Consider the following 44,276-nt stretch of genomic DNA (forward strand, 5'->3'; position numbering starts at 1 on the left):
GGCGTCGTCCTCGAACTCCAACAGCACCGCCGCCTGGTCCAGGGTCAGCTCGTGCTCGTGCAGAACGGACGTGACGGTCGCGGACTCCGCGACCGCGAGGCCCTTCTTCACCGCGTCGGTCTTGGTGCCGGTGCGCTTGGCGATCGCTGCGGCGGTGACGCCCTCGAACGCGAGCTGCGCCCACGCGGCGGTGCGGTCCGCGACGCTCAGCTCGGCGCGCTGGTCGTTCTCGATGATCTGCTGCACGATCCGGTCCGCGGTCGTCTCGTCGCCCTCCACGACGTAGACGGGGATCGTGGGCACTCCGGCCTCGCGGGCGGCGAGGGTGCGGCGCTGTCCGGCGCGGACGATGACGTTGCCGTGCTCGTCGCGGCGGGCGAGGACCGGGGTGATGACGCCGTTCTCGCGGATCGACGCGATGAAGTCCTTCGTCAGCGGGGCGCTGGTGCGCACGTTCGCCTCGATCACGAGGGCGGTCGGGTCGATGTGCTGAACGGTCCCGGTTCCGGTGGTGATAGTCACGATGGTTTCTCCTCAATCGGTGTGCGACCATGAAGGTGACAAGTCCCGTGGTTCTAGACCAACTACGGGGCTTTTGTCGTCTTCCTGATCGTTTTTCTTTGCCTCTCCGGCGAGTGATAACCAATTGAGTGGAGTCGGCGGAGTGACGGCTCTCTTGGGCGAAATAAGGGAGCTTGCGACCGCGTCCGAGAGAGACGGCACGTAGCCGGCGGAGCGAGATAGGTTGAAACCGCGGAGAGGTGAAGAAAACGGGTAATCCGGCCGCGTAGCGGCTCCTGCCGGCGGTGTTCCGTCACCGCTGCGCGTGCGGAGCTCGCGCCCCGCCGGAGAAACGACGTCGGTAGGCTTCGGGCAGGTGACGCTTGATCACCCCGAACGGGAGAACGACATGAACGCCGTGATCTACCGCATTCGCTCCATCGCCGCATCGCTCCGCGCGAAGTTCACCAAAGCGCCGACGGCGCTGCCGAAGGATCCGTTCGGGGAGCCGCCCCGCGAGGCTCACGACCCGCACTCGTATCAGGAAGAGTCCTGGAAGGCACCTGCGCCCTCCACGATCAACTTCCACTAAAGCCATGCTCCCCGGGGGAGTGTGAGGGGGTCGCCCCTCACGGGCCGGCCCAGAAGGCCGGCCCCTCCCCCGCACTACTCGGCGGGCGTCAGGAACGCGATCAGCGCGGCGGCCTCGGCGGTGCCGTCGTCGTAGACAGGCATCCCGCCGGGTCCGCACTCCCCCGGCAGTCCGAGCGTGTTGCGGGTGTGCGCGAGGATCTCCGCGTCGGTCGCGGTGGTGTTCTCCGGGTCCTCGTCGCGACTGATCGCGAGGATGAGGGCGAGCTGTTCGGCCGTGGCGCGGCCGGTGTCGGTGCGGGTCATGGTGTGGTCCTCTCAGCGGTTCAGGAACGGGGCGACGCGGCGGATCGCTGCGCGGCGGGCGTGGGCGATGCAGTGGCGGAACGAGCCACTGGTGATGCCGTGCAGCTGGTCGGAGTGCCACGCCTCCCAGACGCCGGACTTGCGGCGGGTGACGTGCACCGAGGGCGTCGTCTTGGGGTCGGTGCCCACGACGCGGACGTCGACCGCGCGGGTGTTCGCGAGCGTGAGGTAGGTCTTCGCGGTGGTCTGCAAGTCGGTGATGGTCTGCATGGTGTGGGTGCTCCCTCTGACTGATCGTTTTTCTTTGCCTCTCCGGCGGGGAAAACCGTTTGAGTGGAGGCGGCGCAGTGACGCCGATAGCGGGCGAAATAAGCCCGCAGGGCGCGTCCGCTATCGGTGGCACGGAGCCGGGGGAGCGAAATAGGTTGAAACCGCGGAGAGGTGAATAAAACGGGTGGAACGGGCCGCATCGCGGCCTCCCCTCGGCGGCGCTCTGTCACCGCTGCGCGAGTGCAGCTCGCGCCCCGGACCGGGATCACGCCCTGAAGAACGACAATTGCCGATTAGGGTCGAATCTGTCGTTTATATACGCCCCTGCATTGGGGTCAAGGCCTGGGTCATCGATACGTGCCTCTGTTACGAAGTATGCGGACACATACTTTTCGACGACCGGAGCCCCGCATGCTCGCCACCGCACGACCTCAGACGCGAGCCACCGCTCCTGCCGTACTGCTCGATCACGGGACCCTGCCCGCGTTGCCGATGGACTCGGACCGGGTGCTCGTCATCCGCGCCGCGTCGGGCGATGACCGCGCGTTCGCGGCGATCGTGAACCGCTACTCGCGTCTGCTGCGAGCGATCGCGTCGCGAACCCTCGGAAGCTCCGCCGACGTCGATGACGTGGTGCAGGAGACGTTCCTCGCCGCATGGACGCACATCGACAACGTGATCGACGGGGACACGATCGCCGGCTGGCTGGCGACCACGACCCGCCGGCGCAGCATCGACCGCCTCCGCGCGCCCGCGTCCGCGCGCCGGTCGGAGCTGAACGAGGAACTGCCGGCGCTCGAAAAGGACGACCCCGAAGCCGCCGGCCGATGCGCCGTTCTCGCGGCGGACGCTCGGCGGGTGCTCGAGAAGCTGCCGGTGCTGCAGCGTCGCTGCTGGGAGCTGCGGCAGCTGCACGAGCTCAGCTACGACGAGATCGCTCTCGACCTCGACCTAACCCCAGCTGCTGTGCGCGGGCTCCTCGCTCGTGCTCGACTGCTGATGGCAAGCGAACTCGCCCACTGGCGCTGACCAGCGCGAGGAACGAACACAGCCGCTCCCCCCGAGCGACCGCTTCAGGGGGGAGTGTGAGGGGATCGCCCCTCACGGGCCGGTGACGCCAACCCACTTGCTCGAGCGAGTCGTATCGGCGCAGTGCGCGGCGATCGCGGAAGTGCGCGCGTCGATTCCGGAGGATCACGTCATCCTCTACGTGCTCCGGATCGCGGACGGCTCGAGTAGAGCACCGGGCGGCTCCAAGCCACTAGCGTTGCCATCCAGTCCTGAAGGTGATGGTTCCGTGATAGCAACAGCGTTGAAGCTCGTCGGGAAGTCAGTAGCGTTCGTCGCCCGCGTCGTGGGCGCGGCGGTGTCCGCCGGACTGGCCTCACTCGGTGTGGGCAGTTATCAGCAGCCAAATCCGGGGCCGCCGCCCTCGACCACGGACAATCGCGAATATCGCCCGTAGAAGAAGATCATCGCGGTGACGTCGGCCTCGGCGATCGCGGAAGTGCGCGCGGCGATTCCGGAGGATCACGTCATCCTCTCCGCGCTCCGGATCGCGGACGTCTCGGAGTAGGGGCTCAGGCCGTCCCGGCGAGGAGTGCGACGGCCGCTACGGAGAAGAGAACAACGGCAGCCAGGAGAGCGCCGCGGGCCCGAGCGCGCTTGTCGACCGCGACCTCGGACACTTGCGCGGAGTGGAGCTCGGAGTCGCGATAAAGCGGCACGATACCGGCGACGACGAGCGCGGCACCTGTCACGGCCAGCAGCAGAGCGATCCCGTCCCACATGCCGACCAACTTACTCAGCCGCGGGGGCGGCGCTGCGTCGGGGTGCGCGCTGGGTGGTTGTGGTGACGACGGCGGTCGCGCGGGTGAGGTTGGGGCCGATGGCGTCGGCTTCGAGGACGCGGCCGGTGCGGCGGTTCTCGCCTTCGCCCCAGGCGACGGTGCGCTCGTAGCCGACGACGATCACGGCGTCTCCCTTGTGGAGGGAGGCGAGGACGTGCTCGCCCAGTTCGAACTTCGCTTCGACGTAGTGCGTGGTCGGGGCGTCGTGCGGGGTCCACTCCCCCGCGCGGTATTCGCCGGTGTTCTCGATGACGCGCAGCTTCACGATCTGGACGCGGCCCGCCTGTAGGGCTTCGGGGTCGGCGGCGAGGTTGCCGGTGATGGTCCTGGTGCTCATCTGTCGTCTCCTGCTCGTGCGGTTGGTGGGTCCCGTCGACGTCGACGGGTTCTCGGTCGCGGCCGCGGCGGCCGGGGTGTCGGTGGGGGGTGTCTCGATGCCCCAGGACGCCAGAGCGTCGCGACGGGTGACTTCGACGGGCGGCTCGGACAGCGCTCTGCGCTGTTCGAGCTCGGCGCGCGTGACGGTGAGGTCGGGGACGCGGCGCTCGTCGCCGTAGGCGAGGCGGTAGAGCCGGTCGGCCTCGTTCTCCAGCCAGTCGACTTCGCCTTGCCGGTCGGCCTGTCCGGCGAGGTACCCGGCCCGGTAGTCGTCGCCGGTGACGTTCGGGCCGGTCATGCGGCGTGCTTCTCGATGAGGTCGGGGCGGAAGCCCGACCAGTGATCCTGGTCGCTCGCGACGACCACGGGGGCGGCGGAGTAGCCCAGCTCCTCCGTGACGTACGCGAGCGCTGCGGGGTTGGTGGTGATGTCGACGGTGGTGTACTCGATGCCCTTCTTCTCGAGCACCCGGTAGGTCATGGTGCACTGCACGCACGACGGCTTCGAGTAGACGGTGAGCATCAGTCGTCCCACCGGTCGCCGCGATGCGGGTCGTGCTCGTCGTTGACCGGGGACCAGGCGTGCAGCTCGGCCCACTTCTCGGCGGCGTCGGTGTATCCGGCCTGGGTGAGGAGGTCGATGATGCCCGTCGCGCGCCAGCACGGCAGCGTCGGGGCGATAGCTTCCGTGACGGCCGGGTCGGAGAGCGTGGCCGCGAAGGCCGCGACGGCCGCCTGGTAGGTCGCCGCCGGGTCGGGCGTGGTCTGCTGCTGCTCGCTCATCGGTGGGTTCCTTCCGGGGTGTGGGCGTCGCCCTCGTCGTCGTCGCTCGCGTGCTCCGCGATCCACAGGTCCGCGGCCTCATCTCGTCCGAATGCTCGCAGGAGTCCGACCAGCGCGTCGACCTCGGCGCAGCTGAGTCGCACGGCCAGCTCGTCGGCGGTGTCTCCGTGGGAGAACACGGACGCGAACTCGGCCACCGCGTCAAGGAGGGTCGGCTCCTCGGCCGCGGGGCTGGTGGTGATGGTGTCGGACATGGCGTTTGCTCCTCGGTGGTGATGCGGGTCAGGATTCGGTGCGGGTGAGGGTGTCCACGAACATGACGCCCTCGGGGCCGGGGATCGTGGCGGTGTGTGCCAGCGCCCACCCGTTGCGTGCCAGACCTGAGAGGTCGACGTCGCGCTCGGCGATCCGGCGCAACTGGCTCTGCATCCCGTCCTCGTTTGCGGCCGGGACGAAGGTGCTGACGGTGGTGATCTGCTGCATGTTCTTCCTCTTCCTCATCGTTTTTTTGCCGTGAAGGCGGTTCTCCGCCCTAGCAACCGGAGGGCGCAGTGCAACCAGCAGGGCGGCGGTGGAGAGAGTTTCGGCGCGATGTGAGGGAGCAAAGCTCCCGCGTGCCGAAAGTCTCGGAGGAGCCGGTGGCGCAGCCACTTGAACGGAGCCCGTAGGTAGCTACGACCGCAGCGAAGCGGAGGGAGCCGCCGAAGGCTTCACGGCAAAAAAGGGTGTGAGCCCGTAGGGCGACCAACGGCGGCCGGCGCAGCCGGGCGACCTCCTGGCGGTGCTCCGTCGCCGCTGCACGAGCGCAGCTCGCGCCCGCCCTGTCATAGTCGGACCGCTCGCGGTCGCCGATGTCACGATGTGTCCATGAGGGAACGCACGGTGATAGCGGTCGTCACCTCGAGCGTGACGGGAGAACCGGACATCACCCTCGACGGACGTCCCATCGGGGATTTCGTGACCGACGACGATCCGGAGGGTACGGGTGACGTCTTCACGGCACCCTGGGGCGAGTGGCGTCCGTTCCTCCTCTCGCTTCTCGGAGAAGGACCATCGGTCGTCACGGCCATGCTTCCTGGCCGGATCGCGCTGGCCAGCTGCGCGTCCTGCGGCGACTCCAGCTGCGGCATCCTCTTCAGCGCAGAACTCGTGCGCAGCGACGAGATCGTCCAGTGGAAGGACTCCCGGTGGGAGTCAGAGACTCTTCGACCGCTTCCACCTCCATCAACGCTTCTCGGCCGGCTCAGCCGGCGGCTTGGCTTCGGCGTGACCGATGAGTTCGCCGGATGGTGTCCGAACGGAGAGCTTGTTCGTACCCTCACCTTCGAGAGGGAGCAGTACGACGGCGCAATTCGCGAGGCACTGCGTCTGACGTGACTCGCAGTGACACGAGCGCAGCTCGTGCCTCCCGGAACGGGAATCCCGGGGTGTGTGAGGGGCCCGCCCCTCACGAGCTACCTACCTAGGTATCTAGGTAGGTAGCTCGCAACCGTTCAGCTCGCGGCGGCCGTCTCGGTGGCGGCCTTCTCGGTGGCGGCGGCTCGGGCTGCCTCGACTTCGGCGGCGGTGTGGTGTCCCTGCACGTCGGCGTAGACAACCTTGTAGGGGCGGGTGCCGTCGTTCCAGTCGAGCGCGACGGTCACGCTCTTGGGGTTCACGCGGGTAACGACGTGCCAGCCGAAGCGGTGCTTGATCATGTCGCCCTTGTTGATCGTGTCGCGGCTGTGGATCGTGACCTGTCCGGCGGCGGCCTGCGCCTCGCGGACGGCGCTCCAGTAGTCGCGCTGGTCTTCGAGCTGCGCGCGCTGGGTGAGCAGCCGCTCCCGGTAGGCGCCGGTCGCGGGGGCGGTCGTCTCGATGTAGCCGCCGCCGAAGTTGTGCGAGCTACCCTCGATCCTCCGTGTGCAGCCGCGAATGTCGGTATCGAGGCGGTCGATGCGGCGGGCGACCATTCCCGGCGCGTAGCGGGATTCGGTGGTCCCGGCGGCGACGTCGGCGCGGGCACGGGCGCGGGTGGCTTCGCGGTCGGCCTCGACGCTGCGGCCCATCGCGGCATCCGCCTTGGCGATCGCGTTGCGGTGCCGGTTCTCGGAGTGGTGGCCGATCTTGATCGGCTCGCCTCCCTCGGGGAGCCGGTCAAGCGCGCGGCGCGCGGCCGCGTCGGCGGTGTCGGCGTCCGCGGCGCGCCGGTCGGCCTTCGCGTCGAGCGCATCGACGCGGGCGGCCTGGCGCTCGGTCTTGTCCGCCTCGACCTCGGCGGTGGGCCGGAACGTCTCGTCAGCGTCGATCGTGACCTCGTGCCCGGCGTCGCGCAGGGCGGTCGCGGCACGGTTGATGGTCCACCACTTCGGGAGGCGGTCGCGGGACTGCGGGACGTACCAGGCGCCGATGGAGCGGCCCCAGCGCCAGCCGTTCGCCTTGAGGATCTCGGCGGTGCCGTCTCCGCGGCTGGTGCCCTCGATGATCGTTCCGGCCTCGGGGGTGTGGGTGATGGTGAGCATGTCGGTTCTCCTTCTCGGGTCGGTGATCAGTCGTTGGCGAGGTAGTCGGCTGGCGTCTCGCTGCGGTCGTGCAGCGAGTAGGCGGCGGGGTACAGGTCGAGCGCTCGGGCGACCGCGACCGGCACGACGACATAGGCACCGGAAGCCATGTAGCCGATGCGATCCGCGGGCAGCGGCTCGACGGGCTCAAAGTGCTGCAACGTCACCCCGGCCACCGCGCGGCCACCGCTGCGGGTGACCAGGCGCACGGCGGGCGTCTGCTCGGTCACCGGGTCGTTGCCACCGGCGCCGACGATGACCACCTGACGCGCGGTCCGGCTGATGCCCTCCGCTCCGGGTCCGTGGTTCTCGCTCTTGATGACCTCGGTACGTGTGCCGCGCTGCTCGCTCATGGTGCGTCTCCCTCTGGCTGATCGTTTTTCTTTGCCTCTCCGGCGGGGAAAACCGTTTGAGTGGAGGCGGCGGAGTGACGCCGATCACGGGCGAAATAAGCCCGCAGGGCGCGTCCGGGATCGGTGGCACGCAGCCGGTGGAGCGAAATAGGTTGAGACCGCGGAGAGGTGAAGAAAACCCGAAGGATGGGCCGCTCTGCGGCCTCCCCACGGTGTCGCGCAGCGACGCTGCGCGAGGACCCTCGCGCCCCCGGAACGGGTGTCTAAGACGCGCTCAGCGGGGTACAGGGCATGACACAGCGTCCAGCGTGCGAAGTACCCCGGGCGTGATCGTCTGGGCCGACTAGCGGCCGAGGCCTCCGATTTCGGGGCCGCGGGCCGGCTTCCTGCTCGTGGGGAAGCTCTGAGCGGCTGTTGCGCGTGTCTGCACGAGGGCGGTATCGACTAGCGGGCGTCCAAACGCCGTGCGGGACTTGTCGACGTGGACAGTGCGCGGCTGTCCTTCGCTGGCGGTGTTGAACCGGCGGAATCGCATCACGGTCGGGCCGGTTTCTGCGAGCTGTTCAGCGGAGAACTCGGGGAACGAACGACCCTCGGGGCCGGCGTAGACGTTGCGGGCGTACTCGCTGGGAACCCATCGGCCGCCGAGCTCATCGGCGCCGGCGAGGGCGCGTTCGTAGGACTGCTGCCACCGACCGGCGATCCGCGCTTCCGACAGCTCGAACGGCACCTCGACGTCGATCACTTCGACGCTGTAGCCGGCGGCCGCGAACCGTTGCCCCAGCTCGACTGCCTTCTCGGGTGAGGAGAGCACGGTGTCGATGACGACGTTCTGGCCGTCTCGCATCGCCGCAGCGCGGAGCTGGGTGGCGAGGAGGGAGGATTCTTCGTGCACGAGGGAGGCCAGCTCGAGCGGGAAGAACTTCTCCCCCGCCGCCTCGGCGGAGCGCACCTCTGGCGGCAGAATGGCGCGGTCGTAGCTGCCGTCCTTGATCGCCTCGGTGAGCAGCGCTCGCTTGAACTCGTCGGCATCGACCGTGAGCCACGCGCTGCGGTCGGCGCCGAGCACGTCTGCGAGAACTGTCGACTTTCCCGCTCCTGGTGGGCCGGCGAGGATGATCGCCTTCTTCTCCGAGCGGACGTCGGGAAAGTGAGCGCGGTACTCGTCCACGAGGCGGGCGTGCATGAGTCGGCGGGCAGCGCGAGGCTGGACCGATCCATCCGACTCCCGGGTGAACCAGTCCCGGTTGTTGACCGTCGCGCGCTCACTCGCAGGGCTCAGTGGGCCTCCCGCCCGAGCCCACGCGCGCACCGTCTCACGGTGCGCGGCGATCGCTGACGAGTCCTCCGCCGTCACCGACCTTGCTCGCTGTAGCGGTCAAGGATCTCGTCGTACGCGTCCGCGTCGATCAGGTGCTCAGTGAGAGCGCGACCTACTTCCTCGAACTCCCCCGGGTCCAAGGTGGTCCAGTCGTAGCTATCGCTGGGCGAGCCTGGACGATACGGCCAGCGGCCGAGCTCATCGATGACTTGCTCCCGCGTCAGCTCTCCCGCGTCGTAGCGCTGAGCGATTTCGTAGGGCGTCGCGCCAGAGAACCCGGGACGCACGTCAGGCACTGCGGCCGCAGACTTCAACGCACTGTTGACCGACGGCTGCGAGATGCCGATGTCGCGGGCGAGCTGCGACTGAGTGGTGCCTTCGGCCGCCGTCCGCAACGCGCGGAGGTATGACACGCGGGTTACGGCCTGCAAGCTGCGTAACCGGCGAACAGTGTCCCCGTCGGGCCTCTCAGCGATCGACACGGCAACCACCTCCTATAGAAGATTCTATCAAGTTGAGGGGACAGGGGACAGAGAGCAATGCGGTGATCTACTTGCATTCATTCTGATATTAAAATGAATGCATCGGACTTGACTGGTCAGCGCTCAGATTGGTGGTCGGCGCGCAGGGCTTCGAGCCCGCGTTGCAGGGCGCGGAGCGCGGTCTTGTGCTGGCTGCGGTCCTCGAGAGCTGCAACTTCGGCCAACTCCTTCGCCAAAGCAGGGTCAGGCCAGCGGACGAGGAGAGTTCGGCCGAGTCCGCTAGGCCACTCCCCCGCGCTCTCGACGGGCCGCTTCGCTGTGCCCGCTGCCCTCCCGGCCGACTTCGCCACTGCCAGCGGCGTAGTCGCCGTCGTAGCGGCTTGCGCTGCGGGGGCCGGGGGTGCGTCGGCCGCGTCACCGAACCTTTCGATCGCGGCAGGGTCCACGGCTGGCCGCTTCTTGATTGCCATTACGCCACCAACTCCGCAGCAAGTTCCTGAATTTCAGACTTTGCCTTGACGTTGTTCCATTCGACAACCCCGAGCCCTTCTCCCACGACGTCTCGGTAAGCCTTCCGCTCGTGGATCACTGTCTCGAGAGGCCGGATGCGCGGGTACTCCGCCAGGTACTCCCCTGCGTCGGTTCGTTCCGTGACGGCCGGATTGGAGGGGGCCTGGGCGATGAGGCCGCGCACGTCCAGGTCGGGATTGAAATCGAGAGCTTGGTCAATGACTTCGGTCATGTGTCCGAGAGTGTCGAGGTCGAGCTGACTGGGCCGAACGACCACGACGAGCTTGTCTGCGGCTGTCATGCCGGTGCGCATCTCCTTGCTGTCCTTGCCTGCGACGTCGACCATCACGACGTCGTAACGAGTCGCGAGGTCTTGCAGAGTTTGATGGATGCTGCCGAGCTTCTCGACGCACGCGATCGCTGGCTGGTGTCGGTTCTCCTCGCGGTCGGCGTGCCACCTGGCCGCCGAGCGCTGCGGGTCGGCATCGACCAGGCAGACGTCCTTGCCTTGGCGGGCGTACTCCGTGGCGAGATTGACCGCGATGGTCGTTTTCCCCGGGCCGCCCTTCTGGCTGCCGATCAGAATGATCATGCGTTCACATCGCTTTCAATTTGGCTTCAAAGTGCATGCGTCTTGCGATCCATATGCGCGAGCGGCAGGGATGCAAACTGCTGCGAAGTGATACCAGTCTGACATCATTGCAGGATGGATGCAAGGCGCAGTCATAGTGAATGCAGATGGCAGAACGGTTGCAGCTTGCAGGCATAGTGCATGCATGTGACAGAATAGATGCAATATGCAACCATCCTGAATGCAGATATTGGACTGAATGCACTATGCATTTGTCTGGGAGACGCGGGGGAGCAGCCTCACCTCGCGTGAGCGGCGGCTGGTTCACCCCAGTGGGGAGGCATCCGTCGTTGTTCGAGAGGACGACGGGCCGGCCTGCGAGCTTCGGGGCGAACAGTCGCTCGCAGGAGACGTAGAACGAGTTGACGTCGACCAGACCGATCCGCTGCTCAGAGCGCACGGTGGAGGTGGTGGAGGCAGACGGTGACGACGCCCCACACCTGGAGGTCGCTGAGCTCCGGGACGAGGATCGGCGGGTACTCGGAGTTCTCGGCGCGCAGGATCACGCCACCGGGGGAGAGTTCGAGGCGCTTGACGGTGAGTTCGCCGTCGAGGATCGCGACGACGACGTTGCCGTGCTTGGGGGAGAGGGAGCGATCGACCACCAGCTCATCGCCATCGCTGATGCCGGCACCGACCATGCTCTCCCCGGAGACGCGGACGATGAAGGTGGACGTCTTGTCGCGGATCAAGTGGTCGTTGAGGTCGAGAGAGCCGTCGAAGTAGTCCTGCGCGGGGGAGGGAAAACCGGCCGCTACCGCGTCGCCAGCAACGAGGAACGCGATCGCCACGGCGTCCGGCGCCGGAGTCGAGATCCGCTCCACGATCGTCACAGTCATCTCGATACCTCTCGACGTGTTCGAACGTATGTTCGATGAAAGTCGAGTGTAGGTCGGAGGATCTGACAGCGCTCATGTACGCCGGTCGGCGGGGCCGTCTCGGGCGCGTCGAGCTCGGGTCCGCGTCGACGTCGAAGGGCAGCGTCGGGGCTAGGCAGCGGTGGAGGACCACCAAAGCGAGCCGGGGGCGAGCATGCCGGTGCGTCCCCAGTGCAGCGCCTCGCGGTGATCGCCGCGGCCGGCGGCGTCGCGGGGGTAGAGCGGCCAAACGCGCTCACCGGGTGTGGTGTCCTCGAACAAGAGTCGGCTCGACACGTGTCGGCGTCGCGGGCGTTGTCTGGGGGAGGAGGAGCGGTGGCTCAGCTCTGCTTGCCACCAAGCCCAGACTTCGCGCTCGACGTCGTAGCGGTGGGCTCGATCAGCGAGGGCTCCGTCGACGCCGAGGGTGCGAGCTGCGACAGTGCGGAGATCGCGCTTGGCTCGGGTCCATCCCGTCGTGTGCTTGATGATCAGCCGGTGTGTGCGTAGGCGGGAGAGGGCGGTGGCGGCGGTGCGGGTGGTGATGCCGAGCAGCGTGGCTGCGGCGTCGAGGGCGAGGGTCCCTTCTCGGCGCAGCAAAGCGTAGGTCTTTCCTGCCAGGTGCCCCAGACCGGCGCGGGTGAAGAGGTCGTGCCGGGTGTCGGTGAGGTCGGCTTCGAGCATGGTGAGGAGCATGGTTCGTTCGGTGAAGATCGGCCCGGGGGGGCGGGGGTTATTAGTGGTTGTGACCGGACCTTGCAGAGAGCCTGTGGAAAGGTGCTCGGACAATCGCCATTCGCTGGCGTTCGAGCCGTCCGCACGGACGGCGAGCTGCACGTAGCCGTCCTCGCGCAGCGTCCGCAGGGCGCTGGCCGCGGTCGTTCGGCCCAGGCCCGCGAGGAGGGCGAGGTCACGGATGGACGCGGCGACGGTGCGCTTGCCGGTGTGCAGGGTGAGGTAGGCCAGGGCGGTGAGGATCGTCTTCTCCGACGTCGCCCGCTCGCTCCGACCCCACCGGCCCGGGCTCACCCGGAACCGGTCGAGGAGGGCGCTGACGGAGCCGACGAGGCTCTCCAGCTCCGCCAGGTCGCTCGGCTCGCGCTCGGACGGGAGAACGGCGTGCAGCGCCGCGTACTGGAGCGCTTTCTCCCACTGCCGCGTCAGGCGCTCGGCCGCTTCGTCGCGCGATCGCGGGCGGCGGTGGCCGCGGCCGGTGTTCTTGGTCCGGTAGTGCTCCATCCCGGGAGCGGTGCGGGCGGCGTGCTCGACGTCGGTCAGGGACCAGCCGGCGTGAGCCGCGGAGAGCAGGCACATGAACGCCGTCCACGACGGATTCGCACCGCCACCCGCGGCCGCCATGTGTCCGGCGCCGGCAGCGCTGAGCTGGCGGTGCGCCCGGTGCGTGGTGGTCGGGGCGGCCGGGGGAGTGACGTCGATGGCGCGCGGCGGGCGGGACGCTTGCAGCGCAGCGGTCACGGCCTCGATGGCGACCGCGGTGACGGTCGCATTCAGCAGCTCTTCCGCGCGGCCGCGGAGAACGCTCGAGAAGCTGCCGTCGCGGTGCGGGGACAGGGGAGGTCGAGCGGCGCCGGTGCGGGGGTTGCAGAGCATCCCGTGATCCAGCGTGCGAAAGTTCGCACGAGCGGCGATCGCCAGCCGAGCCACTGACTCGGCCGGAACACCCTCGGCGAGTGCGATCCACAGGTGCCGGCCGCCGGTTCCGGAGGACTGGCACACGAGGTGAGCGACCTGGTGCGCGTCCAGAACGGCGGAGAGTGCGTCGCAGTCGTCCGCGGCCTGCTCCATGAGGTCCGCATCAACGCCGTGGGAGTCCTTGCCGTCGAAGTCGAAGCAGAGCAGCCGGAACGCTCCGGCGTCATCTGCGAGGTAGATCGCCCACGGGGCCGCCGGCGCAGCAGGGGAGACGGGGAAAGCGGCCGGGTAGGCGTTCTCGTCCAAGCGCCCGTAGGCATCGCGGCGCATCGTTCGGACAGTGCTGCGCGGGCTCAGCCGACGTGTCAGCGACCATGCGTCGCCGCCGAGCGTCGACGAGCTGTTTCGGCGCGCCGAAAGATCCATCGTTGAATCTCTCGGCCCGTCGTGTAATCTTTCGGGCATAGAGAAGCCTCCCGTGAGGGTGGTGACTTGATTAGCTCTGAACCCGGGCTTTGGTCGGCGGTGGGTTCTGAGCTACGAAACTTGGTGAGGCCCGCTCCGGCGGGCCTCCTTCGTTTAAGCGGCTGTCGTGCGCGCCTCCTGAGGGATGGGCAGTTCGTTGATGCGATCGCGCCGAGGACGCGGGGCGTACTCGGGCATGCCGAGAGACTCCGCTGCGAGAGCGGTGATGTACTCGCCGTAGCTCAACCCCGCGGCTGTCGCATTGGCCTTGATGACCTCGGCAAGAGGCACCGCGGGTTTCGCCATGATGGGGACTCGTTGTCCCTTGCTCGGTCTAGCCATGGGCGAAATCATCCTGCGATTCCGTTAACGGAAACGTTAGGTGGGCGGTGTGTCGCCAAGTCGGCGCTCGGATCGCGAGACGCGGCGGCGCCTGGCGCTCGACGTCGACCGCGATTCGACCCACGCGTTGCCTAGGCGCCCACCCGCTTGCCGTCATGAGGACACCGTACCAAATTAGGTACGGATACTCTTACCCATCTTGATTCATTACATGCTCAGAGCCAGGGACTTGCGAGTGGCGGCCGAGCCAGTGCGTCACGATCCATTCGAACGCGTCCGGCGCCACGTTGTACTCCCATGCGTGTGCAGCCGGCGGAAGCAGTGCCAGCTCGCTTCGCTCGTCGTTCACGCTCACGAACGCTCGCGACAACGAGGCGGGCACCTCTCGATCTCCGTCCGAGTGGATGAGGAGGCTCGGGACGGTGAGTCGCGGTTCTCGGGTCCAGTCCAGGGCGTCGAAGTCGATGGGTCGGGGGAGTCCGACGAGGGTACTGAGCGGGCGAGTCGAGAGCGCGAACGTTCCGAGCGCACCGACTACTGATGGCAGGTGAGCACGGCGTGCTCCGGCGCGGATGACCTGCCGCCAGTCGGTAGCCGGGGCGATCAGGACAAGGGCTGCGATGACGTCGCGATGTCGGGATCTTTCGGTCAGCTGAAGAGCAATGCCACCACCGAGCGACCAGCCGAACAGCACGATGCTTCGCGCTCCGTGCGCCACGGCGAAGCTGATCGCAGCATCCACGTCCTCCCACTCGGCTTCGCCGAGGGCCGACGCTCCGTTACTCGTCGGTGGCGCTTCTCCATCACCGCGGAACGAAGGAACGAGCGATGTGTATCCGAGCTTGCGTGCCGCGGGGACGGAGCGCAGCGCCGTGATGCGTGTGGTGCGGATGCCGTGCACATGGATCGCCCAGGTCGTTTCCTCCTCGCCGCCGGTCGACGGGAAGAGCCATGCCGGACAGGGACCTGCTGGTGAGTCGATGTGGATCTCGCGCGCGTTCGGGTCGATGTCCTCGGGACGCGCGAAGACGTGTCCGGTCCATCGGCCTTCGTGAGCGGTGGAGAGATCGCCTCCGCTGACTCGAAGGATTTCCCGGCGCACGGTCCGACCTAGCGGGTCGTGGTGCAGGATCCGGCCGACGAGTGCATGGCCCCGATCGGAGTCGAACCAGAAGCCGTACTCGCCGTCGTGAAGGGTTTCGGGCGTGGCGTCGAGGGTGAGGGTGTCCGGGGTCGATGCGATGACCCGCATGGTTCTCTTGCGCCCCGGCATCACGACTCGCCGTCCCAGCACGACACCAACTCCGGCCAGCAGAGAGAGCGCCCCTATCGCGGTTCCGACCGCTCCTAGGGCAGTTCTCGCGCTGCCACGTCGTGCGCTCATCAGGTCCAGGCCTTCGTGGTCGCGGGGGAGGGGAGCTGTTCCATCACGATGGCCTCGGCCTCTGCCACGCGGCGAGCGTCCGCGACGGTCAGGCGGCCGCGATGGGCGTTCTCGAAGTCGCGCAGGGCGATCACGAGGTCGTACACGACAGCGATCGGAGATTCGTCTCGAGTGCCGTGTGACCCGTTCGTGGGCGGCATCACTGCGAGCCGGGTGGCGAGCCGGCGGAGTCGCCGCGCATGTCGGCCGAGTCGCGCCTCTCGCATGGCCTTCTGCAGAGTGAAGGAGGCGATTCCGGTGACGATGAGGATGACGCCGCAGTAGAACAGGAAGTCGAACGCGTTTCGTAGGAGGATGCGGAAGCCCAGATCGGTGACCTCGAAGTGGTCGAGAGCCAAGACGACGATCTCGTCGATGCACGCGAGGATGACGAGACTGCTGCCGGCGACGAAGAAGCCGTAGGAGCGCGCCTGTCTGCGGCGGAGACCCAACAGGAGCATCGTCGAGATGGCCAGGATTGCCGTCATATAGATGCTGGCGTAGAGCCAGGTGCTGGTCTGAGTGATGTGCTCGGTGATGAAGGTCTTCGAGGTGGGTTCCTTGTCGGTGATGAACAGGAACGGCACCGCGAAGGATACGAGCATGGCAACGAGGATGAGCTTCCTGGTCCAGAATCGCGGGGTGCTGCGGGACTGAAGGAGGGCGGCGCGCATGACCAGCCAGAAGGCGGTGGTCGCAAGGAGATTCTGGGCGAGGTTGATGTAGTTCTCACCACCGATGAACCGATCCAGCCCGGGGTGGACTCGGGTGAGTAGCGCTAGGGAGCCGACTCCGCTGGCGAGCCAGGACAGCCGGCTTGAGGGCTGGGAGACAGCGGCGGGGATCCGGGCGACGAAGACGACGGCGAGAATCACCAGAGCGATCAGTGCCAGAGCCTGCATCTACCCGAAGACCTCCTCGTCCTCCCGGAAGCGAGGACGCAGGAGCGAGCGGGAGAGAAGGTGTGCTAGGTGCTCTGCTTCTCCTTCGAGGATGCGCCGGTCGCCGTCGGCGTTCTCGAGGTCCTCCGAGCCGCCGGTTTCCAGGAGGCGGCCGCGCACGAGTCCGTTCGTTCCCCGGTACGACGCGAGGGAGGAGTCGTCTCCCAGGACGTTGCAGCCGGGGTGGCGAAGGACTATGTGAGCGAGTTCGTGCAAGATGCAGTGCATCTGGTAGAGCCGCGTATCAGTCGAGCGGTAGAGGATCTGGGCCTCGTGGGGGAAGTCGACCCAGAGGGCTGTGAGCGTCTCCCAGTCCGTGTCGTCGATGGCGTCGACGTGGATCGGCTTGCCGTGCAGGTCGGCGACGTGCTCGAGGAGGGCGTCCAGGGTTTGGTCGTCCTCGAATCGGTGCTGCTCGAATGCGTGCGCTGTGCGCGCCTCGACCTCGGCGTGCTCGAACCACAGGGCGTCGTTGCTCTGGGTGGCGCTCATGGGGTGGTGCCCTCCTTCGGAGTTCGCTCGATCGAGAGAATCGCCTTGGTGACGGCGGCGAGTTGCTTGGCGTTCATGCCACCCAGCGCTCGGGCGCTGATGGAGGTTGCACCGGTCGCGAGCAATGCCCGGTGGAAGCGGATCTCGGCTTCGATGAGCTCGCTGGCTTCGTCTTCACGCCTCGCGGTTAGGTACTCGTAGCTGACACCGAAAAACTCGCTGAGACCGACGAGCAGATCGACCGGCAGCCGAGTGGAGCCCTCCAGCCCGAGCATCTCGTCCCACTCTTCCGGGTCGAAGCTGATGTCACGGCCGTGGAGCGATTGAACGAGGGCATCGAGGGTGAAGACCGGAGCATCGGCGCTAGTCGGCCCTTCGGCGAGGAACTTTAGTCTCCGAGCGAACTCCCTGCCGTCGATGCGCTCAGCAGTGAGCTCTGCTCCGCCATCCTCCGCTGTCGGGGAAGAGGCGAGCTGCAGCACCTCGTACGGCTCGACTCCGAAGGCTCCGGCGAGCTTCTCGATGTCGTTGGTGGTGAACGGCGCTTCGCCCCGGAGGCGGATGTAGAAGTAGTTCGCCGAGATGCCCGCGGCGCGGATGAGCTCGGTGTTGGTCAGCCGCGCACGATCGCGGAGCGTCTCGACCGCGCGGACCACGCGTCGCGAGAAGTCCGTCGGTCCCGGCGCTGGTCGTCTAGCCACGCATGGAATGTACCAAAGATGATATAAGCCTATTTCGGTAACTCACTCAGGTTGCAATAGCTACCGAAATCGGTAGTTTTAGACGCGTGCTCGCATCTTCGTTTCGGTACTCGCCCGTGCTGCTTGCTCTCTGCGCCACGCTCCTCATCGGCGGCTGCACCTCCACCCGGTCGGACGACGCACCGCACGAGAGCGAGTCGCCGACGACGACGACGCCTGTACCGACCGCTGCGCCCTCAGCAGCGGAACTCGCGCCCAGCCGACCTGGTCCTGGTGACACTGAGCCGACTCCAGAACCAGATGTAGTGAGCGACACCGTTGCGGTAGCCACGAATGCGGTTGCCGCCTTCTGCCGTCCGTCGCTCGAATACGAGTTCTGGATCAATGAGCTGTATCCGGTGCTCTCGCAGCGGGCGGCTATCGCCTACGAGACGGTCGACCCCGCGAACGTGCCGTGCACGAGCGTCACAGGCGAAGCGCGAGTGCGCGACGGTGACGGCGCGTTCACGATGCGCATCCTCGTCCCCACCGACGCGGGGGAGTACTCCGTGTACGTCCACCGCACCAGCGAGAGCACTCCCTGGGCCGTCGAGCAGATCACCCCTCTGGCCTCGGAGTAGCCGGATGGAGAAGGGGGGACTGGGGGTGCTGGCGGCGGTCATGGTGCCCGTCGTGGCGGTCGCGATGCTGTTGTGGGTGCTGTTCTTCGGCGGCTCCGCTGCCGCGGCATGCCTGCCGGGCGGGGGGCCCATCAACGTCTCCGCCATCCCCGCGGACGCGAAGGTCGGCGCCTATAGACACGACCAGCTGGTGAACGCGGCACTGATCGTGAACGCAGGGGCAGCGAATGGGCTCGGCGCGGACGGGCAGACGCTCGGCGTGCAGACGGCGATCGGGGAGTCCTCCCTGGTGAACATCAGCTACGGGGACGGTGCGATCGACCCGGACGGGTCGGTCGCTGACTCGACCGGCTTGTTCCAGCAGCAGTCGAGCTGGGGCACCGTCGAGCAGCGCATGGACCCGACGACCTCGGCGGGCTTCTTCTACGACCGCCTCGTGGCCGTCGAGGGCTGGCCGGCAATGGAGCCCTCCATCGCGATCAACAAGGTCCAGCGCAACGCCGACCCGAACCACTACACGAAGTACCGCGCCGACGCCGTGGCGATCATGACCTATCTGAACGGGCTCGGTAGCACCACGACGGGGCCGGCGACGACCGGCGCACCGGTCAGTGTTCCGTCGACGCCGACCAGCACCACGCCTACGACGGCTGAGCCGGTCGGTGGATGCGTAGCCGTGTCCGGAGACGCGCAGGCCCTCGCCGCCGGACTCGTGACGGCGATGGACGAGGGGCGCCTGCGCCTACTCGAGGACCGCTACGCGCAGCAGATCCGCGACATGGCCGCCGGGACCGCCAAAGAGAACTGCGGCATCGACGTCCGGATCCTCCAGGTCATCACCATCGCCCTGAACACGTTCGGGAAGGTCGGCGTCTCCGACCTCAACCGACAGTGCACCGGTTCACTGCTGGGCGCCGGCACCGGCTCCTCGCACTGGATGAACGGCGGCGGGAACGCCGTTGACTTCTTCTCCTTCGACGGCACGGCCACCACCGGCTGCGACGCGAACGCCCTGCAACTGCTGACGGTCCTGGACCCGCAGGTGCCCCAGGGCTCTCGCGCCGGCCAGATCCAGTGCCGGTCGACCACCTATCAGCACATCACCCAGTTCGGTGACACCCCGAACCACCTGCACTTCGACGTCGCCTACGCCGACGGCCCCCTCATCACCGGATGACCGGACCCTTTCGACGTCGCGACCGCGGCGCCGATCACCCCGCACCACCCAACACAGAAAACGGAGCACACCATGTCTGCACTGCTCGCAGCAACGACCGACATCCTCACCACCGCGGGCGCGCTCGGCGCGGTCGTGCCGGATCCGGGCCCCGGCGGCATGCCCCCCGGATTCGAGGCCTTCACCACAGTCATGGGCTGGGCCAAGTGGGTCGGCCTCGGCGTTGCCGTCGTCGGCCTGATCATCCTCGGCGTCACCATGACCGTCTCCGCCCGCCGCGGCGAAGGCGGAGAGATCGGCGGCTGGCTCGGACGCCTGCTCGTCGGCGTGATCATCGTGTCCGCCGCCTTCACGATCGTCGGCTTCCTCATGGGTGCGTAGCGTCCGGAGGAAACCGACCGCACCACCAACGAAAGGCACGACGTCATGAGCGACACGGAGCAGCGCAACCCGTTCACCAGTCGAGGATTCATCTTCGGAGCGATCATCTTCGGAATCCTCGTCCTGGCCGCAATTCTGCTCGCCGTCACGTCCCTGGACAGTGGTGGCGGGCAGGGCACCGCCGTGCCCGCCACCACTGCAACGCCCACCTCCCAGGCCTCAGAGCTCGACGCCGATGCTGCGAGCATCTGCGGCCTCCCTGGACTCGACGAGAGCGGCAGCCTCGCTGCCGCACCCGACGCGGAATGGACCATCGTTGGGACCATGGCAGCGCCCTCCTCGGACGATGCAGGGCCTGGCGTCGTCGACGCCGACGGAGTCCGCAGCTGCTACGCGCACACCGTGGAAGGCGCAGCCTTCGCCGTCGCGAACCTCTGGGCGATGGGAACGGACGGCCGTCTGAGCGACCTCGTCACCGAACGCCTCACCGTCCCCGGCCCCGGTCGAGACGCCGCGCTGGCCCGCGAGACCACTCAGAGCAACACCGGCCTGAGCTCCCAGATCGCCGGCGTGAAAGTCCTCGCCTACGACGGCCAGAACGCCACCATCGACATCGCCTTCCAGATTTCCGACGGACGTCTCATCAGCTTCCCCTACGCCCTCAGCTGGTCCGAGGGCGACTGGAAGTTCGTGCTCACCGATGACGGACTCCCCACCTTCCGCCCGGTCGCTCTGCAGAGCCTCGGCGGCTACCTCCCTTGGAGCGGCACCACATGACCCCAGTCCCCGACAAAGAGCCGTGCTCCGTCGTCGACGTTCTCTGCTGGACCGGAGAAGGCATCGGCAAGGTCGTCTCGCAGGCGTCGAACGACGCTCTGCAGCAGTTCGTGAACAACATCTTGGAGGGCTTCGGCAAAGCGGTCATCTCGCTCGGCACCCTCTGGGTGAACGTTCCCTCCCCGGTGACCGTGGTCGACCGGGGAGGCGGCGTTAACGGTGGCGGTACCCCGCCCCTACCGGAAGCGTTCGAGACGATCCTCGGCTACGTGACGTGGGTCGCGGCGGGCCTCGCGGTCATGTCGCTCATCATCGCCGGCGTCATGATGAGCACCCGTCGCCGCCACGGCGACGGCGAGGCGCACATGGGACGCATTGGCGTCATCATTTTCGCCGTCTTCCTGCTCTCCTCCGCCTCAGCGCTCGTGACAGGGTTCCTGCCCTTGGCGCTGCACCTCAACGAGTCTTCGAGCGTCGTCGGCTGGGTGCAAGGGCAGCTCGAGTGGTACGCCGGAGGACTCGCGATCCTGTCGATCCTCGTCGCCGCCGGCCGCATGGTCTGGACGCAGCGCGCGGGCGAGTTGCGCACCCTCGCCCGGTCGGTACTGACGCTGATCGCCGTCGCCGGCGCGGGACTCGTCGTGATCCGTCTCGCCACGCAGGCAGGCGACGCCTTCTCGATCTGGATCCTCAACAACTCCACCGACTGCGACGTCACCAACGGTGAGAGCAACTGCTTCGGCACGAACATCTTCGCGATGATTTCGCTGACCGCAACGTCGGGTATCGGCCTCATTGGCTTGTTCCTCCTCGGCATCCTCGCCGTGCTCATGACCTACGTTCAGATCGCGCTCATGGTGTTCCGCGGCGCGATGCTCGTCGTCCTCGCCGGCATCTTCCCGATCGCCGCGGCCGCGACCAATACGGAGATCGGGCAGCAGTGGTTCAAGAAGACGATGGCCTGGACCCTCGCCTTCATCCTCTACAAGCCCGCCGCGGCGATCGTCTACGCGATCGCGTTCCGGATGACCGGCACTGATCTGTTCAAGTCGGACGGGACTGGACTGTTCCAGATCGTCACGGGCCTCGCGCTGATGCTCATCGCGCTCGTGGCCCTGCCCGCGCTGATGCGCTTCCTCGTCCCCGCTGTCGCCTCGGTGGGCGGTGGCGGTGGCGGTGCAGGCCTCCTGCTCGGTGCGGCCGCGGCCGGTGGAGCGGCGGAGATTGCCAGCGGAGCGATCCGCTCGCGCAGCGGAGGCGACAGCGGCGGGGGCGGAGGGTCGCCCGGCGGCGGTGGCTTCGGCTCCGCACCGTCCGGCAGCAGCGCCTCCGCCGGCAGCAAGGGGTCACCCGCTGCGACTCCGGCCGCCTCCGGTGCAGGCGGCGGCGCAGCAGCAGGCGGTGGCGCAGCTGGCGGAGCTGCGGCCGGCGGTGGTGCGGCAGCGGGCGGTGCGGCGGCAGGCGGTGGTGCCGCAGCCGCGGCAGGAGGCCCGATCGGTGTCGGCCTTGCGGTGGCAGGGAAGGCCGCCGAAGGCGCGAAGCACGCAGCAGGGGCGGTCAAGGCCGCCACGGACGACGCCACTGGCGGCAACGGAAGCGGGAACTGATGAGCACGGCAACTCCTACGCGCAGCGCTGAGGCGCCGCGCACGTACGGCAATTGGCGTCGCCCGCAAACTGCGGGACTCGGCGGCCTCGGACAGCTCGCCACGGGCGTGCTGTTCGTCGGCATCCTCTCCTCGATCATCGCCTCGATGTTCTCCGGCCTCGGGGCCGCGCTGATCGTCGCCGCGATCTTCGGCGGGATCTTGCTGACGGTGTCGGTGAAGGACAAGCACGGGCAGAGCGCCCTCGGAAGGACGGTGAATCGCGTGAACTGGATGCGAACGAAGGCCAAGGGAGCGAACGTCTACCGTTCAGGTCCCGCGGGTCGAGCGAAATGGGGCACGTTCCAGCTCCCCGGACTCGCTGCGGCGTCGCAGCTCTCCGAGCACGAGGACTCGCACGGGCGCCGATTCGCTCTCGTGCACGTCCCCTCCACCAAGCACTACACCGTCGTGATCGCCACGGAGCCGGACGGCGCCGCGCTGGTGGATCAGGAGCAGGTCAACAACCAGGTCGCGGAGTACGGCATTTGGCTCTCCAACCTTGGAGACGAGCCCGGCATCGAGGCCGCCTCCGTCACCGTCGAGACAGCCCCCGACACCGGCACGCGCCTGCGCTCGGAGGTCGAAGGGTCGATGGACCCCGACGCACCGGAGTTCGCTCGAGCGATGCTCTCGGAGGTTGTCAGCAGCTACCCGGTCGGGTCGGCCACGATCCGCGCCTACGTCGCGATCACCTTCTCTTCCCTGTCTCGCATCGGCGGGAAGCGCCGCAACGCGAAGGAGGTCGCCGCCGACCTCGCCGCCCGCCTGCCCGGCCTGACGACGAGCCTTGCCGCGACAGGGGCCGGCGCTGCCCGGCCGCTCGGTGCTCAGGAACTGTGCGAGGTGATCCGGATCGCCTACGACCCCGCCGCCGCCGTCCTGATCGATGAGGCCCGCGCCTCCGGGGACGTGCCCGAGCTGTCGTGGACGGACGTCGGCCCCGCGGCCGCTGAGTCCCGGTGGGAGTCGTATCGGCACGACGGCGCCGTGTCGACGTCGTGGACGATGACCTCCCCGCCGCGCGGTGTCGTGCAGTCCGGGATCCTCGCGCGCCTGCTCGCGCCGCACCGCGACGTCGCTCGCAAGCGCGTCACCCTGCTCTACCGCCCCATCGACCCGGCCCGCGCCGCGGCGATCGTGGAGGCGGACCTGAACGCGGCGCAGTTCAACAGCTCCGCGTCGACCAAGCCCACCGCCCGCTCGACCCTCTCCACCCGCTCCGCCCAGGCGACCGCGGCGGAGGAGGCCTCCGGTGCTGGCCTGCTCAACTTCGGCCTGATCGTCACCGCGACGACCACCGACGCTGTGCACGAAGCGGACGCACGCGCGGCGATCGACTCGCTGACCGCCGCGGCGCGTCTTCGAGTGCGGCCGGCGTTCGGGTCGCAGGACACCGTTTTCGCTGCGGGTCTGCCGCTGGGGCTCGTGCTCCCGCGTCACCTGCGCCTGCCCACCGAAGTGAGGGAGTCCCTGTGAGCCTGATCACCCGCCTGTTCTCCTCGAACAGTGACAACGAGCTCGAACCCGGCGAGGACGTCCTGCCGGACGGAGCGGTCACCGCCGCCCACGGCGATACGACGGGGGAGGAGCTGACCGGCGACGGCCTGCCCACCGGTGCCGTGTCGTCCTCGGCAGAGCCCGGCACCGATACGACGGCACCCTCGCGGCGGGCTGCGCGCGGGCAGGGCGAAGCTCCGGCCCCGGTAGCGGCGGTCGCTCAGCGCCCGACGCTCACCAGAGAGCGCACAACCCCGCGCACCCGGCGCCGAGAGGGGAAGAAGATCGAGATCCCGCACGGCGGGAAGAAGAAGAGCCAGGGGACGGCGCTGCGCCGTCCCTTGCGCCCGAGCATCCGAGGGTGGCTCGGCCGCGGCGGCGGTGAGGCCGTCAATGTCACGGCCGCAGACGAGTTCCGCGGGACGACCGTGCAGGTGTGCGGGCTGTACCCGTTCTCGGTCGGGACGGGTACGCCGATGATCGGGGTGCCGCTGGGGAAGAACCTCTCCACCGGCGCGTCCGTCTGCTGCGACCCGATCAGCTGGTTCCAGCGCGCGAACCTCATCAGCAACCCGTCGATGTTCGTGCTCGGCAAGCCCGGCCTGGGGAAGTCCTCGCTGACCCGTCGCATGGCCGTGGGCCTCGCCGGATACGGCACGATCCCGCTCGTGCTGGGCGACTTGAAGCCGGACTACGTGGATCTGATCGAAGCCCTCGACGGGCAGGTGATCCCTCTTGGCCGTGGCCGCGGGTACCTGAACATCCTCGACCCCGGCGAGGCGTCGGAGGCGGCGCAGCGCCTCCGGGACGAGGCCGACCGCTCGCTCGAGCGGGCCGACGAGCTCGCGCACCAGGTCGACGCGCTCGGCGTCTCCGACGACACCGCGGCGATGATCGCGGAGGTCGGCCGGCTGCGCAAGCACGCCGCGAAGGTGCAGCGCCTCGCGCACCAGGTCCTCGCGGACGCCCACGGCCGCCGGCACACGATGGTCGCCGCGCTGCTGACGATCCTCCGCTCCCAGCCGCCGAGCGACCGTGAAGAGACGATCATCGACCGGGCGCTGAAGTACCTGGACGAGCACCACCAGGGGGTGCCGGTCCTCGCGGATCTGCTGCGCGTGATCCAGGAGGCGCCGGACGAGGTTCGTCAGGTCGCGTTGGACCGCGGGAACATCGAGAAGTACAAGGACGTCACCGAGAACCTCGAAGCCTCCCTCATCGGCCTCACCACCGGTGGACGCCTGGGCGAGGTGTTCTCGAAGCAGACGACCACGCCGATGCGCCGGGACCGGCCCGTCGTCTACGACGTGTCCTCGATCGACGACTCCGAAGGCGACCTCCAGGCCGCGATCCTCCTCGCCTGCTGGTCCGCCGGCTTCGGGACCGTCAACGTCGCGGCCGCCCTCGCGGACGCGGAGCTCGAACCGCAACGGCACTACTTCGTGATCCTGGACGAGCTGTGGCGGGCGCTGCGCGCGGGTAAGGGCATGGTCGATCGCGTCGACGCGCTCACCCGCCTGAACCGTGCGCGCGGCGTCGGCCTGGCGATGATCAGCCACACCATGTCCGACCTCCTCGCACTGGCCTCCTCGGAGGATCAGATGAAGGCGAAGGGCTTCGTGGAACGCTCCGGCATGGTCATCTGCGGCGGCCTTCCGGGCGCTGAGATGCCGCTGCTGACGTCAGCCGTGCCGATGTCGATCGCGGAGCAGGGGATGCTCACCTCCTGGCAGGACCCGCCCGCCTGGGACCCCGTGTCCGGGCACGAGTCCGAGCCTCCCGGCCGCGGCCGCTTCCTGATCAAGGTCGGCGGACGTCCCGGTATCCCGGTGCGCGTCGAGCTGACCGCAGCAGAGAAGGAGGTCAACGACACCAACAAGCTCTGGCACGCGACCTCCCGCGCGGGACGTGCGGCGGAGCCACTGCCCACCGATCCCGTGAACGTTGAGATCCTGCCGTGAGCGTCCTCGTCGCTCTCGGCGCGAGCTGCGTCGCGGCCGGCGCCGGCGGGGCCGCGATCAACAGCGCGCTCCGCGCCCGCCAGCGGACGGCGGACCGCGACCGGTTCCTGCTCACGATCTGCTGGACCGGCGTCGGGCTCATGGCGAGCTTCGTCGCCTGGGACCAGTGGGACCGGGTGATCGCGTGAGCTGCCCGTCGACGCTCGCCTTCGAGGGCTACCGCTGGACCTGCCAGCGGTCCGCTCCGGGGGAGCACGGCTTCCACACGACGGATCTTCCCGTCTCCTTCGCGGAGCGGTGCCTCGCGGTCCTCTCCTGGGGGACCTCGCACCAAGCAGCCGCCGACGACTGCACCCCGCAGTGGACCGGCCCGATCTACACGGAGGAGTCCGCATGAGCGCCACCGCCAACAACCGCCGCCGCGAGCCCGGCAAGGCAGGCAACGACGGCCTGATGCTCGGCGCCGCCCTCGCGGCGATCGCTGTGATCGGCATCGTCTGGGTGGCCGTCGCGGTCGGGTCGCAGCTTGACGGAGTGAACGAGGGCCTGCCCTCCGATCCGTTCGAAATCATCTCGGGCCTGTTCCGCGGCCGAGTGGTGTGGTCGACGTCCGCAACGATGATCGCCGCGGCCGCCGTCGCCGTCATCGTCCTTGTCGGCCTCTGGCTCGTGTGGATGCGCTCACTCGGACGGAAGAACCGCTCAAGCGTCGACCACGCCGCCCGATACATGGCGACGCCGCGCGATCTGGCGCCGATGATGCGCAAGGAAGCGTTGAAGAAGTCCGCCCGCCTCGGTGTCGCTGAGAACCCCGGCGTCCCGGTGGGGCGGCTGCACCTGGGGAAGCAGATGCTCTACGCCTCGTTCGAGGACATGATGCTGCTGATCGCCGGCCCGCGCGTGGGCAAGTCGACCTCCCTCGTCATCCCCGCGATCATGGCCGCCCCCGGCGCCGTGGTCACGACGTCGAACAAGCGCGACGTGCTCGACGCAACCCGCGACGTGCGCGCCGCCAAGGGCCACGTGTGGGTCTTCGACCCGCAGCGGGTCGCGTTCGAGGATGCGACCTGGTGGTGGAACCCCCTCTCCTACGTCACCGACGACACGAAGGCCGCGAAGCTCGCGACGCACTTCGCCTCCGGCACCCGGGCAATGAACGCGAAGACCGACGCCTACTTCGACGGCAAGGGCCAAGAGCTGCTGTCCGACCTGCTGCTCGCGGCCGCGGCCGGGAACCGGCCGATCAGCGACGTGCTGCTCTGGCTGACCTCCGTCGAGGACGAGACGCCCGTCGAGCTCCTGCACGACAACGGCTACCCGACGAACGCGCGAGCGGTCCGCGGCATCATGAACACCGCTGAGAAGGCCCGCGATGGGATCTACTCGACCGCGCAGGGCATGGCGGTGTGCTTGAAGAGCGCCGCGACCGCCGACTGGGTGAACGCCCGCCCGAACGACACCCGCCAGCAGTTCGTCCCGGAGACGTTCGTCACGTCGACCCAGACGCTGTACTCGCTGTCGAAGGAGGGCGCCGGCACCGCCGGACCCCTCGTCACTGCCCTGACCGCCGCGACCATCGAGGCCGCGGAGGAGCACGCCGCGCGCTCCCGCGGAGGCCGGCTGGCGACGCCGCTCGTCGCCGTTCTGGATGAGGCCGCGAACGTGTGCCGGTGGAAGGATCTGCCCGACCTGTACTCGCACTACGGCTCGCGCGGGATCCCGATCATGGCCGTGTTCCAGTCCTGGTCGCAGGGCGTCGGCGTGTTCGGCAAGGAGGGCATGCTCAAGCTGTGGTCCGCCGCGAACGTGAAGCTGTATGCCGGCGGCGTTGCGGAAGACGAGTTCCTGCGCACCCTCTCCGAGCTGATCGGCACCTACGACAAGGAGACCACCTCCGCCAGCTACAACAAGGGCGTGCGGTCGACCACCTCGGCGCTGCGCCGAGAGAAGATCCTCGAAGTCGCCGACCTCACCAGCATGGGCCGCGGACGCGCGATCATGCTCTCCTCCGGCTCCCGCGCCGCCCTCGTCGACACCGTGCCCTGGTACAACGGCCCGAAGGAGCAGGTCGCCGCGATCAACGCCTCCATCGCCGCCCACGACGCCAGCAGCGGACCGGCGAACTCCGCGCCGGTGTCGCCCGTCGTGACGGTCATACCTCCGCTCGAGGCGCAGCCAGCGGCGGACGTCGACGTGGACCAGGACGCGACTCTCCGGGGTGAGCGATGAGCGACGAGGACCTGTTCGACGTCGACACGGATGCGTTCTCGGCCCCGGTTCGACCCGTCAATTTGCACCCCGTCGAGGCGGAGGCTGAGGACGAGGAAGAGGTGCCGGCGACGTACTTCGGATCCGCCGACGAGTGGGTCCGGAAGTTTCTCCGGCCCTCTTACCGACGCCGGGTGACGGCAAAGGGCCAGGCGGCCGGCGATCGGTGGGCGGCTGAGTGGTGGAGCAGCGTCGAGGCGCTGACCCGCATCGAAGCCCTCTGGCGGATGTGGGAAGAGATCCGCACCAGCGCCGGCTCACTCAGCGCCTACTGGATCAACCACCTCGACCCGCACATGCGAGTCCTGCTCTCACCCAGCGGACCGTTCGCAACGTCAACTGACGAGAACCGGCCAGGCGACATGCTTCCCTACACGGCACCGCCGACCGGGATGTTCCCGCCGGACGCGCAGGTCTGATGTCTGATCACCGAAGAAGCCGTGACCTAAACGTCGGAAGAGCCGATCAACTCGAAGACGCCGTGACCGAATCCTTTGACCGACGCGGTGTTCCTGCTGAGGGTGACTCCCTCACCTGTGAGCAGGACCGCTGACGCAGCGATGCTGAGGTCGACGCTCGCCGCCTCTCGACGAGGGTTGATGACGACGAGGTGGGTGCCACCGCGAAGATAGGCGAGGGGGTATCCCGCCGCCAGGATCTGTCGCGACGCATTGGTGCGCAACGCAGGCGTGCTTCGACGAAGCATGACGAGCTCGCGGACGAAGTGCAGGAGCGAGTTCGGATCGGCCAGCTGCTTCGCAACGGTCGGCCGGGCTGGGTCGGGATCCTGCGGCAAGTAGAGGTCGGCTGTCGGCGCCGTGGAAAAGCCTGCGTTGGGGAGCCGGTCATCCCACTGCATGGGGGTGCGGCAGCCGGCGCGGTTGAAGCGCGGGTCCCAGACGCTGCCCTCGGTGTCCGGGAGCCCGTCGAGGTAGCGCATGCCGATCTCATCGCCGAAGTAGATCGACGGGATCGATCCCCAGGTCAGGAGGAAGAGGAAGGCGGCACGCAGCTGCTCACCTGTGCGCGAGCCGGCGGAGAGGCGGGAGAAGTCGTGGTCGGCGGTTGGCAGGACGAGCAGTCGATCGGCGCGACCTGCTCGACGCGCGGGAAATCAGGCCCCTCCTCGCCGAGAGCGCCCGCGGCATCGAGTTCGCTCCCGCGACCGCCGAGGTCGCTGCACCGATCATCAATCGGATCGGGCTCACGACCGGACTCGAGCGGCTGACGCTCCTCCTCGAGCTCCTCACGCTGCTCGCTCGCTCACCCGCCGGCGACCGCACCCCGCTGGCGACGGAGTTCTTCATGCCGCAGCTCGATGACCGCGCGGCCGCGATCGTCGACATCGTCCTCGAGTACGCCTTCGCCGGCCACGCCGGCCAGGTAAGCGTCGGCGAAGCAGCGGACCTCGTCGGCATGCACGAGGCGACGTTCTCGAAGTACTTCAAGAAGGCCACCGGCCAGAACTTCATTGAGCTCATCCGCAAGCTCCGCATCGCCCACGCAGGGCGCCTCCTCACGACGACGACGCTGTCCATCGCGGCGGTCTGCTACGAGGTCGGCTACACCAACCTCTCGAACTTCAACCGGCAGTTCCTGGCCGAGAAGGGCGTCACACCCCGCCAGCACCGACGGGACGCCGGGGAGGCGTCAGCGTAGGCGACGGCGGCAGCAGCGACCGCAAACTGCCATGCCTCTCCAGGTGCGCGGCACCTAAACTGACATAATCTCGCTTATGAGAAGCGGCAGTGGGAAGCGCCCGGGGGAGCGCGCAAGCCCTATACCGCCTTCGACGGGCTTGCGTACCGTCGCTGACGACCCGCACCACTCCTCGAGGCACCGGACCGGTGCAGAACAGGTGACAGCACATGACTCGCGAGCAGAACATCGCCTCCCAGCAGGCCTTCGGTGAGGCGGTCAACGCCGGCGACTTCGCCGCGTTCGACGCACTCGTCGCGCCCGACTCGGTCGATCACGACCCGGCGCCCGGCCAGGCACCCGGTCCAGAGGGATACGCCGCGTTCTTCGGCGACCTGCGGACCGCGTTCCCCGACATGGCACTCGAGGTCGAGAAGCTCGTCGCGGACGACGACAGCGTCGCGTTCGCCTACACGCTGACCGGCACGCAGACCGGTGTGTTCCAGGGCCACGCGCCGACGGGCAAGTCCGTGAAGATCCGCGGCATGCAGATCAGCACCTTCGTCGACGGCAAACTCGCCGAGCGCTGGGGAAGCAGCGACGAGCTCGGCATCCTCACGCAGCTCGGCCTCGCACCCGGCGCCTAGCCGGCGGGACTCCGACGGGTTCCGAAGCTCGTGTGCAACCACACCTCGGAGCCCGTCGAGCGGAGTATGTGCGAACAAACTGACATAACGTAGATTATCGGAGATATATCCCAAGTAGAAGGGGAGGTCTGATCGAGGCGTCACCAGCTGCACCTCACTCTCGTTCTCAGCGAACCACGGTCCGGGCAGGACGTCATCCGGGCCGTCCGCGGCTTCCCCGAGGTCGAGCAGCTGCACTCGACTCTCGGCACCTGGGATCTCGTCGTACAGCTGCGGACGGCGACGACGGCCGAGCTCGACGCCGTCCTCGAACGGATCAGGGCAATCCCGGGCGTCAGGGACACGCAGACGAGCCTGCTCGTGAACTCCCTCACCGGCCAGTAGGCCGCGGCGAAAGCGGCCCGCTCGAGCAGGATGGGCCGACCGCGGACTCCTTCGAGGAGTGCTTGGAGAACTCGGCAAACTACGCGGACGACGACACTGTGTCAGTTCGCGTTACGGATCGCGACGAAAAGATCTTCAACAGCGGCTACGACCGAGCCCTCCGATCCAGTCGGGAACCCGAGCCCGGTCACAGCCACGGCGAAGTCGTCGTCCCATCGCCAGCACTCCGAGTTCGAGTACCCATCACCCTGGGGATGAAGTGCGCAATGGACGTCTCCGACTGTGATCGGATCGGTGACGGCGTCGCCGCTGTTGCCGGCCTTGAACCACTCCCATTCGGTCTCGGCTAAAGCGATCGCCGTGGTGCCCGTAAATGTGTAGATGATGCTCGGATAGTGATCGTTCGGGTCCGAGTCGTACGTCATGTGTTTCACAGTCAGTCGTTGCGGGTCACCAAAGCGCGACTTGGCAAGGCCGATCAGCCCACTCATGTCGTCGGGTGCCGATTCCGGGGGAACCGCTTCGAAGGACATCGTTCTGTCTGGAACCAGCAAAGGTGTGGTCGATGGAGTGTCACCTTCGGAGCTGGGGTCTTCGCCGTCATCGATGGTGGCGGCACCTCCGTCACTGGGGCTGGTGGGTCCAGGCAGGCTCGCCTCGATCTCCGTGCCCTCAGCTCGCGGGAACCACGCGGGGATCACCAAGGCAACGACGGCGGCGAGGGCGACCACCGTGAGGGGCAGAGTCTTGCGGCGACTCGTGAAAAGGGCCGAGATGCCCCAGCCGAGCAACGACCCAACTCCCGCGAGCAGCGCAGTACCGAGCACGCTCGTGAGCTCGCTGGCCAGAGCGATGGCGACCGCAGCGCACGCTCCGACTAGCGCGCCGGCAAGACCGGGGAGCGTCGAGTGCTCGGTGCCGGGATCCGTCGCCATAGGTCGCCAGTGTAGGTGCGCCTCGACGAGCAAGTTGAGCGCTCAGGCCGCCTTGGCGTCGCGCGAACCGCGAATGCCGCTTCGCCGACGTTCAGCGGCGACCGCACGCCGACCGTGCGGTACATGACGTCGTGGAGCGTCCCGAAGTTGGGAAACAGCCGTCGAGGGGGTGGAGCTGCTTCCGAGAGGGGTTGCCGCCCCGTAGAACAGGTACGCGGATCGAACCGAATCCACTACAGGAGGACACCATGACCGACGACCAGATTCTTGCTCTGTTCAACGAGACCTACGCCAACCCAGACGACGCTGGCTTGTTCTTGGACCCAGAGGGCGGCAGCGATGCCTACAACTGGGATTCGTACACCCGTCTCGAGACCGAGGATGCGGTTCAGGAGATCGCACCTGGTGCGAGCGAGGACCAGCTCGCGCGCCTTGCAGCCGAGCTGAACAGTTCATACTCGGCGTGGGTGCGACGTTCTGAGCTGTAACTGCTGAACGAGGGAGGCAGCGAGACGAGCTGTCACAACAGCGCGGCGCGCTGGTGCGCCCCTTAGCCACCGGCTTCTCGTACAGCTCCTGGCATCACCACCGCTTCCGGGAGGTCCCACCCGTCAGAAAAGCGTCGAGAAGTTTCCACCGCGCCTGACATAATTTCGATTATCGGAGCTTTCCTCGTGTTGCCGCGGCTCCGATGGCGGCCACTGGCATGACCCACTAGGCGAAGAGTTGCTGACTGAAGGGGGCGGACAGCGGCGCAACACCGACGCTAAAGTTTTGATTCGTTGGACCAGCCTGGGGAGGTAGCTAGTGGTCAATCACGACGCCGCACCGAGTGCACTCGGGTACTTGCACCAGGTCGACTGGGCGTTATTGAATATGCTCAAAAGCGGACCCGATCGTCCCGATCAGATGATGATGCTCGAGCAGTTTGATGACGTGTCCTGGCAAGACGATGCTGGGCCCACCGAATTATTGCAGGTGAAGCACCATATCAATAAGGGCTCACTAAGCGATCGCTCTGTAGACCTGTGGCGAAGCATTCGGGTCTGGCTTGACGACGCCGTCATGCGGGATATTGATGGACCGATGCTTTGCTTAGTTACCACTGCGACTGCAGCGCCCGCGTCTGCCGCCTCCTTGCTAAAAGTCGATGGCAACCGTAACGAAACCCGCGCCCTGGACCTACTTGACGACGCCGCCCGCTCTTCTCAATCGCAGGACACCAAGGCCGCACGTCAACTATGGCTGGAGCAGCCGAAACCTATTAGAGTAGGAGTTCTCGCGCGCCTTCGGATCCTCGACCAGTCCATCAGTATTGAGGAAGTTGGAGCGGAAACTCGAAGACTACTTTTTTGGGTGAGCCTTCCTGAACCTCAACTGGTACTGTTCGAGGCGCAGCTTCGATCGTGGTGGCACGAAGTCGCAATTGACTTACTCCTTAAGCGGAGGCCTCCCGTGACCGCCTTTCAAGTCCGTGCTCAGGCGGAACGCCTTCGAGACGGATTTACCTCTCGATCTTTACCTCGAACAGTTGGCCGGCCCGTGGCTGAAGAGGCAAGGAGAATTGTCAACCTACACTCCGGAGAGGTTTTCGTTCAGCAACTAGGATGGATTGAGGTACCTACTCGCCTGCTTGAAAGAGCAATTATCGATTTTTGGCGAACGGTAGAGCAGGCGACCGTTTGGGTGTCAAACCACCTCATTGAATTAGCTGAGCTCCAAGAATACCGCGAAAATCTTGCCGAGCAATGGGACCACGCTTGGGATGCGATGCTCCGCGGGTTACCCGACGGAGCCACCGATAAGCAAAAGTCGGACGCCGGATACAGCCTTTGGACTCAGATGCGTGACCGTACAGACCCGTATCTCCGCGCCGATTATGGGGAATCATTTTTTCGAAGTGGAGTACTTTACGAGCTCGCTAACAGCGACGCGTCCGGCCAATGCTACGGCTGGCACCCAGAGTTCGAAGCGATGCTTCGCATGCTTACAGTCGAGCGTGTCCCGTGAGCGGGCATGCCTCGGAGCCTGTCAAACCCGTCATGGAGCTTCCGTCGTGGGATTCCCGACACCCGAGCATCGCGACGATGCTGAATCCAGCTCTTATCACTGTCGTTCTCGCTGCCGCAGCCAATCGGTATCAGGCAGAGGGAAGCTCAGGCATGCCCTGGGAACTCAGTTTCCTCGTCGCGCCCATGTCGTTTCATCATGACACTCGGAAGGCGCTTCCGAGTAGGATCGATTCGCACCTTCCAAAGTGGGTGGAGCGCAATCCGGTGGTTCTCGCGGGACTGGCGCCTCGTGCTCGCGCAATGGCCCCGCATGTTCGAGAGGGCCTGCGCTATGGGCTGCGAACTCCGACACTGCAGATTGACGCGGAGGGACAGCTACACGGCGAGCTGTTCGGTCGCCTTCCACGCAAGAACGGCGCCGACGTACCGGACATGGTGAAGGCCGCCTCGTTCCTTGGCAAATGGTTCGCGACGGTCGGGTCGTCCGCAACAGTGTTTGCGATCCTCGGCGTGACACCATAGCTCCGTGCAGCTTTTGCGAGTGGTCCTCTACAACGAAGACGGACGAACCAGAACCGTTGAGTTCGAACCCGGCGTCCTGAACGTGATCGTCGGGAACTCCGGTACCGGCAAGTCGGCGCTGCTGGACATCGTCGACTACTGCATGGGACAGGACGATGCGCCAGCGTTCCCGGGGATCATCGGCCACACGTGTAGCTGGGTGGGCTGCCTTTGGAGCCTCGACGGAGGTAGCCGCGTGTTCGTTGCGCGACCCCGTCCATCGAAGGGCAAAGCCACGTCCACCGTCGCTGCCATCCGCCTCGGTGGGAACGACCTCGCGGAACTCTCGTTTGCGGAGCTCGAGGTGAACCTCAACTCTGACCAGCTGCGAGAGCAACTGGGAGCTCTGGTCGGGCTGAACGATATTCGCGTCGCCCGCTCGGATGCTGATGGTGAATCCATGACCGTGACGCTTGGCACGGCAAGCGTCTTTTCTTTCCAGAACCAGGACGAGATCGCTGGCAAATCGCAGCTCTTTCACCGCGCTCAGGACCCTCAACTCCGGCGGCGACTTCAAGACGCTTTTCCATTTTTCCTCGGCGCGGTCGATGGCGATCAGTCGAAAAGACAGGCGGACCTTCGCGCCGCTGAATACGTTCAAAAACAGCAGGAGGCAGCGCTCGCCCGGGCAGAGGACGACGCGGAACGCGTCGAGGCGGATCTCCGGGCGCTCCTGCATGAGGCCTATACCGTGGGCCTGATTTCTGCCGAAGCCGAGTCACCAGATAGCCGGCGGCTCGTTCTCGAACTACTACGATCAGCGGTCGCGAACACGGACGAAGAACCGGTCGACACTACAACGGCCGATAGGTCGCAGGAGCTCCGGCAGCGTCAAAGACAGCTTCGCAACCAGCTCGCGACGGTGATGGAGAATCGAACCCTTTTGCTCGAGGCGTCATCTGGAGCGTCGGGGTATGAATCTGCCATCAGCCAGCAAGCTGGGCGCTTACAGAGCCTACAGCTGGTCGGTGACTCAGATGGTGGACAGCTTGAATGCCCCGTTTGTCGACAGGCGCTTCGAGGCGATGATCCCCTCCCCGAGCAGTTGACCCATCGACTTACGCGGCTACGCGCTGACATCGAGCACCTCATCACTGCCACCCCAGGCCGCCAGCGCGCATTAGACGAAACGCAGGGTCAAATCGATCAACTCAGAGGGGAATTGGTGGCAGTGGATGCCGCTTTAGTCACAACTCAAATAGCTAGCACATCTGGCACAGATCGACGGAGTGACGCAAGCCGACGCGCCTTCATCCGCGGTCGAATCGACGCCACCCTACGCGGTACCCGCCCGGTCGACGAGGCTGCCCTCGCCACATTACGCGAACGGCTTCAGGCAACAGGTTTGCGAGTGTCTTCTCTCCGCGAGCAACTGGACGACGCCGAGGTTGCGGAATTGCTCGAGTCGCTTCTACATATTATATCGGAAGACATAACCAATTACGCCGCGCGACTTGGCGTAGAGAATGCAGGCCGAAGTGTGCGTCTTGATGTTCGCAAGTTGACCATTGTGGCCGACACTCTCGACGGCCCAAGGACGCTTAGGCAAATTGGAAGCGGTGGTAATTGGGTTGGCTATCATATCGCAGCGCATCTCGCTCTCCATCGGTTCTTTGTGCAGCAGAAACGACCAACTCCTCGAATTCTAATGCTTGATCAGCCGTCGCAGCCATTCTCGGAGGGTAAGCAACGAGAGGGGAACACGGACCCTGACGCGGTTCGTCGAGTCTTTGAACTCCTTCGCGACATTGCCTCCGAACTTGCCCCCCGACTCCAAATCATTCTGTGCGAACACGCCGAACTTGACGACGCATGGTTCAAGAGTGCTATCCGGGAGACGTGGCGCGGCCATGGACTCATACCTCGGGACTGGGCCGATGAGGAGGAATGGTCCTACTTTGAATCCGGGAAATCGCGGTCTGCCTGAGGAGCCTCAGAAGCGAGAACGGACGAGCCTCCCGAAGCCGATCTCCTAGATCGTCTTTAGCGACGTGCTTATTGCCGGGGCCGTCACTATCCGTGGGACTGGTGAGGGGGCTGCAGAAACTCTCGACCTCGTCGGCGTCTCGTGACGTCGCCCGAGCTGTCGGAGGAGTACCGCGTTCGTCTGCGATCGCTGATCTGGTCGACGTATCTCTTCCGTGAGCTGAGCGGCATATGGGATGAGGGCGCTGTTCTGTGGCAACTAAATGGGCGCTGGACGCTGTCTACGGCCTGTCTGAGGCCTACTGGATGTTGTCCGGGCAAGGGGAGGCGAGGCTGTCGCAGCAGGATGACCGCGTCGCCTCCCTCACCTCGACGGCCGGTGAGAAAATTGGTCGCCTTCTCGCCGCTCGCGGCGCAATGACTCACCGTATTCAACGGTCCATCGCCCTCAGCCCAACACGGGGCCTGCCGTACGGTTTCGCAAGCCTCACCGACTGGGTCTGGGCGGAGCAGTCTTGGCCAATCCCTGCGCGTCGCGCGCGTCGCGCTCGCTGGTACGTCGAGCACGTCAGCCGGCGCCCGCTTTGGGTCGCCTCCGACGAAGCCGAGTACTGGTTTGTTCGCAACAGCCCGATCCCGCTGCTGCCGGTGACCCAGAGAGCATCGATGACTGGGTCTACAAAGTCGGACCGCGCTACAAGGAGTGAGGCGAGTCGACGGCTGCGCCGACATGTAGGCCTGAAAACCGCGGATTGCTCAATAGTCCCACAAGCTGTGGGACTATTCGTTGGCTTCCCCGCTGACGTCGATGGCGGCGATGATGCGCTGCTCGTCGGGGAGCGCGAGGCGCTCTGCGTCGGGGAGGGCGTCGTAGGTGTAGGTCGCGACGGCGATGGGTGATGCTGCCTGGCTGAGGGCGTAGCGGACGATGTGCTCGTCCTTGTCGCCGCAGATCAGGATGCCGATGGTCGGGGCGTGGCTCGGGCGTCGGAGTCGTTCGTCGACGAGGGCGATGTAGAACCCGAGCTGGCCGGTGAACGCGGGCTCGAAGTCGCCCTTCTTCAGCTCGACTACGACGTACCGGAGCTGTTCGGTGTGGAAGAAGAGCAGGTCGAGGTAGAAGTCCCGGCCGCTGACGTCGAAGTGAACCTGGCGGCCGGCGAAGGTGAATCCGGTGCCGAGCTCCTGCAGCGTCTCGGCGATCCGGTCGAGGAGCGCGTTCTCCATGTCGCGCTCGGCGGCGTCTTCAGTGAGGTTGAGGAAGTCGAAGACGTAGGGGTCCTTGGCGATCTCGCGTGCGAGGCCGGAGTCGGCGGGCGCGAGCCGGTCGACGTAGTTCGACGGTGCGCGGCCGGCGCGCTCGAGGGTCTGGTTCTTGACGTGGGTAAGGAGCATCGAGCGCGTCCAGGAGTTCTCGGCCGCGGCGGCGGCGTACGCTTCGCGCGCGTCGGGGGCGGAGAGCTTGTCGAGGAGCAGTCGGACGTGGCCCCAGGGCAAATGTCCCACAGCCTGTGGGACTTTCTCTCGGTCAGGCCAGGCGGCGGCGAAGGCGCGCATGTAGAAGAGGTTGCTGCGGGACAGTCCGGTCATCGCGGGGAACTCTCGGCGCAGGTCTTCCGCGAGCCGGTCAAGGACTTTCGTGCCCCACGGCTCCTTGGCCTGCTGGTCGAGGATCGCGTGTCCGAGGTCCCAGTACAGGCTGATGAGCTGCGCATTCACGGTGCGCTGAGCGCGCAGCTGCGCGTCCTGAACGCGCGACGTCAGCGAACGCAAGAACGGCTCGTAGCCGTTCGGCAACTCGATGTCGCGTCCGTTCATCCCGCAATTGTCCCGGATCCGCGTCGCGACGCCGACCGCGGCTATGAGGATGGCGTCCAACAAGCTGTTGAACTCCCCCGCAGTTTCTGCGTCGCAGTCGTCGACGGCCGAATGCGACGCGATCTCCATCGACCTAGAGGCGGGATCCTCATCTGCGGCGGCCACGACGAGCACGCCTTCCACTCCGCCCTCAGCCAGACCGGCTCCCCCATGGCCGTCTCCAGCTACACCGACGACCCACTCGTACCGGCAGAGCAGGCGGCGCTACCGACGGCCCAAGGAGATCACTGCAGCGCTCGACTGGCCGGACGGGAGCAGCTGACGGGACGAACCCCTCACCAACGGCGCCGCATCGACCTAGATAGCTAGATACCTATCTAGCTCCTCCAAGATCGGGTGGCACGAGGCCCACCCTCGCTGTGTTAGCGGCCCAGCTTGGATCGTTCGATCTCAGTCCCCTGGCCGCGGCTGCCGCGGGTTGAGGGGACGCGCGTGCGCTTCGTGGGCTCCGCGCCACGTGCGGGAGTGGCGAAGGATGCGTCGACGGTCATCCGCGCGTTCACCTGCTCCACCGGTACGTTCTGAGCCTGCATCGTCGCTGCCGTGTGCGCGCGGCGCTCTGCGCTGTCGTAGGCGAGCTCTCCTTCGGAACGAGCCGCGACCGAACGTCCCTCGTCAGTCGATACCGGAATTTCGTTCAAGGCGCTCTGCGCACTGCTGTCGTCGCGGTAGAGGGCGACCTGAGCCCTGGCATCCTCAGCGAGGCTGCGCAGCTCCTCGGAGCTCTGCGAGGGCGTGCCGCCGGCCTCTGCATCACGGTCGTACTGGGCTGCCTGCTGCTCGAGATCGTCGGCACGTCGTGCGGAGTCGACGGGGACCTCGGACGATGTGATCTGGGTTGAGGCGTCGTTGGCGCGGTCGAGGCGGTCGGCTTCCGCGATCATGACCTGGGCCTCGGTGAAGTCGCGTTGGGATTGTGTTCGCTCGGTGTCTGCTGCGGTGACGGTGGGGCCGCCGGCCTGGTCGGTGCGCCACTCCTGCACGAGAGCCGCACGCGCGGCTTCAGCCACCGCCGGATCCGCCGGCTGCGCGCGGCCATGGTCATCGAAGGCGACGGCTGTCTCAACGCGGTAGTCCTGGTAGCCGACCGGATCGTTGGCGCGCTTCCACTCCTCGGCGACACTCAGCTCGAGCGCGGGGACGTCGCCGGCGACTGCCGCGCGGTAGTCCGCAATGAGCGCTCGTTCGGCTGAGGGATTGGCTTCGAGCGTGTCGCCGACGGGCATCGTGAGACGGTCCTCGTCGTGTCGGTGGTATCCATCAGGCGCCGCAGTGGAGGCCCACTGCTTCGCGAGGTCTAGCTCGGTCGGGGTGTCGCGTGCGATGCCCTGCAGCGTGGCGACGTCGACGCCGAAGCGCTCTTTCGCCTCCGACGCGATCAGTGCGCTGGCGGACGCGATCTGCGGGTCCGCGTCCTTCCACGCGGTCGCCGTCTCCGCGACACGGGCGACGTCGCGCACGCTCGCCTGATCCCACCACTGGGGATCGTTGACGACCGACACGGCCTGTCGCGCGGATGCCCGTTCGCCCTCGTAGCGGGCGGCGAGCTCGCGCGCCTCGATGGCGCTGCGCTGCTGCGCTTCGCGCATCGCGTCCTGGTACGCGCGGGCCAGCTTCTCGCCGAGCTGGATCGCGATGGTGAGCGCGATCCGCGCGGACGAGTTGATGGACTCTTCCACGCCTCCGTCGTCGCCAGCCATAGTGATGCCTCCCCTTCACTGGTGTCGGTCTAGCGGTCGTGTCCGTCGCGCTCGCGCGGCTCGGCGCCGCGCTGCGGAGCAGCGGTCGTGGTGACGTTCGGCTCGGCCTTGGTGAGTTTCGTCGGCACAGGAGTCCCGGTCGCGAAGCTCGCCTGTACCGTCGCGCGGGCGCGGCGGGTGTCCTCGGGCAGGGCGTCCCAGGCGTTCTTCTGGATCTGCGCGCTGTAGCCCTCGTGGACCGTCTTCAGCTGGTTCCGGATCGTCCCCGCGAGCTCGCGGGTACGGCGAGCGTCGCCGGCAGCCTTGTGGGCGTCCATGATCGCGCGCGTGGTTCGCACGATCTGGCGCAGCAGCATGGCCTCCTCGGCGGCCTTGTTCCGCTTCCCGGCGGTCGCGAGGATCAGCATCGTCGTGCCGGCCATCGACGGCATCCCCGCCGGCCGCGGCGTCGACTCATGCGCACGCAGATGCGCGGAGCGGGCAAGGGTCCGTGACGCTTCAGCGAGTGGCCCGGGTGTCGACTCGAGGCGCCGCGACCATGCGGCGTAGGCGCCGGATGCTTCGCGGGCTGCGTGTGCCCAGGTCGCGCGATCGGAGGGGTCCACTCGACTCAAATAGTCGTGCAGCCTCCCCATGTCCTCCGCGTAGGAGGAGTAGAGATCACTGGAGAGCTCGGTCGCTTCGCGGCCGGGCGCGACGGGCTCGTAGCGCCACGGGTTCTTCGCTGTCGCGCGCCACTCATCGACTGCCGTCTGCGCGGACTGCGGGGAGTCCGGCCAACCCTTCCGCAGCTCCGGGAGAGTGAGATCTCGGGCGAGCTTCCCGCCACCGTGCCACACCACCGGCGCACCCTTCTCGGGACGCAAGGCGACCGAGTAGCCGGCGACGACGTCGTCGCGGCCCGCCGCGTAGCGCGGGCGGATGAGCACGCCTGCCTGGCGCATCCGGCGTACGAACTCCGCCTCATCCGCTGACGCTGATGCCGACGAGCGGACCGCGCGCTCGAGTCGGTGAGCGTCGACCTCGACGGCGCCGCGGCGCTGCGCGGACTCGCGCGCGCCGGGCTGCACGCCGCGCTCCCCCAGCTCACGCTCGGGCGCGTGCAACGGTTCGAGCCCGTACTCCTTCTCGAGCTGACGGCTGACCCTCTGCGAGAGCGCCTTGTCGTAAGCGACGTGCGCCTTCGTCCCGTCGGCGCGCACCGCGGAGACAGCGATGTGGATGTGGTCGTTGCCGTTCTTCGACAGCCCGTGCCGCACGGCGATCCACCGGCAGTCGGCTTTCCCGGAGGACTCGCCGGCGAACCCCATCCGGTCCACGAAATCGGTCGCTATCCGTCCCCACTGCTCATCGGTGAGCTGCCCCTCCTCCGCACGCAGCGAGAGGGAGCAGTGCCAGACATCGGCGGCGACGCGCTTGCTGCCGATCTGCTCGCCGGAGTTCTTGTCGAACACCTTCTCCTGGCGGGTCACCTCGACGCCGAAGAAGTTCTTGTACTCGTTCAACTCCGCCGCGATCGCGGCGGCCTCGGCCCGATCGAGGACGCTCTCACCGTGCATCGCCATGATCGCCGGGTCCCCCGCGATCAAGTGCTGTTCGGTGTGCTCGTTCGCGCGCCCCTCCCCCGCGAGGTAGCGCACGAGACCGCCCATGTCCCCGCCGTACGTGACGTTCGGGATCACTGGCCGGCCAGTCGTCGCAGCGTCTCGTTCACCCGCGGCACCAATGCCCGGTACTCCGCCGCCACCTGCACTGCTTCCTCCGGGAAACGGCCCTCGGTGTTCGCGAAGCGAGCGAGCTGATTCATGTTGCTCGAAAGCCGTCCCATCAGAGTCCGCAGCTGCATCAGCTCCGAACCGACCGACTTCCACTCCACGTCCGAGCGCACCTGCGGATCGATCGCCGCCTCGAACATTAACCGCGGCACCGTCACATCAAGAACCTCGGCGCGAGCACGCAACATCGCATCCTCATCCGGGGACACCCGCACGACGTACTTCTTCTCCCGACGCTGCTCCGGCGGAACGTTCGGACGACGCTTCCGACCGAACAACCGGCTCGACTCCGTCATTACATCCCCGTCCTTCGGCCCAGCGCAGCGAACCCGCCAACTAGCGGGGACCATACGACTAGTATGCGCACCGGCCCAGCGCAGCGCCAGGCCGGCAAGCAACTTAGGACACCTATGTTGACAGCTTGCTCCTTCGATTGAGCCGATAACACTTCGATAACCGCAGGTGGTGGGCGCTCGATCCGCGCAGCAGGATCGGGGCATGACAGGCGCAGCGCGCTCCGTTAATCTGCGGGGCATGGCAGACAAGATGATCGACCCCGAATCCGCAGCAGCGTCCGCACGCGAGATCCTCGAGCGCTCGGTCGAGGTGCGTGTGAACGCCGTCCGGTCGTTGGTCGCCGCGACCAACGACGTCGACGCGGCCGAACAGCAGCTCAAGGACGCCCGCGACGCGCACGGCAAAGCATGGGACGCTGCGCTCGCCTCCGGATGGAGCGACAAGGATCTGCGCGCAACCGGCGCCCGCGCTCCGGGCAAGAGCGCTGCGCCGGCACGTGCGCGGCGCAGCTCCCGCATGACCGCTCCGGCGGAGCCGACGCCGGTCGAGAACGAACACCACGACTAGATCGCGGACGCCCCCTGACCACCTGTGCACAGTCCAGCTCTCTCCTCCGGGCTGGCCTGCACACAGGTGGACAGCGGGACCCCGACCGCACCACAGGCGCCCGGCAGGATGACGGAGTGAGCATGACCGAGGATAAGGATCAGCAGTTGCGCACCTGGGCGTTTGGAGACGACGCGCGATCCGCCGCCGTCGAACTCCTCATCCGCTCGGGCCTCGCGGACGAGACCGCCCCGTGGGTGCTGCACGATCGCGCGTGGGACACCTGGGCGATCGACTTCGACGTCCTGCTCGCCGCGGTGACAGCCGCCGCCACAGGCGCCACGGCGGCCGAAGTCTGGACCACGACAGCGCTCGACGCGCACCACTCCACCGCCGACCTCACCCCGTCATCACTGAGTGTGCTGCGCGTTGCTGCCGCACTCAGTAGCGGCGCCTCCCTCGAACTCAGGACGGCACTTATCGACCTCGACCACGACGCGGCCGAGCTGGTCCTGATTGCGATGGCGCACGCGGCCGGCTTCACCCGCGTCACCGTCACCGACGAACCCGAACGCGCCGTGCGGCCACCCCTCGCGGTCTGGCCCGAGTAGGGCGTCCATCGACGTCCCGGAGCGTCGCTAACTCGACTGCGGGCGCGCGGATCAGGTCGCCCTCGAACTCCGCGATCATCGCCAGCACGTCGAACAGCAGCCGCCCGATCGGGTCATTCGGGTCGTGCAGCGACCCGCCAATGTTCAATCGCACTCCCCTGCGCGTGAGCTCGTCCACGATGCCGCGAGCGTCTGTGATCGAGCGGGTGAGCCGGTCGAGCTTCGTCACGAACAGAGTCGAGCCGGCGTCGCACGCAGCTAGGACCTCGCGCAGCGCGGGCCGCACGCGGTTGCTGCCGGTGAGGCCGACGTCAACGTAGATCCGCTCCGCCGGCACACCGGCCGCGACCAGCGCGTCGCGCTGCGCCTGCGCGTCCTGCTTATCCGTCGAGACGCGGGCGCCTCCGACAAGCTCATGACGTCCGCCTACGACCACCAACCGGGCCTCACGCCGACCGCCCCTCGATGGACCTCGAGCTGATCGCGGTCAAGATCGCACTGAACCTCGCGTCATCGGCGGCCTTCATGCCGTAGAACGAAGGGTCACCGTAGGGGGCGAGCACGACCGATCCGCCCTCCTCGAGGACGACCTCGATCGCCCGCCGGATGAAGAACCGGTCGAGCAGCGGCGTCGGCCGGACGGACGCGACCCGCGACCACGGGAAGGTGACCCGCCGCGCATTCGCCTGCGACAGGATGCTCAGCCCGGTCTCGTCCAGATGAACGACCGGGTAGGACCCCATGCTGACGTCCGGGTCCAAGCCCCTCACCAGCAACCGCAGGTGCTGATGGTAGACGCACGCGAAACCCTCCCTCGAGGTCCCGGGATCAAGTTCCGCCACCCTCCGCGCGGATCGCCCGGCTGACGCCCTCGCCCAGAGGAAGAGCCCCACCGCCAAAACCACTAGAGCCCCATCGATGACAGCGACCACCGAATATGACCCGCTCCGGCTCAGAACGAAGAAGTGCTGCGCGACGACGGCACCGACCGCGAGCACGAGCGGAAACCAACGAACCCGGAGAGCAGGAATCGCAGAAACGGTCACGGCATTGGTCATTTGTTCCTCGCTTGTCGCCGAAGTAGCGCCGCAGTCTTCCAGTCCAGATGCGGCTCGCCTGCCTCCCGCAGGATGACACCGGTTCTCGAATCCACCGTAGGAACCGAGATGCGCCCGAACCCCAGGGTCGTGTAACCGGCTTCCTTCTCAGCGGTGACCCTGGATGTGCCGATCGCGAGACAGATCATTGACCAAGCGAGAGCGGCGAAGAACAGCACCAGCGGCACGAAAAGGGGCAGACGCGATCCCGGAGGAAGGACCGCGAACCCGATGACGAGCCAGATCCAGGCGATCGCCTGGGCGAGAGTTCCCCACCCGGTGTTGAGAACACGTGTACGCGCAGACCACCCGGGCAGCACTTCCACCCTCTCCGGCACCAGCGCAGGTTCCCTCTCCGCCCCCGACATCACGCGCCCTCCGTCGGCAGCGCCAGGGCGACGGCGCCAGCGGCGCGCGCATCAGCCCGCTGCACCGCCCGATAGACCGTCGAACGCGCGACCTTGAACTCCGCCGCGAGCTCGGCAACGGTGTAGTTCCCGGCACGATGCTCTGCGACCAGATGCGCCTCGATCTTCGGCGACAGCTTCGGC

General features: G+C 67.0%; 53 protein-coding genes. 23 read left to right on the top strand and 30 right to left on the bottom strand.

The features are described from left to right. Nucleotides 1–522: ParB/RepB/Spo0J family partition protein (locus C5D04_RS10275; protein WP_258068888.1), on the bottom strand; the 522-nt coding region annotated here is incomplete at its 3' end. A 355-nt stretch (nucleotides 523–877) separates the two neighbouring features. Here C5D04_RS10275 and C5D04_RS10280 point away from each other — a divergent pair. After that, nucleotides 878–1,093, top strand: coding sequence for a hypothetical protein (locus tag C5D04_RS10280; protein WP_146078513.1), 216 nt, complete (start codon nucleotides 878–880; stop codon nucleotides 1,091–1,093). A gap of 74 nt (nucleotides 1,094–1,167) precedes the next feature. Here the strand turns inward: C5D04_RS10280 and C5D04_RS10285 are convergent, their stop codons facing one another. Both C5D04_RS10285 and C5D04_RS10290 read right to left on the bottom strand, forming a co-directional pair. Beyond that, nucleotides 1,168–1,398: a hypothetical protein gene (locus tag C5D04_RS10285; protein WP_104247873.1), complete on the bottom strand. Its 231-nt coding sequence runs from the start codon at nucleotides 1,396–1,398 to the stop codon at nucleotides 1,168–1,170. 12 nt (nucleotides 1,399–1,410) lie between these two features. Beyond that, entirely contained in the window at nucleotides 1,411–1,668 is a 258-nt protein-coding gene (locus C5D04_RS10290; protein WP_104292837.1) for a hypothetical protein, read from the bottom strand. Between the two features lie 492 nt (nucleotides 1,669–2,160). Between C5D04_RS10290 and C5D04_RS10295 the strand changes: the two genes are divergently transcribed. After that, nucleotides 2,161–2,697: an RNA polymerase sigma factor gene (locus C5D04_RS10295; RefSeq protein ID WP_181068412.1), complete on the top strand. Its 537-nt coding sequence runs from the start codon at nucleotides 2,161–2,163 to the stop codon at nucleotides 2,695–2,697. A gap of 551 nt (nucleotides 2,698–3,248) precedes the next feature. Here C5D04_RS10295 and C5D04_RS10300 read toward each other — a convergent pair. From C5D04_RS10300 to C5D04_RS10325, 6 genes are read right to left on the bottom strand one after another with little or no spacing between them, the layout of a single operon-like run. Next, nucleotides 3,249–3,458 (bottom strand): hypothetical protein, encoded by a 210-nt coding sequence (locus C5D04_RS10300; protein ID WP_146078514.1) that lies wholly within the window; start codon nucleotides 3,456–3,458, stop codon nucleotides 3,249–3,251. Nucleotides 3,459–3,468: 10 nt separating this feature from the next. Beyond that, nucleotides 3,469–4,194, bottom strand: coding sequence for a single-stranded DNA-binding protein (locus C5D04_RS10305; protein ID WP_104292839.1), 726 nt, complete (start codon nucleotides 4,192–4,194; stop codon nucleotides 3,469–3,471). Further along, complete coding sequence (gene nrdH, locus C5D04_RS10310) at nucleotides 4,191–4,421, bottom strand: glutaredoxin-like protein NrdH (protein WP_056045893.1); 231 nt, start codon at nucleotides 4,419–4,421, stop codon at nucleotides 4,191–4,193. Before nrdH ends, C5D04_RS10305 begins: the two co-directional genes overlap by 4 nt. Continuing rightward, the gene (locus C5D04_RS10315) at nucleotides 4,418–4,678 is read right to left on the bottom strand and encodes a hypothetical protein (protein WP_056865926.1); all 261 of its coding nucleotides are present in this window, start codon (nucleotides 4,676–4,678) and stop codon (nucleotides 4,418–4,420) included. Before C5D04_RS10315 ends, nrdH begins: the two co-directional genes overlap by 4 nt. After that, on the bottom strand, nucleotides 4,675–4,932 hold the full coding sequence (locus tag C5D04_RS10320) for a hypothetical protein (RefSeq protein ID WP_104292840.1): 258 nt from the start codon (nucleotides 4,930–4,932) through the stop codon (nucleotides 4,675–4,677). The genes C5D04_RS10315 and C5D04_RS10320 overlap by 4 nt, the downstream gene beginning before the upstream one ends. Nucleotides 4,933–4,960: 28 nt before the next feature. Then, nucleotides 4,961–5,161 (bottom strand): hypothetical protein, encoded by a 201-nt coding sequence (locus tag C5D04_RS10325; protein WP_104273023.1) that lies wholly within the window; start codon nucleotides 5,159–5,161, stop codon nucleotides 4,961–4,963. A gap of 384 nt (nucleotides 5,162–5,545) precedes the next feature. Between C5D04_RS10325 and C5D04_RS10330 the strand changes: the two genes are divergently transcribed. Next, nucleotides 5,546–6,055 carry a hypothetical protein gene (locus C5D04_RS10330; protein WP_056865921.1) on the top strand — a complete coding sequence of 170 codons (510 nt, stop codon included), beginning with the start codon at nucleotides 5,546–5,548 and terminating at the stop codon, nucleotides 6,053–6,055. 116 nt (nucleotides 6,056–6,171) lie between these two features. On the opposite strand, the gene C5D04_RS10335 is transcribed toward C5D04_RS10330, so the two are convergent. The 11 genes from C5D04_RS10335 to C5D04_RS10395 all read right to left on the bottom strand — a co-directional run bounded on the left by C5D04_RS10335 (nucleotide 6,172) and on the right by C5D04_RS10395 (nucleotide 17,344). Further along, nucleotides 6,172–7,179 (bottom strand): DUF3560 domain-containing protein, encoded by a 1,008-nt coding sequence (locus C5D04_RS10335; protein ID WP_104292841.1) that lies wholly within the window; start codon nucleotides 7,177–7,179, stop codon nucleotides 6,172–6,174. Nucleotides 7,180–7,205: 26 nt separating this feature from the next. Beyond that, nucleotides 7,206–7,571 (bottom strand): hypothetical protein, encoded by a 366-nt coding sequence (locus C5D04_RS10340; RefSeq protein WP_104292842.1) that lies wholly within the window; start codon nucleotides 7,569–7,571, stop codon nucleotides 7,206–7,208. A gap of 343 nt (nucleotides 7,572–7,914) precedes the next feature. Continuing rightward, nucleotides 7,915–8,742, bottom strand: coding sequence for a zeta toxin family protein (locus tag C5D04_RS10345; protein WP_258068243.1), 828 nt, complete (start codon nucleotides 8,740–8,742; stop codon nucleotides 7,915–7,917). 182 nt (nucleotides 8,743–8,924) lie between these two features. After that, a complete protein-coding gene (locus C5D04_RS10350) occupies nucleotides 8,925–9,374 on the bottom strand; it encodes a hypothetical protein (protein ID WP_104292843.1) in 450 nt (149 codons plus the stop codon). 469 nt (nucleotides 9,375–9,843) lie between these two features. Continuing rightward, nucleotides 9,844–10,476: an AAA family ATPase gene (locus C5D04_RS10355; RefSeq protein WP_104292844.1), complete on the bottom strand. Its 633-nt coding sequence runs from the start codon at nucleotides 10,474–10,476 to the stop codon at nucleotides 9,844–9,846. A 428-nt stretch (nucleotides 10,477–10,904) separates the two neighbouring features. After that, nucleotides 10,905–11,354, bottom strand: a complete 450-nt coding sequence (locus C5D04_RS10365; RefSeq protein WP_104292846.1) for a LexA family transcriptional regulator — start codon at nucleotides 11,352–11,354, stop codon at nucleotides 10,905–10,907. A gap of 150 nt (nucleotides 11,355–11,504) precedes the next feature. Further along, complete coding sequence (locus tag C5D04_RS10370; RefSeq protein ID WP_104292847.1) at nucleotides 11,505–13,355, bottom strand: hypothetical protein; 1,851 nt, start codon at nucleotides 13,353–13,355, stop codon at nucleotides 11,505–11,507. A gap of 667 nt (nucleotides 13,356–14,022) precedes the next feature. After that, nucleotides 14,023–15,084, bottom strand: coding sequence for a S9 family peptidase (locus C5D04_RS10380; protein ID WP_258068244.1), 1,062 nt, complete (start codon nucleotides 15,082–15,084; stop codon nucleotides 14,023–14,025). A 131-nt stretch (nucleotides 15,085–15,215) separates the two neighbouring features. Next, entirely contained in the window at nucleotides 15,216–16,157 is a 942-nt protein-coding gene (locus C5D04_RS10385; RefSeq protein WP_104292850.1) for a hypothetical protein, read from the bottom strand. After that, nucleotides 16,158–16,688: a hypothetical protein gene (locus C5D04_RS10390; RefSeq protein ID WP_104292851.1), complete on the bottom strand. Its 531-nt coding sequence runs from the start codon at nucleotides 16,686–16,688 to the stop codon at nucleotides 16,158–16,160. It lies immediately after the preceding gene. Next, nucleotides 16,685–17,344 carry a helix-turn-helix transcriptional regulator gene (locus C5D04_RS10395; RefSeq protein ID WP_104292852.1) on the bottom strand — a complete coding sequence of 220 codons (660 nt, stop codon included), beginning with the start codon at nucleotides 17,342–17,344 and terminating at the stop codon, nucleotides 16,685–16,687. The genes C5D04_RS10390 and C5D04_RS10395 overlap by 4 nt, the downstream gene beginning before the upstream one ends. Nucleotides 17,345–17,694: 350 nt before the next feature. Here C5D04_RS10395 and C5D04_RS10400 point away from each other — a divergent pair, with 350 nt between their 5' ends. From C5D04_RS10400 to C5D04_RS10455, 11 genes are all read left to right on the top strand, one after another. After that, nucleotides 17,695–18,009, top strand: a complete 315-nt coding sequence (locus tag C5D04_RS10400) for a hypothetical protein (RefSeq protein WP_146078515.1) — start codon at nucleotides 17,695–17,697, stop codon at nucleotides 18,007–18,009. Nucleotides 18,010–18,013: 4 nt separating this feature from the next. Continuing rightward, nucleotides 18,014–19,186, top strand: coding sequence for a hypothetical protein (locus C5D04_RS10405; protein WP_104292854.1), 1,173 nt, complete (start codon nucleotides 18,014–18,016; stop codon nucleotides 19,184–19,186). Nucleotides 19,187–19,258: 72 nt separating this feature from the next. Next, the gene (locus C5D04_RS10410; RefSeq protein WP_104261433.1) at nucleotides 19,259–19,567 is read left to right on the top strand and encodes a hypothetical protein; all 309 of its coding nucleotides are present in this window, start codon (nucleotides 19,259–19,261) and stop codon (nucleotides 19,565–19,567) included. Between the two features lie 45 nt (nucleotides 19,568–19,612). Continuing rightward, complete coding sequence (locus C5D04_RS10415) at nucleotides 19,613–20,344, top strand: hypothetical protein (protein ID WP_104292855.1); 732 nt, start codon at nucleotides 19,613–19,615, stop codon at nucleotides 20,342–20,344. 185 nt (nucleotides 20,345–20,529) lie between these two features. Continuing rightward, a complete protein-coding gene (locus C5D04_RS10420) occupies nucleotides 20,530–21,951 on the top strand; it encodes a hypothetical protein (protein WP_146087856.1) in 1,422 nt (473 codons plus the stop codon). Then, nucleotides 21,951–23,468 (top strand): SCO6880 family protein, encoded by a 1,518-nt coding sequence (locus C5D04_RS10425; protein ID WP_181068413.1) that lies wholly within the window; start codon nucleotides 21,951–21,953, stop codon nucleotides 23,466–23,468. Before C5D04_RS10420 ends, C5D04_RS10425 begins: the two co-directional genes overlap by 1 nt. A 374-nt stretch (nucleotides 23,469–23,842) precedes the next feature. After that, nucleotides 23,843–25,450 (top strand): ATP/GTP-binding protein, encoded by a 1,608-nt coding sequence (locus C5D04_RS18530; RefSeq protein ID WP_219814056.1) that lies wholly within the window; start codon nucleotides 23,843–23,845, stop codon nucleotides 25,448–25,450. Further along, nucleotides 25,447–25,638 (top strand): hypothetical protein, encoded by a 192-nt coding sequence (locus tag C5D04_RS10440; RefSeq protein ID WP_104292858.1) that lies wholly within the window; start codon nucleotides 25,447–25,449, stop codon nucleotides 25,636–25,638. The genes C5D04_RS18530 and C5D04_RS10440 overlap by 4 nt, the downstream gene beginning before the upstream one ends. After that, nucleotides 25,635–25,847: a hypothetical protein gene (locus C5D04_RS10445; protein ID WP_104292859.1), complete on the top strand. Its 213-nt coding sequence runs from the start codon at nucleotides 25,635–25,637 to the stop codon at nucleotides 25,845–25,847. Before C5D04_RS10440 ends, C5D04_RS10445 begins: the two co-directional genes overlap by 4 nt. Further along, entirely contained in the window at nucleotides 25,844–27,679 is a 1,836-nt protein-coding gene (locus C5D04_RS10450) for a type IV secretory system conjugative DNA transfer family protein (RefSeq protein ID WP_104292860.1), read from the top strand. The genes C5D04_RS10445 and C5D04_RS10450 overlap by 4 nt, the downstream gene beginning before the upstream one ends. Next, nucleotides 27,676–28,137, top strand: a complete 462-nt coding sequence (locus tag C5D04_RS10455; protein WP_104288556.1) for a DUF4913 domain-containing protein — start codon at nucleotides 27,676–27,678, stop codon at nucleotides 28,135–28,137. Before C5D04_RS10450 ends, C5D04_RS10455 begins: the two co-directional genes overlap by 4 nt. 26 nt (nucleotides 28,138–28,163) lie before the next feature. On the opposite strand, the gene C5D04_RS10460 is transcribed toward C5D04_RS10455, so the two are convergent. Then, complete coding sequence (locus C5D04_RS10460; protein WP_104292861.1) at nucleotides 28,164–28,658, bottom strand: hypothetical protein; 495 nt, start codon at nucleotides 28,656–28,658, stop codon at nucleotides 28,164–28,166. A 125-nt stretch (nucleotides 28,659–28,783) separates the two neighbouring features. Here C5D04_RS10460 and C5D04_RS10465 point away from each other — a divergent pair, with 125 nt between their 5' ends. The 3 genes from C5D04_RS10465 to C5D04_RS10475 all read left to right on the top strand — a co-directional run bounded on the left by C5D04_RS10465 (nucleotide 28,784) and on the right by C5D04_RS10475 (nucleotide 30,387). Next, nucleotides 28,784–29,377, top strand: a complete 594-nt coding sequence (locus C5D04_RS10465; protein ID WP_258068245.1) for an AraC family transcriptional regulator — start codon at nucleotides 28,784–28,786, stop codon at nucleotides 29,375–29,377. 209 nt (nucleotides 29,378–29,586) lie between these two features. Then, a complete protein-coding gene (locus C5D04_RS10470; RefSeq protein ID WP_056045707.1) occupies nucleotides 29,587–30,003 on the top strand; it encodes an ester cyclase in 417 nt (138 codons plus the stop codon). Nucleotides 30,004–30,150: 147 nt separating this feature from the next. Continuing rightward, the gene (locus C5D04_RS10475; RefSeq protein ID WP_104292880.1) at nucleotides 30,151–30,387 is read left to right on the top strand and encodes an Lrp/AsnC ligand binding domain-containing protein; all 237 of its coding nucleotides are present in this window, start codon (nucleotides 30,151–30,153) and stop codon (nucleotides 30,385–30,387) included. A gap of 101 nt (nucleotides 30,388–30,488) precedes the next feature. On the opposite strand, the gene C5D04_RS10480 is transcribed toward C5D04_RS10475, so the two are convergent. Continuing rightward, nucleotides 30,489–31,322 carry a hypothetical protein gene (locus tag C5D04_RS10480; protein ID WP_104292863.1) on the bottom strand — a complete coding sequence of 278 codons (834 nt, stop codon included), beginning with the start codon at nucleotides 31,320–31,322 and terminating at the stop codon, nucleotides 30,489–30,491. 248 nt (nucleotides 31,323–31,570) lie between these two features. Here C5D04_RS10480 and C5D04_RS10485 point away from each other — a divergent pair, with 248 nt between their 5' ends. The 4 genes from C5D04_RS10485 to C5D04_RS10490 all read left to right on the top strand — a co-directional run bounded on the left by C5D04_RS10485 (nucleotide 31,571) and on the right by C5D04_RS10490 (nucleotide 35,822). Then, complete coding sequence (locus C5D04_RS10485) at nucleotides 31,571–31,810, top strand: hypothetical protein (RefSeq protein WP_104292864.1); 240 nt, start codon at nucleotides 31,571–31,573, stop codon at nucleotides 31,808–31,810. Between the two features lie 319 nt (nucleotides 31,811–32,129). Next, nucleotides 32,130–33,332, top strand: coding sequence for an ABC-three component system protein (locus tag C5D04_RS17950; protein ID WP_146078516.1), 1,203 nt, complete (start codon nucleotides 32,130–32,132; stop codon nucleotides 33,330–33,332). Between the two features lie 32 nt (nucleotides 33,333–33,364). Beyond that, nucleotides 33,365–33,856 (top strand): three component ABC system middle component, encoded by a 492-nt coding sequence (locus C5D04_RS17955; protein WP_258068246.1) that lies wholly within the window; start codon nucleotides 33,365–33,367, stop codon nucleotides 33,854–33,856. 4 nt (nucleotides 33,857–33,860) lie between these two features. Next, a complete protein-coding gene (locus C5D04_RS10490; protein WP_146078518.1) occupies nucleotides 33,861–35,822 on the top strand; it encodes a DUF3732 domain-containing protein in 1,962 nt (653 codons plus the stop codon). Nucleotides 35,823–36,601: 779 nt separating this feature from the next. Here C5D04_RS10490 and C5D04_RS10495 read toward each other — a convergent pair. The 4 genes from C5D04_RS10495 to C5D04_RS10515 all read right to left on the bottom strand — a co-directional run bounded on the left by C5D04_RS10495 (nucleotide 36,602) and on the right by C5D04_RS10515 (nucleotide 41,470). Then, complete coding sequence (locus C5D04_RS10495) at nucleotides 36,602–37,804, bottom strand: PDDEXK nuclease domain-containing protein (RefSeq protein ID WP_308471768.1); 1,203 nt, start codon at nucleotides 37,802–37,804, stop codon at nucleotides 36,602–36,604. Nucleotides 37,805–38,061: 257 nt separating this feature from the next. Next, nucleotides 38,062–39,399 carry a hypothetical protein gene (locus C5D04_RS10500; RefSeq protein WP_104347665.1) on the bottom strand — a complete coding sequence of 446 codons (1,338 nt, stop codon included), beginning with the start codon at nucleotides 39,397–39,399 and terminating at the stop codon, nucleotides 38,062–38,064. 29 nt (nucleotides 39,400–39,428) lie between these two features. After that, entirely contained in the window at nucleotides 39,429–41,051 is a 1,623-nt protein-coding gene (locus tag C5D04_RS17960; protein ID WP_146078519.1) for a relaxase/mobilization nuclease domain-containing protein, read from the bottom strand. 26 nt (nucleotides 41,052–41,077) lie between these two features. Further along, entirely contained in the window at nucleotides 41,078–41,470 is a 393-nt protein-coding gene (locus C5D04_RS10515; RefSeq protein WP_104292870.1) for a plasmid mobilization relaxosome protein MobC, read from the bottom strand. Nucleotides 41,471–41,672: 202 nt separating this feature from the next. On the opposite strand from C5D04_RS10515, the gene C5D04_RS10520 reads away from it, so the two are divergent. Next, nucleotides 41,673–42,038 carry a hypothetical protein gene (locus C5D04_RS10520; RefSeq protein WP_146078520.1) on the top strand — a complete coding sequence of 122 codons (366 nt, stop codon included), beginning with the start codon at nucleotides 41,673–41,675 and terminating at the stop codon, nucleotides 42,036–42,038. 116 nt (nucleotides 42,039–42,154) lie between these two features. After that, nucleotides 42,155–42,628 (top strand): hypothetical protein, encoded by a 474-nt coding sequence (locus C5D04_RS10525; protein ID WP_104292872.1) that lies wholly within the window; start codon nucleotides 42,155–42,157, stop codon nucleotides 42,626–42,628. Here C5D04_RS10525 and C5D04_RS10530 read toward each other — a convergent pair. From C5D04_RS10530 to C5D04_RS10545, 4 genes are all read right to left on the bottom strand, one after another. Next, a complete protein-coding gene (locus tag C5D04_RS10530; RefSeq protein WP_104292873.1) occupies nucleotides 42,573–43,064 on the bottom strand; it encodes a recombinase family protein in 492 nt (163 codons plus the stop codon). The genes C5D04_RS10525 and C5D04_RS10530 overlap by 56 nt on opposite strands. Nucleotides 43,065–43,074: 10 nt before the next feature. Then, nucleotides 43,075–43,686 carry a hypothetical protein gene (locus tag C5D04_RS10535; protein ID WP_104248343.1) on the bottom strand — a complete coding sequence of 204 codons (612 nt, stop codon included), beginning with the start codon at nucleotides 43,684–43,686 and terminating at the stop codon, nucleotides 43,075–43,077. Further along, nucleotides 43,683–44,093 carry a hypothetical protein gene (locus C5D04_RS10540; protein WP_146087857.1) on the bottom strand — a complete coding sequence of 137 codons (411 nt, stop codon included), beginning with the start codon at nucleotides 44,091–44,093 and terminating at the stop codon, nucleotides 43,683–43,685. The genes C5D04_RS10535 and C5D04_RS10540 overlap by 4 nt, the downstream gene beginning before the upstream one ends. Further along, the coding region (locus C5D04_RS10545) for a helix-turn-helix domain-containing protein (RefSeq protein WP_146087858.1) at nucleotides 44,093–44,276 on the bottom strand (184 nt) is incomplete at its 5' end. The genes C5D04_RS10540 and C5D04_RS10545, both read right to left, overlap by 1 nt.

Origin of the sequence: Rathayibacter sp. AY1D2 (assembly GCF_002932695.1) — a bacterium.
Lineage (GTDB): Bacteria > Actinomycetota > Actinomycetes > Actinomycetales > Microbacteriaceae > Rathayibacter.

Coding starts and splice junctions, on each gene's coding strand:
- C5D04_RS10285 (WP_104247873.1), bottom strand. CDS start 1,398: ATGACCCGCACCGACACCGGCCGCGCCACGGCCGAACAGCTCGCCCTC.
- C5D04_RS10290 (WP_104292837.1), bottom strand. CDS start 1,668: ATGCAGACCATCACCGACTTGCAGACCACCGCGAAGACCTACCTCACG.
- C5D04_RS10295 (WP_181068412.1), top strand. CDS start 2,161: ATGGACTCGGACCGGGTGCTCGTCATCCGCGCCGCGTCGGGCGATGAC.
- C5D04_RS10300 (WP_146078514.1), bottom strand. CDS start 3,458: ATGTGGGACGGGATCGCTCTGCTGCTGGCCGTGACAGGTGCCGCGCTC.
- C5D04_RS10305 (WP_104292839.1), bottom strand. CDS start 4,194: ATGACCGGCCCGAACGTCACCGGCGACGACTACCGGGCCGGGTACCTC.
- C5D04_RS10315 (WP_056865926.1), bottom strand. CDS start 4,678: ATGAGCGAGCAGCAGCAGACCACGCCCGACCCGGCGGCGACCTACCAG.
- C5D04_RS10320 (WP_104292840.1), bottom strand. CDS start 4,932: ATGTCCGACACCATCACCACCAGCCCCGCGGCCGAGGAGCCGACCCTC.
- C5D04_RS10325 (WP_104273023.1), bottom strand. CDS start 5,161: ATGCAGCAGATCACCACCGTCAGCACCTTCGTCCCGGCCGCAAACGAG.
- C5D04_RS10330 (WP_056865921.1), top strand. CDS start 5,546: ATGAGGGAACGCACGGTGATAGCGGTCGTCACCTCGAGCGTGACGGGA.
- C5D04_RS10335 (WP_104292841.1), bottom strand. CDS start 7,179: ATGCTCACCATCACCCACACCCCCGAGGCCGGAACGATCATCGAGGGC.
- C5D04_RS10340 (WP_104292842.1), bottom strand. CDS start 7,571: ATGAGCGAGCAGCGCGGCACACGTACCGAGGTCATCAAGAGCGAGAAC.
- C5D04_RS10355 (WP_104292844.1), bottom strand. CDS start 10,476: ATGATCATTCTGATCGGCAGCCAGAAGGGCGGCCCGGGGAAAACGACC.
- C5D04_RS10365 (WP_104292846.1), bottom strand. CDS start 11,354: ATGACTGTGACGATCGTGGAGCGGATCTCGACTCCGGCGCCGGACGCC.
- C5D04_RS10370 (WP_104292847.1), bottom strand. CDS start 13,355: ATGCGCCGCGATGCCTACGGGCGCTTGGACGAGAACGCCTACCCGGCC.
- C5D04_RS10380 (WP_258068244.1), bottom strand. CDS start 15,084: ATGCGGGTCATCGCATCGACCCCGGACACCCTCACCCTCGACGCCACG.
- C5D04_RS10385 (WP_104292850.1), bottom strand. CDS start 16,157: ATGCAGGCTCTGGCACTGATCGCTCTGGTGATTCTCGCCGTCGTCTTC.
- C5D04_RS10390 (WP_104292851.1), bottom strand. CDS start 16,688: ATGAGCGCCACCCAGAGCAACGACGCCCTGTGGTTCGAGCACGCCGAG.
- C5D04_RS10405 (WP_104292854.1), top strand. CDS start 18,014: ATGGAGAAGGGGGGACTGGGGGTGCTGGCGGCGGTCATGGTGCCCGTC.
- C5D04_RS10410 (WP_104261433.1), top strand. CDS start 19,259: ATGTCTGCACTGCTCGCAGCAACGACCGACATCCTCACCACCGCGGGC.
- C5D04_RS10415 (WP_104292855.1), top strand. CDS start 19,613: ATGAGCGACACGGAGCAGCGCAACCCGTTCACCAGTCGAGGATTCATC.
- C5D04_RS10425 (WP_181068413.1), top strand. CDS start 21,951: ATGAGCACGGCAACTCCTACGCGCAGCGCTGAGGCGCCGCGCACGTAC.
- C5D04_RS10450 (WP_104292860.1), top strand. CDS start 25,844: ATGAGCGCCACCGCCAACAACCGCCGCCGCGAGCCCGGCAAGGCAGGC.
- C5D04_RS10455 (WP_104288556.1), top strand. CDS start 27,676: ATGAGCGACGAGGACCTGTTCGACGTCGACACGGATGCGTTCTCGGCC.
- C5D04_RS10460 (WP_104292861.1), bottom strand. CDS start 28,658: ATGCGCTACCTCGACGGGCTCCCGGACACCGAGGGCAGCGTCTGGGAC.
- C5D04_RS10470 (WP_056045707.1), top strand. CDS start 29,587: ATGACTCGCGAGCAGAACATCGCCTCCCAGCAGGCCTTCGGTGAGGCG.
- C5D04_RS10480 (WP_104292863.1), bottom strand. CDS start 31,322: ATGGCGACGGATCCCGGCACCGAGCACTCGACGCTCCCCGGTCTTGCC.
- C5D04_RS10485 (WP_104292864.1), top strand. CDS start 31,571: ATGACCGACGACCAGATTCTTGCTCTGTTCAACGAGACCTACGCCAAC.
- C5D04_RS17955 (WP_258068246.1), top strand. CDS start 33,365: ATGGAGCTTCCGTCGTGGGATTCCCGACACCCGAGCATCGCGACGATG.
- C5D04_RS10500 (WP_104347665.1), bottom strand. CDS start 39,399: ATGGCTGGCGACGACGGAGGCGTGGAAGAGTCCATCAACTCGTCCGCG.
- C5D04_RS17960 (WP_146078519.1), bottom strand. CDS start 41,051: ATGGGCGGTCTCGTGCGCTACCTCGCGGGGGAGGGGCGCGCGAACGAG.
- C5D04_RS10515 (WP_104292870.1), bottom strand. CDS start 41,470: ATGACGGAGTCGAGCCGGTTGTTCGGTCGGAAGCGTCGTCCGAACGTT.
- C5D04_RS10520 (WP_146078520.1), top strand. CDS start 41,673: ATGACAGGCGCAGCGCGCTCCGTTAATCTGCGGGGCATGGCAGACAAG.
- C5D04_RS10535 (WP_104248343.1), bottom strand. CDS start 43,686: ATGACCAATGCCGTGACCGTTTCTGCGATTCCTGCTCTCCGGGTTCGT.
- C5D04_RS10540 (WP_146087857.1), bottom strand. CDS start 44,093: ATGTCGGGGGCGGAGAGGGAACCTGCGCTGGTGCCGGAGAGGGTGGAA.